At 72.6% G+C, this 53,625-nt stretch carries 61 protein-coding genes and 1 pseudogene (1 of these 62 only partly in view); 28 read left to right on the top strand and 34 right to left on the bottom strand.

All coding sequences use genetic code 11. The features are described from left to right. Positions 1-131 precede the first annotated feature (131 nt). Positions 132-569: a hypothetical protein gene (locus MFF61_RS01155; protein ID WP_238233279.1), complete on the top strand. Its 438-nt coding sequence runs from the start codon at positions 132-134 to the stop codon at positions 567-569. A 6-nt stretch (positions 570-575) separates the two neighbouring features. On the opposite strand, the gene MFF61_RS01160 is transcribed toward MFF61_RS01155, so the two are convergent. Further along, positions 576-1,412 (bottom strand): TrmH family RNA methyltransferase, encoded by an 837-nt coding sequence (locus tag MFF61_RS01160; RefSeq protein ID WP_238233280.1) that lies wholly within the window; start codon positions 1,410-1,412, stop codon positions 576-578. After that, positions 1,409-1,873, bottom strand: a complete 465-nt coding sequence (gene croR / locus MFF61_RS01165; protein WP_238233281.1) for a 3-hydroxybutyryl-CoA dehydratase — start codon at positions 1,871-1,873, stop codon at positions 1,409-1,411. Before croR ends, MFF61_RS01160 begins: the two co-directional genes overlap by 4 nt. Before the next feature lie 147 nt (positions 1,874-2,020). Here croR and MFF61_RS01170 point away from each other — a divergent pair, with 147 nt between their 5' ends. The 6 genes from MFF61_RS01170 to MFF61_RS01195 all read left to right on the top strand — a co-directional run bounded on the left by MFF61_RS01170 (position 2,021) and on the right by MFF61_RS01195 (position 5,976). Then, a complete protein-coding gene (locus MFF61_RS01170) occupies positions 2,021-2,632 on the top strand; it encodes a cation efflux transmembrane domain-containing protein (RefSeq protein ID WP_238233282.1) in 612 nt (203 codons plus the stop codon). Beyond that, complete coding sequence (locus MFF61_RS01175; protein WP_238233283.1) at positions 2,629-3,501, top strand: metallophosphoesterase family protein; 873 nt, start codon at positions 2,629-2,631, stop codon at positions 3,499-3,501. Before MFF61_RS01170 ends, MFF61_RS01175 begins: the two co-directional genes overlap by 4 nt. A gap of 193 nt (positions 3,502-3,694) precedes the next feature. Further along, positions 3,695-3,991 carry an addiction module antidote protein gene (locus MFF61_RS01180; protein WP_238233284.1) on the top strand — a complete coding sequence of 99 codons (297 nt, stop codon included), beginning with the start codon at positions 3,695-3,697 and terminating at the stop codon, positions 3,989-3,991. Positions 3,992-4,116: 125 nt separating this feature from the next. Then, positions 4,117-5,340: a SorT family sulfite dehydrogenase catalytic subunit gene (gene sorT, locus MFF61_RS01185; protein WP_238233285.1), complete on the top strand. Its 1,224-nt coding sequence runs from the start codon at positions 4,117-4,119 to the stop codon at positions 5,338-5,340. After that, on the top strand, positions 5,337-5,669 hold the full coding sequence (gene sorU / locus MFF61_RS01190; protein ID WP_238233286.1) for a SorU family sulfite dehydrogenase c-type cytochrome subunit: 333 nt from the start codon (positions 5,337-5,339) through the stop codon (positions 5,667-5,669). Before sorT ends, sorU begins: the two co-directional genes overlap by 4 nt. An 85-nt stretch (positions 5,670-5,754) precedes the next feature. Further along, positions 5,755-5,976, top strand: a complete 222-nt coding sequence (locus tag MFF61_RS01195; RefSeq protein ID WP_238233287.1) for a hypothetical protein — start codon at positions 5,755-5,757, stop codon at positions 5,974-5,976. Between the two features lie 7 nt (positions 5,977-5,983). Here MFF61_RS01195 and MFF61_RS01200 read toward each other — a convergent pair whose 3' ends face one another. Then, the gene (locus MFF61_RS01200) at positions 5,984-6,361 is read right to left on the bottom strand and encodes a 4a-hydroxytetrahydrobiopterin dehydratase (RefSeq protein ID WP_238233288.1); all 378 of its coding nucleotides are present in this window, start codon (positions 6,359-6,361) and stop codon (positions 5,984-5,986) included. A 231-nt stretch (positions 6,362-6,592) separates the two neighbouring features. On the opposite strand from MFF61_RS01200, the gene MFF61_RS01205 reads away from it, so the two are divergent. The 8 genes from MFF61_RS01205 (at position 6,593) to MFF61_RS01240 (ending at position 14,628) form a co-directional block, all read left to right on the top strand. Further along, positions 6,593-7,570, top strand: a complete 978-nt coding sequence (locus MFF61_RS01205) for an ABC transporter substrate-binding protein (RefSeq protein ID WP_238233289.1) — start codon at positions 6,593-6,595, stop codon at positions 7,568-7,570. Between the two features lie 34 nt (positions 7,571-7,604). Continuing rightward, the gene (locus MFF61_RS01210; protein ID WP_238233290.1) at positions 7,605-8,339 is read left to right on the top strand and encodes an ABC transporter permease; all 735 of its coding nucleotides are present in this window, start codon (positions 7,605-7,607) and stop codon (positions 8,337-8,339) included. Continuing rightward, on the top strand, positions 8,320-9,060 hold the full coding sequence (locus MFF61_RS01215) for an ABC transporter ATP-binding protein (protein WP_238233291.1): 741 nt from the start codon (positions 8,320-8,322) through the stop codon (positions 9,058-9,060). Before MFF61_RS01210 ends, MFF61_RS01215 begins: the two co-directional genes overlap by 20 nt. Positions 9,061-9,283: 223 nt before the next feature. Then, the gene (locus tag MFF61_RS01220) at positions 9,284-10,252 is read left to right on the top strand and encodes a quinoprotein relay system zinc metallohydrolase 2 (protein WP_238233292.1); all 969 of its coding nucleotides are present in this window, start codon (positions 9,284-9,286) and stop codon (positions 10,250-10,252) included. Positions 10,253-10,662: 410 nt separating this feature from the next. Further along, positions 10,663-12,465, top strand: a complete 1,803-nt coding sequence (xoxF5, locus tag MFF61_RS01225; protein WP_238233293.1) for a lanthanide-dependent methanol dehydrogenase XoxF5 — start codon at positions 10,663-10,665, stop codon at positions 12,463-12,465. Positions 12,466-12,602: 137 nt separating this feature from the next. Beyond that, positions 12,603-13,214 (top strand): c-type cytochrome, methanol metabolism-related, encoded by a 612-nt coding sequence (locus MFF61_RS01230; protein WP_283205954.1) that lies wholly within the window; start codon positions 12,603-12,605, stop codon positions 13,212-13,214. Beyond that, the gene (gene xoxJ, locus MFF61_RS01235) at positions 13,214-14,077 is read left to right on the top strand and encodes a rare earth element methanol dehydrogenase accessory protein XoxJ (RefSeq protein WP_238233294.1); all 864 of its coding nucleotides are present in this window, start codon (positions 13,214-13,216) and stop codon (positions 14,075-14,077) included. The genes MFF61_RS01230 and xoxJ overlap by 1 nt, the downstream gene beginning before the upstream one ends. A gap of 8 nt (positions 14,078-14,085) precedes the next feature. Continuing rightward, positions 14,086-14,628, top strand: a complete 543-nt coding sequence (locus tag MFF61_RS01240; protein WP_373324550.1) for a PQQ-dependent catabolism-associated CXXCW motif protein — start codon at positions 14,086-14,088, stop codon at positions 14,626-14,628. An 85-nt stretch (positions 14,629-14,713) separates the two neighbouring features. Here MFF61_RS01240 and folK read toward each other — a convergent pair whose 3' ends face one another. From folK to MFF61_RS33815, 5 genes are all read right to left on the bottom strand, one after another. Next, positions 14,714-15,193, bottom strand: coding sequence for a 2-amino-4-hydroxy-6-hydroxymethyldihydropteridine diphosphokinase (folK, locus tag MFF61_RS01245; RefSeq protein WP_238233295.1), 480 nt, complete (start codon positions 15,191-15,193; stop codon positions 14,714-14,716). Next, positions 15,186-15,554, bottom strand: coding sequence for a dihydroneopterin aldolase (gene folB, locus MFF61_RS01250; RefSeq protein WP_238233376.1), 369 nt, complete (start codon positions 15,552-15,554; stop codon positions 15,186-15,188). The genes folK and folB overlap by 8 nt, the downstream gene beginning before the upstream one ends. Further along, positions 15,551-16,330, bottom strand: coding sequence for a dihydropteroate synthase (gene folP, locus MFF61_RS01255; protein ID WP_238233377.1), 780 nt, complete (start codon positions 16,328-16,330; stop codon positions 15,551-15,553). Before folP ends, folB begins: the two co-directional genes overlap by 4 nt. Positions 16,331-16,520: 190 nt before the next feature. Then, complete coding sequence (locus tag MFF61_RS01260) at positions 16,521-16,928, bottom strand: helix-turn-helix transcriptional regulator (protein WP_238233296.1); 408 nt, start codon at positions 16,926-16,928, stop codon at positions 16,521-16,523. Next, on the bottom strand, positions 16,925-17,050 hold the full coding sequence (locus MFF61_RS33815; protein ID WP_283205955.1) for a hypothetical protein: 126 nt from the start codon (positions 17,048-17,050) through the stop codon (positions 16,925-16,927). Before MFF61_RS33815 ends, MFF61_RS01260 begins: the two co-directional genes overlap by 4 nt. A 211-nt stretch (positions 17,051-17,261) precedes the next feature. Here MFF61_RS33815 and MFF61_RS01265 point away from each other — a divergent pair, with 211 nt between their 5' ends. Further along, positions 17,262-18,077 carry a quinoprotein dehydrogenase-associated SoxYZ-like carrier gene (locus MFF61_RS01265; protein ID WP_238233297.1) on the top strand — a complete coding sequence of 272 codons (816 nt, stop codon included), beginning with the start codon at positions 17,262-17,264 and terminating at the stop codon, positions 18,075-18,077. A gap of 3 nt (positions 18,078-18,080) precedes the next feature. Here MFF61_RS01265 and MFF61_RS01270 read toward each other — a convergent pair whose 3' ends face one another. The 14 genes and pseudogenes from MFF61_RS01270 to MFF61_RS01335 form a co-directional block, all read right to left on the bottom strand. Then, positions 18,081-19,004, bottom strand: a complete 924-nt coding sequence (locus MFF61_RS01270; RefSeq protein WP_238233298.1) for a cyclase family protein — start codon at positions 19,002-19,004, stop codon at positions 18,081-18,083. Between the two features lie 77 nt (positions 19,005-19,081). Next, positions 19,082-19,447, bottom strand: coding sequence for a hypothetical protein (locus MFF61_RS01275; protein ID WP_238233299.1), 366 nt, complete (start codon positions 19,445-19,447; stop codon positions 19,082-19,084). Next, on the bottom strand, positions 19,428-20,129 hold the full coding sequence (locus MFF61_RS01280) for a hypothetical protein (RefSeq protein ID WP_238233300.1): 702 nt from the start codon (positions 20,127-20,129) through the stop codon (positions 19,428-19,430). The genes MFF61_RS01275 and MFF61_RS01280 overlap by 20 nt, the downstream gene beginning before the upstream one ends. After that, the gene (gene pqqE, locus MFF61_RS01285) at positions 20,126-21,277 is read right to left on the bottom strand and encodes a pyrroloquinoline quinone biosynthesis protein PqqE (protein WP_238233301.1); all 1,152 of its coding nucleotides are present in this window, start codon (positions 21,275-21,277) and stop codon (positions 20,126-20,128) included. The genes MFF61_RS01280 and pqqE overlap by 4 nt, the downstream gene beginning before the upstream one ends. A gap of 10 nt (positions 21,278-21,287) precedes the next feature. Next, a pseudogene (gene pqqC, locus MFF61_RS01290) lies at positions 21,288-22,381 on the bottom strand (pyrroloquinoline-quinone synthase PqqC). 143 nt (positions 22,382-22,524) lie between these two features. Continuing rightward, positions 22,525-23,424 carry a pyrroloquinoline quinone biosynthesis protein PqqB gene (pqqB, locus tag MFF61_RS01295; RefSeq protein WP_238233302.1) on the bottom strand — a complete coding sequence of 300 codons (900 nt, stop codon included), beginning with the start codon at positions 23,422-23,424 and terminating at the stop codon, positions 22,525-22,527. 43 nt (positions 23,425-23,467) lie between these two features. After that, complete coding sequence (gene pqqA, locus MFF61_RS01300) at positions 23,468-23,557, bottom strand: pyrroloquinoline quinone precursor peptide PqqA (RefSeq protein WP_012335430.1); 90 nt, start codon at positions 23,555-23,557, stop codon at positions 23,468-23,470. A gap of 69 nt (positions 23,558-23,626) precedes the next feature. Beyond that, positions 23,627-23,716 (bottom strand): pyrroloquinoline quinone precursor peptide PqqA, encoded by a 90-nt coding sequence (gene pqqA / locus MFF61_RS01305; protein WP_012335429.1) that lies wholly within the window; start codon positions 23,714-23,716, stop codon positions 23,627-23,629. A gap of 244 nt (positions 23,717-23,960) precedes the next feature. Beyond that, a complete protein-coding gene (locus MFF61_RS01310) occupies positions 23,961-24,665 on the bottom strand; it encodes a response regulator transcription factor (protein ID WP_238233303.1) in 705 nt (234 codons plus the stop codon). A 78-nt stretch (positions 24,666-24,743) separates the two neighbouring features. Beyond that, a complete protein-coding gene (locus MFF61_RS01315; RefSeq protein ID WP_238233304.1) occupies positions 24,744-26,303 on the bottom strand; it encodes a sensor histidine kinase in 1,560 nt (519 codons plus the stop codon). A gap of 179 nt (positions 26,304-26,482) precedes the next feature. Then, positions 26,483-27,301: a formylmethanofuran dehydrogenase subunit C gene (locus tag MFF61_RS01320; protein WP_238233305.1), complete on the bottom strand. Its 819-nt coding sequence runs from the start codon at positions 27,299-27,301 to the stop codon at positions 26,483-26,485. A gap of 10 nt (positions 27,302-27,311) precedes the next feature. Further along, positions 27,312-28,247: a formylmethanofuran--tetrahydromethanopterin N-formyltransferase gene (fhcD, locus tag MFF61_RS01325; protein ID WP_238233306.1), complete on the bottom strand. Its 936-nt coding sequence runs from the start codon at positions 28,245-28,247 to the stop codon at positions 27,312-27,314. Between the two features lie 2 nt (positions 28,248-28,249). Beyond that, positions 28,250-29,881 (bottom strand): formylmethanofuran dehydrogenase subunit A, encoded by a 1,632-nt coding sequence (locus MFF61_RS01330; RefSeq protein ID WP_238233307.1) that lies wholly within the window; start codon positions 29,879-29,881, stop codon positions 28,250-28,252. Then, positions 29,875-30,963, bottom strand: coding sequence for a molybdopterin-binding domain-containing protein (locus MFF61_RS01335; RefSeq protein WP_238233308.1), 1,089 nt, complete (start codon positions 30,961-30,963; stop codon positions 29,875-29,877). Before MFF61_RS01335 ends, MFF61_RS01330 begins: the two co-directional genes overlap by 7 nt. A 359-nt stretch (positions 30,964-31,322) precedes the next feature. Here MFF61_RS01335 and MFF61_RS01340 point away from each other — a divergent pair, with 359 nt between their 5' ends. The 9 genes from MFF61_RS01340 (at position 31,323) to fae (ending at position 40,109) form a co-directional block, all read left to right on the top strand. After that, a complete protein-coding gene (locus tag MFF61_RS01340; RefSeq protein WP_238233309.1) occupies positions 31,323-32,648 on the top strand; it encodes a hypothetical protein in 1,326 nt (441 codons plus the stop codon). Further along, positions 32,645-32,836, top strand: coding sequence for a hypothetical protein (locus tag MFF61_RS01345; protein WP_238233310.1), 192 nt, complete (start codon positions 32,645-32,647; stop codon positions 32,834-32,836). Before MFF61_RS01340 ends, MFF61_RS01345 begins: the two co-directional genes overlap by 4 nt. A gap of 398 nt (positions 32,837-33,234) precedes the next feature. After that, the gene (locus MFF61_RS01350; RefSeq protein ID WP_306423368.1) at positions 33,235-34,185 is read left to right on the top strand and encodes a beta-ribofuranosylaminobenzene 5'-phosphate synthase family protein; all 951 of its coding nucleotides are present in this window, start codon (positions 33,235-33,237) and stop codon (positions 34,183-34,185) included. A 153-nt stretch (positions 34,186-34,338) separates the two neighbouring features. Beyond that, positions 34,339-35,232 (top strand): NAD(P)-dependent methylenetetrahydromethanopterin dehydrogenase, encoded by an 894-nt coding sequence (locus MFF61_RS01355; RefSeq protein ID WP_238233378.1) that lies wholly within the window; start codon positions 34,339-34,341, stop codon positions 35,230-35,232. Between the two features lie 34 nt (positions 35,233-35,266). After that, a complete protein-coding gene (locus tag MFF61_RS01360; RefSeq protein ID WP_238233312.1) occupies positions 35,267-36,439 on the top strand; it encodes an ATP-grasp domain-containing protein in 1,173 nt (390 codons plus the stop codon). A 103-nt stretch (positions 36,440-36,542) separates the two neighbouring features. Beyond that, positions 36,543-37,517 (top strand): methenyltetrahydromethanopterin cyclohydrolase, encoded by a 975-nt coding sequence (mch, locus tag MFF61_RS01365; RefSeq protein WP_238233313.1) that lies wholly within the window; start codon positions 36,543-36,545, stop codon positions 37,515-37,517. Between the two features lie 31 nt (positions 37,518-37,548). After that, positions 37,549-38,463 (top strand): ATP-grasp domain-containing protein, encoded by a 915-nt coding sequence (locus tag MFF61_RS01370; RefSeq protein WP_238233314.1) that lies wholly within the window; start codon positions 37,549-37,551, stop codon positions 38,461-38,463. 8 nt (positions 38,464-38,471) lie between these two features. Next, positions 38,472-39,380: a triphosphoribosyl-dephospho-CoA synthase gene (locus MFF61_RS01375; RefSeq protein WP_238233315.1), complete on the top strand. Its 909-nt coding sequence runs from the start codon at positions 38,472-38,474 to the stop codon at positions 39,378-39,380. Positions 39,381-39,593: 213 nt separating this feature from the next. Continuing rightward, complete coding sequence (fae, locus tag MFF61_RS01380; protein WP_238233316.1) at positions 39,594-40,109, top strand: formaldehyde-activating enzyme; 516 nt, start codon at positions 39,594-39,596, stop codon at positions 40,107-40,109. Positions 40,110-40,292: 183 nt separating this feature from the next. Here the strand turns inward: fae and MFF61_RS01385 are convergent, their stop codons facing one another. From MFF61_RS01385 to MFF61_RS01395, 3 genes are read right to left on the bottom strand one after another with little or no spacing between them, the layout of a single operon-like run. Then, positions 40,293-40,889, bottom strand: a complete 597-nt coding sequence (locus MFF61_RS01385) for a YceI family protein (protein ID WP_238233317.1) — start codon at positions 40,887-40,889, stop codon at positions 40,293-40,295. Next, on the bottom strand, positions 40,886-41,491 hold the full coding sequence (locus tag MFF61_RS01390; protein WP_238233318.1) for a cytochrome b: 606 nt from the start codon (positions 41,489-41,491) through the stop codon (positions 40,886-40,888). The genes MFF61_RS01385 and MFF61_RS01390 overlap by 4 nt, the downstream gene beginning before the upstream one ends. 19 nt (positions 41,492-41,510) lie before the next feature. Then, positions 41,511-42,119: a YceI family protein gene (locus MFF61_RS01395; RefSeq protein ID WP_238233319.1), complete on the bottom strand. Its 609-nt coding sequence runs from the start codon at positions 42,117-42,119 to the stop codon at positions 41,511-41,513. Positions 42,120-42,240: 121 nt separating this feature from the next. Between MFF61_RS01395 and MFF61_RS01400 the strand changes: the two genes are divergently transcribed. Further along, entirely contained in the window at positions 42,241-43,179 is a 939-nt protein-coding gene (locus MFF61_RS01400; RefSeq protein ID WP_238233320.1) for a LysR family transcriptional regulator, read from the top strand. Positions 43,180-43,186: 7 nt separating this feature from the next. On the opposite strand, the gene MFF61_RS01405 is transcribed toward MFF61_RS01400, so the two are convergent. After that, positions 43,187-43,909 (bottom strand): HisA/HisF-related TIM barrel protein, encoded by a 723-nt coding sequence (locus MFF61_RS01405; RefSeq protein WP_238233321.1) that lies wholly within the window; start codon positions 43,907-43,909, stop codon positions 43,187-43,189. A 41-nt stretch (positions 43,910-43,950) separates the two neighbouring features. Here MFF61_RS01405 and MFF61_RS01410 point away from each other — a divergent pair, with 41 nt between their 5' ends. Further along, a complete protein-coding gene (locus tag MFF61_RS01410) occupies positions 43,951-45,030 on the top strand; it encodes a hydantoinase/oxoprolinase family protein (protein ID WP_238233322.1) in 1,080 nt (359 codons plus the stop codon). Between the two features lie 44 nt (positions 45,031-45,074). Next, positions 45,075-45,746: an RraA family protein gene (locus tag MFF61_RS01415; RefSeq protein WP_238233323.1), complete on the top strand. Its 672-nt coding sequence runs from the start codon at positions 45,075-45,077 to the stop codon at positions 45,744-45,746. A 276-nt stretch (positions 45,747-46,022) separates the two neighbouring features. On the opposite strand, the gene MFF61_RS01420 is transcribed toward MFF61_RS01415, so the two are convergent. The 8 genes from MFF61_RS01420 to MFF61_RS01455 all read right to left on the bottom strand — a co-directional run. Then, positions 46,023-46,808: an SDR family NAD(P)-dependent oxidoreductase gene (locus tag MFF61_RS01420; RefSeq protein ID WP_238233324.1), complete on the bottom strand. Its 786-nt coding sequence runs from the start codon at positions 46,806-46,808 to the stop codon at positions 46,023-46,025. An 85-nt stretch (positions 46,809-46,893) separates the two neighbouring features. After that, positions 46,894-47,604, bottom strand: a complete 711-nt coding sequence (locus MFF61_RS01425; RefSeq protein WP_238233325.1) for an ABC transporter ATP-binding protein — start codon at positions 47,602-47,604, stop codon at positions 46,894-46,896. Positions 47,605-47,606: 2 nt separating this feature from the next. After that, the gene (locus tag MFF61_RS01430) at positions 47,607-48,374 is read right to left on the bottom strand and encodes an ABC transporter ATP-binding protein (RefSeq protein WP_238233326.1); all 768 of its coding nucleotides are present in this window, start codon (positions 48,372-48,374) and stop codon (positions 47,607-47,609) included. Then, positions 48,374-49,408 carry a branched-chain amino acid ABC transporter permease gene (locus MFF61_RS01435; protein WP_238233327.1) on the bottom strand — a complete coding sequence of 345 codons (1,035 nt, stop codon included), beginning with the start codon at positions 49,406-49,408 and terminating at the stop codon, positions 48,374-48,376. The genes MFF61_RS01430 and MFF61_RS01435 overlap by 1 nt, the downstream gene beginning before the upstream one ends. Position 49,409: 1 nt before the next feature. Beyond that, entirely contained in the window at positions 49,410-50,312 is a 903-nt protein-coding gene (locus MFF61_RS01440) for a branched-chain amino acid ABC transporter permease (protein WP_238233328.1), read from the bottom strand. A 79-nt stretch (positions 50,313-50,391) separates the two neighbouring features. Further along, a complete protein-coding gene (locus MFF61_RS01445; protein ID WP_238233329.1) occupies positions 50,392-51,660 on the bottom strand; it encodes an ABC transporter substrate-binding protein in 1,269 nt (422 codons plus the stop codon). 61 nt (positions 51,661-51,721) lie between these two features. Continuing rightward, positions 51,722-52,744 (bottom strand): alpha/beta hydrolase, encoded by a 1,023-nt coding sequence (locus MFF61_RS01450; protein WP_238233330.1) that lies wholly within the window; start codon positions 52,742-52,744, stop codon positions 51,722-51,724. Positions 52,745-52,773: 29 nt separating this feature from the next. Further along, on the bottom strand, positions 52,774-53,625 hold the 3' portion of the coding sequence (locus MFF61_RS01455) for a flavin-containing monooxygenase (RefSeq protein WP_238233331.1). 789 nt of this gene lie beyond the right edge of the window; the window shows 852 of its 1,641 coding nt (coding positions 790-1,641); its start codon lies off the right edge, out of view; it ends in the stop codon at positions 52,774-52,776.

The following is a 53,625-nucleotide window of genomic DNA, read 5'->3' on the forward strand; positions in this document are numbered from 1 at the left end:
ATCAAGCGGAGACGGTCTCAGCAAGCCCGCTCGGTGGAGCCCAAGGCTTCACACGACGGAGCGAAGCCCACATCCGCCATCCCGAAGGGATCAAGCGGATGGGGTAAGAGACCGGGGCCGGGGGGAGCTGCATGGCGATCGAGGACAGGCTGCGCGAGCGGCTGGGCAAGGCCGAGGCGCTGCTGGCGGGCGCGGCGACGGCGGGCGAGCGGGATGCCGCGGAGGCGGCGGTGCGGCGGCTGCGGGCCCGCCTCGCGGAGGCCGGGCACCGGGAGCCGCCCACCGAGCTGAAGCTCTCGCTGCCGGATGCGTGGTCGGTGAGCCTGTTTCTGGCGCTGTGCCGCCGCTACGGCCTGCGCCCCTACCGCTACGCCCGCCAGCGGCGCACCACCGTGATGGTGCGCGCGCCGCGCTCGTTCTTCGACACGGTGGTCTGGCCCCAGTTCGCCGCCCTGCACGAGGAGCTGGCGGCCTATTTCGCCGAGACCACCGACCGGCTGATCCGCGAGGCGATCCACGGCGACACGGCGGAGGCCGAGACCGTGCCGGAGGCGCTGCCGGGGCGGTGAGGGCCCTCACGCCCGGTCCTGGGCCGGCAGCCGCCCGCCGCCGAGGCGGTGGAGCGCCACGGCGCCGGCCACCGCGACGTTCAGCGAATCGACCCCCGGCGCCATCGGGATGCCGACGCGGCGCGCCCGCGCCATCAGCCCCTCGGGCAGGCCGGTGCCCTCGGTGCCGAGCAGCAGCAGCGCGCGGGGCAGGGGCGGCAGGGCCGCGATGTCCTCGGCCCCCGGCGTGAGCGCCACCGGCACGAGGGCATGGCGGGCGCAGAGGTCGAGGAGGGCCGCCCCGTCCGGCACCCGCCCGAACGGCACCGTGAGGCTGGTGCCGGCCGAGACCCGGATCGCCTTGCGGTAGAGCGGGTCGCAGGTGGCGGCGTCCATGAGCACGCCGTCCGCCCCGAAGGCGGCGGCGTTGCGGAAGAGCCCGCCGACATTGTCGTGGTTCGTCAGGCCCACGAGACCGACGAGGAGCGCCGGCCCGTCCGGCACGAGGGCGTCCGGATCGGCGACCGGGCCGCCGCGGCCGATCGCCAGCACGCCGCGGTGGATCGGGAAGCCCGCGACCGCGCTCATCACCGGGCGGGCCGCGAGGTAGACCGGCGCGTCGCAGGCCGCCAGCGCCGGCTCCAGGGCGGGCAGGCGCTCGGGCGCGAGCAGGACCGATTCGGTGCGGAAGCGCGAGCGCCCGGAGAGCAGCACCCGCAGCACCACCTCGCCCTCCGCCACGAACCGGCCCTGGCGGCCCACGAGGTCGCGCTCGCGGATCGCCGCGTAGGGCGCGAGGCGCGGGTCGGCGGGATCGTCGATCGGGATCGGGCGCAATGCCGTGGCGAGCTCGGCCCGCCTCACCCCTTGGGGCGCGCCGCCAGGGGATCGGCCTCGGCCTTGGTCGGCACCTTCACCAGCGCCTCCCCGTCGAGCACGGTCTCGCCGTTCACCGCGCAGGTGCAGGTGAGGCGGGCGCGCCGCCGCTCGGGCACCAGCTCGGCCACCTCGACCGTGACCTCGACCGTGTCGCCGATGCGCACGGGCGCGCGGAAGTTCAGGCTCTGGCTGATGTAGACCGCCCCGGGCCCCGGCAGGCGCGTGCCGAGCACCGCCGAGATCAGGCCCGCCGTGTAGAGGCCATGGGCGATGCGGGTGCCGAAGGGGGTGCGCGCCGCGAAATGCTCGGAGAGGTGGATCGGGTTGCGGTCGCCCGTGATCTCCGCGAAGCCGACCACGTCCGAGGAGGAGATGGTCTTCGTCAGGGTCTCCGACATCCCGACGGCGAGGTCCTCGAAGTACAGAACGCGCAGTTCGGGCAGCATCGGCGTCTCTCCCTGTGGCCTTGAGGCCGGCATTGCACAGGGGAATCCGCGAATCCAGTGGCGAAAGGTCGAGGGACCGGCGGCTCCCGCGCTGGCCTTGGGCGGGGCGCCGGGGCATAGACGCGCCGGTCCCTCCCGGAGACGTCCGTGTCCCCCAGCCCAGAATCCTCCGGCCTGCGCCGGGCCGTCGGCCTCGTGGCGGCGCTCAACCTCGGCTATTTCGGCATCGAGGCCGCGGTGGCGCTCGCCATCGGGTCGGTGTCGCTCATCGCCGACAGCGTCGACTTCCTGGAGGATGCGGCCCTCAACCTGCTGATCCTGGCCGGGCTCGGCTGGAGCCTCGCGGCGCGGGCCAGGCTCGGCACCGTGATGGCCGGCATCCTGCTCCTGCCGGGCCTCGCCACGCTCTGGACCGCGTTCCACAAGATCGCGGATTTCGCAGCCCCCGCGCCCGTGCCGCTGACGCTGGCGGGCCTCGGCGCGCTCGCCGTGAACCTCACCTGCGCGCTGATCCTCGCCCGCCACCGCGGCGGCAGCGGCAGCCTGACCAAGGCGGCCTTCCTGTCGGCCCGCAACGACGCCTACGCCAACCTCGCGATCATCGCCGCAGGGCTCCTGACCGCCGCGACCCTCTCGCCCTGGCCCGACATCGTGGTCGGCCTCGGCATCGCGGCGCTCAACGCGGATGCGGCCCGCGAGGTCTGGGAGGCCGCCCGCGCCGAGGGGCGCGCCGCGCGCGGCGAGGCGCCCGAGGCATGACGCCGGCCCGCCCGCGCCGGCCCCTGCGCCTGTTTCCGATCTCAGACCTGCACCTCGAACGCCGCCGCCCCGCCGCCATCCCGGCCCCCGTCGCGCCCTTCGACGTGCTGGTCTGCGCGGGCGACGTCTGGGAGGGCGAGCCCGCGCGGGGGCTCGCCGTGCTCCTCGGCCTCGCGGGCGAGCGCCCGCTGGTGCTGGTGCCGGGCAACCACGAGCACTATGCGCCCGGGGGCGACCCGCGCACCGCGCCGGAGCTGCTCGGCGCCCTCGACGCCGCGGTGCGCGAGACCAACGCCGCCGCGGGCCGGACCCGGGTGGCGCTGCTGCGGGCGGGGGCCGCGACCGTGATCGGGGGCGTGCGCTTCGTCGGCGCGACGCTCTGGAGCGACTGGTCGCTCGCCGGGCGCTGGCTCGCCCCCGACGCGCCGGACCGCCCCGCCGATCCGGTCGCCTTCGCGGCCGCCCGCATGACCGACCCGGTGACGGGCTCGCGCGAGTACCGGGCGATCCGGCAGGGGGACGGCACCGCCTGGACCCCGCAGGCCGCGATGGCGGCCCATGCGGAGGACCGGGCGCGCCTCGCGGCGGCGCTGGCCCGGCCGCATGCCGGCCCCACCGTCGCGGTCACGCACCACCCGCCGATCGCCGAGGCGGCGGACCGCTACCGCGACGCGCCGGGCGTGCCCTGGTGGGTGCCGGCCTTCTACGCCACGACGCTCCTGGCCGATCTGCCCGCCGCCGACCGGCCGGCGGCCTGGATCTCCGGCCACTTCCATGCCGGCCACGACATGCGGCTGCACGGCACGCGCTGCGTGGCGAACCCGGTGGAGGGCGCAGGCTGCGATCCGGCGCTGATCGTGGCGGTGTGACCGTCTGCCGGGTCACGGGCCGGTTCAGAGTATGGCGCAGCGGGGGCAGGGCAGATCGACTACGCCCGGGCTACCGGGTGTACTTCACGCGGCGCGGTGCCGCGATCGTGATTCTGCGGTGCGGCGGCGACAAGCGCACGCAGGATCAGGACATCCGCCTCGCCCGATCCCTTGCCAGCCAGGAGTGACGATCATGGCCCTCGAAACCCTGTCCTGGGATACCGCCGACAGCCTCGATACCCCTGAGCGCATCGCCCTCTCCATCGAGGCCGTGCTGGAGGATGGCGACCCGGCTCTGATCGCTGCCGCGATCGGAGATGTGGCGCGGGCCAAGGGCATGTCGCAGGTGGCGCAGAAGGCCGGCCTCTCCCGCGAGGCCATGTACCGGGCGCTGTCAGAGGACGGGAATCCCCGGCTCACCACGCTGATGGCGGTCCTGAAGGCCCTCGGCCTTCGACTCACGGTGACGCCGGCGAACCGGACGGCCTGACGCGCGTCAGGCGCGCTCCATCCGGCCACGGCACGCCTGGACGCCCCAGGACCCGGGTGGCAGAGTGCTCCCAAGGCAGCGCGGGCCGTCACGGCCGAGACGCTGCCGCACGGGAGGAGACCGACGTGAAGAGCGACACCCCGACCCTGCGTCGGCGCACGCTGCTGGCCGGTGCGGCCGGCGCGGCGGCGGCCGGGCTCGCCGGCCCGGAGACGGCCGCAGCGCAGGAGAAGGCGCCGGAGACGAAGCCCGGCGCGCTGCCGGACTACGTCGCCTGGAAGGACGGCGGCACGCTGATCGTCCACTCCGACAAGACCCTGGAGACGCGGCGCGAGGCGTTCGGCACCGGCCTCATCACCCCGGCGAACCGGCTCTACATCCGCAACAACGTGAATCCGCCCTCCGCGGCGATCCTGGCCGACCGGGACGCCTGGACGGTCGAGATCGGCGGCGTGAAGGAGCCGCGCCGGATCTCTCTGCGCGAGCTCAAGGGCCTGGGGCTCGAATCGGTCGCGACGGTGCTGCAATGCTCCGGCAACGGGCGGAAGTACTTCCAGGACGGGCTGACGGGCGGCCAGAAGATCAGCGGCACGCCCTGGACGGTGGGGGCTGCGGGCTGCGTGATCTGGAGCGGCGTGCCGCTGCGGGCGGTGGTCGAGGCCCTCGGCGGTCCGCAGGACGGCGTGCGCTTCATCACCGGCACCGGGGGCGAGGAGATCCCGCCCGGCCTCAAGCCGAAGGACATCGTGGTCGAGCGCTCGGTGCCGCTCGCCACCCTCGACACGGTGCTGCTCGCCTGGGAGATGAACGGCGAGCCCCTGTCGCTGGCCCATGGCGGGCCGCTGCGGATGGTCGTGCCGGGCTACTCGGGCGTGAACAACGTCAAGTACGTGAAGGCGGTGGCGCTGACCCCCGCCGAGACGGACGCCAAGATCCAGGCGGCGAGCTACCGCATGCACGGGGTCGGCGAAAAGCCCGCCCCGACCCAGCCGCCGGTCTGGGAGCAGCCGGTGCGCTCGTGGATCACCACGCCGCTCGCGACCGTCGCGGCCGGCCGCGTGCAGGTCGCGGGCGTGGCGTTCGGGGGCGTGAACGCGGTGCGCGGCGTCGAGGTCTCGGCCGACGGCGGGGCGACGTGGGTGCCCGCGCGCCTCGTCGGCCCCGATCTCGGCCGCTTCGCCTGGCGGCTGTTCGCGGCCTCCCTCGATCTTGCGCCCGGCCGCCACGTGCTCGCCAGCCGCGCCACCGACGCGGCCGGTGCCGTGCAGCCCGAGGACACGCCCGCGAACGGCGGCGGCTACAGCCACAACGGCTGGCGCGGCCCGGCCGTGGCGATCACCGCCACGTGAGGGCGCGCCGTCGGCGCCGGCTGCTGGCCGCGGCGCTCCTCCTGCCGCTCGCGCCCGCGCCCGGCCGCGCGGACCCGGCGCTCGATCTCGGCCGCCGGGTCTTCCTGGAACTGGCCGAGCCGCGCTGCGGGCTGTGCCACGCCCTGGCCGAGGCCGGAACGACCGGACAGGTCGGCCCCGCCCTCGACGGCCTGACGCCCGATGCCGCGCGGGTGAAGGCGGCGGTGGTCAACGGCATCGGCGTGATGCCGGCCTTCGAGGACCTCACCCCGGAGCAGGTCGAGGCGGTCGCGCACTACGTCGCGACGGTGGCGGGCCGGGGGCGGTGAGCGCAGCCGGGCACCGGCGGGGCTTGGCGCCGGGCGCCGCCCCCTCCCGACGGCCGTCCCGCATCGCCCGCGAGAAAGGGTGTCCATGAACGGATTTCTGGCGGTCGTGCTGATCTGCGCCAACACCGTCCCGGTCCAGGCTTGCGAGGAGGCGACGGCCACCGACGTGTTGAAGACGAAGGTGGCCAGCGAGATCGGCTGCGCCACCGGCTGGCAGGAGATCATCGCCCGCTCGGAGGTGCGCGAGGGGATCGGGCGGAGCGCCTATCTGAAGACGCAGTGCCGGCGGATCCGGGCGGGCGGGTGAGGGGAGCCTACTTGTCGTACTTGATGTAGGCGAAGCGCGGGTCGGTGGGCGTGCCTTCGAGGGCGCCGCCCTCCAGCCCCGGCTGCCAGCCCACCACCTCCTCGATCTTGCGCGCCAGCGCCATGTCCTTCTCGGTCAGGCCCTTGGCCGAATGGGTGGTGAGGCGCACCTCCACCCAGGCGTAGGAGGCGGTGAGGTCGGGATGGTGCCACGCGGCCTCGGCGAGGTGCCCGACCGTGTTGATCACCATCAGGGTGCCCTTCCAGCTGTTGGTCTTGAAGGTGCGCTTGATCCAGCCGTCCTCGTAGTGCCACGCGGGCAACTCGCGGGCGAGGCGCTCGGAGATCTGGCTCGGATCCAGGACGGCGTCGCGGGTGGCGGACATGGGTGTCTCCTCGTCGGGACGATCGACCGGCGGATGACCAAAGTACGGGTGCCCGCCGGGGCGGCTTGCGCCCAAAGGAGAGGCGGCGGGTCGCGCCGATCGGCTGCTGCCGAAAAGGTGAAGACTCGCGCCGCGTTGCGCAAGCGGCCGCGGTGGACGGCGGGGGCGGCGATCCTTACCTCCGACGCACACGCGGCGGCCCGGCGGCCGCTCGGATCAGGGAGGTGCGCCATGCTCTCACGGCGCGGGCTGCTGGCGGCGGCCGCGCTCTGGCCTCTGCCGCTTCGGGCGGCCGAGGGCGGCGCGCTGCGGGTGGGCGTTCTGCCCTTCGGCACGGTCTCGTGGGAGGCCGCGGTGATCAAGGAGCGCCGGCTCGACGCCGCGCAGGGCTTTTCCCTCGACAGTCTGAAACTCGCCGGCAACGACGCCGCCCGCATCGCCTTCCAGGGCGCGCAGGTGGACACGATCGTCTCCGACCTGCTCTGGGCCGCCCGCCTGCGGGCCGAGGGGCGGCCGGTGAAGTTCCTGCCCTATTCCAGCACCGAGGGCGCCCTGATGGTGGCGGGCGACAGCCCGCTGCGCTCGCTGGCCGACCTCGCGGGCAAGCGCCTCGGGGTCGCCGGGGGGGCGCTCGACAAGACGTGGCTCCTGCTCAAGGCCCGGGCGCAGGAGCGGGAGGGAATCGACCTCGACCGCGCCGCCCGGCCGGCCTTCGGGGCACCGCCGCTGCTGATGCAGAAGCTGCAGGCGGGCGAACTCGATGCCGCGCTCCTCTACTGGACCTTCTGCGCGCGGCTGGAGGCCAAGGGCTTCCGGCGGCTGATCACCGCCGATGAGATCGCCCGCTCGCTCGGGGTCGAGGGGCCGATCGCGCTCCTCGGCTACGTGTTCGAGGAGAGCCTGCTGCAGCGCCGGCCCGGGGCGATCGCGGCCTTCGCGCGGGCCTCGCGGCAGGCCAAGGAGGCGCTGGCCGGAGACGAGGGCGCCTGGGCTACGGTGCGCCCGCTGATGGCGGCGGAGGACGAGCCCACCTTCGCGACCCTCCGGCGCGACTTCCTGGCCGGCATCCCGCGCCGGACCATCGCGGCCGAGCGCGCGGACGCGGAGCGGCTCTACGCGGTGCTGGCCCGGCTCGGCGGCGAGCGGCTCGTCGGGGCCGCCACGGCGCTGCCGGAGGGCCTGTACTTCGACGGCGCGCCCAATGGCTGAGACCCGCCCGCGCCCGGCGGGAGCGTGAGCCGGCATGGCCGTCGCGACCCGTCTCCTCTCGGCGCTGCTGCTGCTCGCGGCGTGGTGGGCCGCGTCGCGCTTCACCGACCTGCGCACCCTGCCGTCGCCCGAGGCGGTGGCGGCCTTCGTGGTGCGCGAGACGCAGAGCGGGGACCTGCCGCGCAACGTCGGCATCACGCTCGCCCGCGTGGCGGCCTCGTTCCTGCTCGCGATGGCGACCGGAGCGCTGCTCGGCATCCTGCTCGGGCGCTCCCGGTCCGCCGACCGGCTCCTCGACACGCCGCTCCTCGTCCTCCTCAACACGCCCGCGCTGGTGATCACCGTCCTGGCCTATATCTGGCTCGGCCTGACCGAGACCGCGGCGATCCTGGCAGTGGCGCTCAACAAGATGCCGAACGTCGCGGTGATCATGCGCGAGGGCGCGCGCGGGCTCGATCCGGGCCTGGAGGAGATGGCGCGGGCCTTCCGGTACGACCGCCGCACCTGGATCCGCCACGTGCTGCTGCCGCAGCTCGAGCCCTTCGCGGTGGCGGCGGCCCGCTCGGGCCTCTCGCTCGCCTGGAAGATCGTGCTGGTGGTCGAGCTGCTCGGGCGCCCGAACGGGGTGGGCTACGCCATCTCCTACTACTTCCAGCTCTTCGACGTGACCGCCCTGTTCGGCTACAGCCTCGTGTTCAGCGCCGTGATGCTCGCGGCCGACACCCTCCTGCTCCAGCCCCTCGACGCCCATGCCCGACGCTGGCGCTGACCCGGCCCTCTCGGTCGCGATCCGCCGCAAGGCCTACGCGTCCCGCTCCGGCCCCGTCGAGGCGGTGCGCGACCTCACCTTCACGGTGCAGCCGGGCGAGACCGTCTGCCTGATCGGCCCCTCGGGGGCTGGCAAGACCACGACGCTGCGCATCCTGCTCGGCCTCGACCGGGACTACGAGGGCACGGTGACGCCCGATCCCGACCGGGTGCGCAGCGGGATGGTCTTCCAGGAACCGCGGCTCCTGCCCTGGCGCAGCGTCGAGGAGAACGTGCGCCTGTCCCTGCCGCGCCGCGAGCGGGGGCGCTCCCTCGACGCGCTGTTCGACGAACTCGGCCTCGCCCCCTGGCGCGGGAGCTACCCCAGGGAACTCTCGCTCGGCATGGCCCGGCGGGTGGCGCTCGCCCGCGCGCTGGCGATCGAGCCGCGCCTGCTCGTGCTCGACGAACCCTTCGTCTCCCTCGACGACGCCGCCGCGGCGGGCCTGCGGGGAATCGTGTTCGCGGCGGCGCGGCGGCGCGGCGCGGCCGTGCTGATGGTGACGCACAACGTGCCGGAGGCGCTGGAGGTGGCCGACCGGCTCCTCCTGCTGACGCCGCGGCCCGCGAGCCTCGCCGCGACGGTGCCGCTCGCCACCCCGCGCCCCGAGCGCAGCCGGGCCTGGGCGGACGCCGTGCGCCAGGACCTCGCGGCGCGCTTCCCCGCCACCGTCGCGGCCTGAGGCCAGCGGTCATGACCGATGACCGTCATGCCGCTCTCGCATTGTCGCCGAGCCCTCGGCTTCAAGCCCTTGGCTTGGATTCGACACGGCGAGATGGCTCGACGGCCCCGTCGATCCCGGGCTTGCCCGGGATCGAGATCGATGCTTCGGCTTCCCGGGCCTGCCCGGGATCGAGATCGATGCGTCGGCTTCCCGGGCCGTCGGCATGACCCGGAGTTCGTCCATGCGGTCCGCACGCCCCCGGCTTCCCGCAGCGCTCCTGGCGCTGCTTCTCGCCCCGGGGCTCACGGCCCTGGCGGCGCCGGCCCGGGCGCAGGCGCCGCCCGCGGCCGTCGCGGAGGCGCCCCTGCCGGTGCAGGAGGTGGCGCCCGGGGTGTTCGTCTACGCGGCCCCCTACGCCCTCGCGGCCCGCGACAACGCCGGCGCCATCGCCAATGTCGGGTTCGTGGTCGGAAGCGAGGCCGTCGCGGTGATCGACACCGGCGGCAGCCTCGCGGCCGGCCGCCGGCTCCTCGCGGCCGTGCGGGCGCGGACCGCGCTGCCGATCCGCTACGTGATCAACACCCACGTCCACCCCGATCACCTGCTGGGCAACGCCGCCTTCGCGCCGGAGGGCGCGACCTTCGTCGGGCACAGGGCGCTGCCGGAGGCGCTGGCGGCCCGCGCCGAGGGCTATCTGCAGGCGAATGCCGCGCTGGTCGGCCCCGCCTTCGCGGGCACCCGCATCGTGCCCCCGACGCTCCTCGTCGCGGAGACCCGGGAGCTCGACCTCGGCGGACGGCGCCTGCGCCTCGACGCGTGGCCGACCGCGCACACCAACAGCGACCTCACGGTGCGCGAGCTGTCCACCGACACGTGGTTCCTCGGCGACCTGCTGTTCGTCGGGCACGTGCCGGCGCTGGACGGGCGGATCACCGGCTGGATCGCGGTGCTCGGACGGCTGAAGGCCGAGCCCGCCGCCCGGGTGGTGCCGGGCCACGGCCCGGCCTCGCTGCCCTGGCCGGCGGCGGCCGGGCCGATCGACCGCTACCTCGCCACCCTGGAGGCCGAACTGCGCCGGATGATCCGCGAGGGCCGCCCGATCGACGAGGCCGGGCGCGCGGCCCGGGGCGAGGCCGGCCACTGGTCCCTGTTCTCCGACTTCAATACCCGCAACGCCACCACCGCCTACCAGGAGCTGGAATGGGACTGACACCGGTCGCCGGCCTCAACGCTCGCGAGCGATTGTGCCGGGCTCTACACAAGTAGTTGATACCGCATTGCAGCGGTAACGTTGTGCAAAGCAACACACAGGGGAATTCGTACTTAAGTCACCCCTGTTGGGCCGGAAAACGGCCATTTCCATCCCCGGATCGTTGTTGACGGCGCCCATTTTTCTCTTAGAGTTCCTTCAGCTTCGGTTTCAACGGCGCCGCCAGGGGAGGGCGGGGACCGGTTCGCAAACATGGCGTGCCCTAAACCCAAGAACAGCGGGGGCACCCGACACAGCCTGTTGTGACACGCTGCCGAAGCTCAAAGACGTCCCCAAGCGCAAACAGCAGGTCGTTGCTGTCATGTCCCGTACCGGGGCAGGGCCTTGTGGCGCACCTGTCGGAGGAATCCATGAGAGCGGTCCATCTCTTAGCCTTGAGCGCCGGTGTCCTGGGCGTCACGCCAGCCCTGGCGAACGACGATCTGATGAAGCAGATCGCCAACCCGGCCCAGCAGGTTCTCCAGACTGTCGACTACGCGAACACCCGCTACTCGAAGCTCGACCAGATCAACACCGGCAACGTCAACAAGCTGCAGGTGGCCTGGACGTTCTCGACGGGCGTGCTGCGCGGCCATGAGGGTTCGCCCCTGGTCGTCGGCAACATGATGTACGTGCACACGCCGTTCCCGAACATCGTGTACGCGCTCGACCTCGACCAGGACGGCAAGATCGTCTGGAAGTACGAGCCCAAGCAGGATCCGAACGTGATCCCGGTGATGTGCTGCGACACGGTCAACCGTGGCCTGGCCTACGCCGAGGGCAAGATCATCCTGCACCAAGCCGACACCACCGTCGTGGCGCTCGACGCCAAGACCGGCAAGGTGGCGTGGTCCGTCGTCAACGGCGACCCGAAGAAGGGCGAGACCAACACCGCGACCGTTCTGCCGGTCAAGGACAAGGTCATCGTCGGCATCTCGGGCGGCGAGTACGGCGTGCGCTGCCACGTGACGGCCTACAACCTCAAGGACGGGAAGCAGGTCTGGCGCGGCTACTCGATGGGTCCGGACGGCGAGATGCTGGTCGACCCGGAGAAGACCACCCATCTCGGCAAGCCGATCGGCAAGGATTCTTCGCTGAAGACCTGGGAAGGCGATCAGTGGAAGCAGGGCGGCGGCTGCACCTGGGGCTGGTTCTCCTACGACCCCAAGCTCAACCTGATGTACTACGGCACCGGCAACCCCTCGACCTGGAACCCGAAGCAGCGCCCGGGCGACAACAAGTGGTCGATGACCATCTTCGCCCGTGACGTCGACACCGGGCAGGCCAAGTGGGTCTACCAGATGACCCCCCACGACGAGTGGGACTACGACGGCATCAACGAGATGATCCTCACGGATCAGAAGGTCGGTGACCGCGAGCGTCCGCTCCTGACCCACTTCGACCGCAACGGCTTCGGCTACACCCTCGATCGGGCGAACGGCGAACTCCTCGTCGCCGAGAAGTTCGATCCGGTGGTGAACTGGGCCACCAAGGTCGACATGGACAAGTCGTCCAAGACCTACGGCCGTCCGCTGGTCGTGGCCAAGTACTCGACCGAGCAGAACGGCGAGGACGTGAACTCGAAGGGCATCTGCCCGGCCGCTCTCGGCACCAAGGACCAGCAGCCTGCGGCCTACTCCCCGAAGACCCAGCTGTTCTACGTGCCGACCAACCACGTCTGCATGGACTACGAGCCGTTCCGGGTGAGCTACACCCCGGGCCAGCCCTATGTCGGTGCGACCCTGTCGATGTACCCGGCCCCCAACAGCCACGGCGGCATGGGTAACTTCATCGCCTGGGACGGCGTGAACGGCAAGATCAAGTGGTCGGTGCCGGAGCAGTTCTCGGTGTGGTCGGGCGCGCTCGCCACCGCCGGCGACGTGGTCTTCTACGGCACGCTCGAGGGCTACCTGAAGGCCGTCGATGCCAAGTCGGGCAAGGAACTCTACAAGTTCAAGACCCCGTCGGGCATCATCGGCAACGTGATGACCTACGAGCACAAGGGCAAGCAGCACATCGCCATCCTGTCGGGCGTCGGCGGCTGGGCGGGCATCGGCCTCGCGGCCGGCCTGACCGACCCGAATGCCGGTCTCGGCGCGGTGGGCGGCTACGCGGCCCTGTCGAACTACACCAACCTCGGCGGTCAGCTCACCGTCTTCACGCTGCCGAACTAATCGGTCGCAGCCTCACCTGTACTTAAGTCAGGCCGGCGCGGGTTCCCGCGCCGGCTTCCTTATGATGAAGTGGTTCTCATCAAACCGCCGGGCCGCCCGCAGCCGCAACCCGGCCGGACTTCAGGGAGAAACGTCCGTTGCGTCACCTCAGCACCGCCACCCTGCGGCCTCTCCTGGCCGGCCTCGCCCTAGCAGCCGTCGCGACGGCTGCCGTACATGCTGAGGGAGCCAAACCCGCCGATCCGGCGCTCGCCAACTCGCTCAACCCGAACGACAAGTCCGCCGAGGTGGACCAGAAGATCCTCGACAAGGCGCAGGCCGTGAAGGTGGAGGACGGCAAGTACATCGACGCCGAGGGTCATCCGACCTTCCGCGTCACCGATACCGGCAAGAAGGTCGACTGGTATTCGTATTCGGGCTATCGCCGCTACCACGCGGAATGCCACGTCTGCCATGGCCCGGACGGCATGGGCTCGACCTACGCGCCCGCCCTCAAGGATTCGCTCAAGCGCCTCTCCTACGAGGAGTTCATCGGCATCCTGGTCGGCGGCAAGCAGGACGTCAGCGCCTCGCAGCAGCAGGTCATGCCGGCCTTCGGCGACAACAAGAACGTGATGTGCTACGCGGACGACCTCTACGTCTACCTGCGCGCCCGCGCGGCGGGCGCCATGGGCCGCGTGCGCCCCTCCGACAAGGAGGACAAGCCCGAAGCCGCCAAGAAGGCCGAGAAGGAGTGCCTGGGCGGCTGATGGCGCGGCGCGCTTCCCGGCTGGCGGCCGGTCTCGCGGTCCTGCTCGCCGCAGCAGGCCCGCGGGGCGCCGTGGCGCAGCACCTGCCCGACCTCGTCACCACCGACGCCCTGCGGGTCTGCGCCGATCCCGGCAACATGCCCTTCTCCGACCGCAAGGGGGAGGGGTTCGAGAACCGGATCGCGGCGATCCTCGCCGACGAGCTGAAGGTGAAGCTGCGCAGCTACTGGCTCACGCAGGGGCCGGGCTTCGTGCGCAACACCCTCGGCGCGGGGCTGTGCGACGTGATCATCGGCTCGGCGCTCGGCGGCGATCTCGTCCAGCACACCAACCCCTATTACCGCTCGGCCTACGTGCTGGTGACGCGCAGCGGCGAGTTCCCGGGCGTGGCGGCGCTTGACGACCCGAAGCTGAAGGGCCGGACCATCGGGGTCGTGGCCGGGACGCCGCCCGTCAACCGCATGGGCGAGGTCGGGCTCGTCGGCACCATGAAGGCCTACGCGCCCTACCAGTTCGACCCCGGCCACCCGCACCAGACCGTGGCGGCGCAGATCATCGCCGATCTCGCCGGGAAGACGATCGACGCAGCGGTGCTGTGGGGTCCGGCGGCGGGCTGGCTCGCCCGGCAGAGCGGGGTGCCGATGGAGGTCGTGCCGCTGCTGCGGGAGCCCGACCGGCCGGCGATGACCTACCGGATCGGCATGGGCGTGCGGCACGAGGAGAACGACTGGAAGCGCACCCTCAACACGGCTTTGCGCAAGCGCAAGGCCGAGATCGAGCAGGTGCTGCGCGACTACGCGGTGCCGCTCCTCGACGAGGAGGAGAACCGGCTGGCGACGCAAGCGGGCGGGTCCGGGCCGTGATCCCGGCCGTGAGGGCCGCCGCCCTCGCGCTCGCCGCGCTCACTGCGCTCTTGGCCACCGGCGCCCGCGCCGGGGCGCCGCCGCCCGAACCCGCGGATTACCGTCAGGACCATTACCGCACGCCCACGCCTGCGACGCTCGCGGGAGCGCGGGTGATCGGGGCCGGCGAGGCCGAGGCGCTGTGGCGCCGGGGCGTGCTCTTCATCGACGTGATGCCGCAGGCCCCGCGCCCGGCCGGGCTGCCCCCCGGCACGCTCTGGCGCGATCCGCCGCACGAGAGCATCCCGAACGCCCACTGGCTGGTGAACACCGGCTTCGGGGCGCTGGCGCCCGAGACGGAGGCCTATTTCCGCTCGGCGCTGGAGCGCCTCACGGGCGGCGACCGGGACAAGCCGATGGTGTTCTTCTGCCTGCGCCATTGCTGGATGTCGTGGAACGCGGCCAAGCGCGCGCTGGCGCTCGGCTACACCCGGGTGATCTGGTTCCCGGACGGCACGGACGGCTGGAGCGACGCGGCGCTGCCGCTCGAACGCCTCCAGCCGGAGAAGTAACGGGAGTCCAGAGGGCCTTCGGCCCTCTGGCGGGGGCGCGGGGGGCGGTGCCCCCTGCGCGTCGTCCCGGCCCGGCGGAGAATCGTCAGGCGCCGTGGGGCACGATCCCGGTCGCGTCGAGTCTGGCGAGGGCCTGCGTCACGCTCTCGCCGCCGATGACGAGGTCGGGTGCGATCTCGGCGAGCGGCACCAGCACGAAGGCGCGCTCGCGCACGAAGCGGTGGGGCAGCACGAGGCGCTCGTCCTCGACGGCCGCACCGGCATAGTGGAGCACGTCGATGTCGATGACCCGCGGCCCCCAGCGCCGCGCGCGCACCCGGCCGAGCCGCGCCTCGACGGCGAGGCAGGCGTCCAGCAGGGCGTGGGGCGAGAGGTCGGTCTCGACCGCCGCCGCCGCGTTGAGGAACCAGTCCTGGTCGGTGTCGCCCCAGGGGGGCGTGCGGTAGAAGCGCGACCGGGCGGCGACCCGGATCCCCGGCGTCGCCGCGAGAGCGCGGATGGCGCGCTCCAGCATCCCGGCCTTGTCGCCGAGATTGCTGCCGAGCCCGAGATAGGCCTCAGCCACGCCGCTGCCTCGTGATCTCCACCGAGACCCCGTCGAGGATCGCCGGGACGGGGGCGGCGGGCTTGTCGACCCGCACCGTGATGGCGTCGAGGCGGGAGAAGGCCGCGAGCGCCTCGGCGGCGATGGTCTCGGCCAGGGCCTCGATCAGGCGGAAGCGCCGCTCGGTGGCGATGCGCGAGGCCAGCGCCGCGAGGTCGGCGTAGCTCACGCTGGCGGCGATGTCGTCGCGGGTGCCGGCCTCGCGCAGGTCGAGGCGGGCCTCGAGCGAGAGGTAGAAGCGCTGGCCGAGGCGGTTCTCCTCCTCCAGCACGCCGTGATGGGCGAAGACCGCGAGGCGGTGAACGAGGATGCGGTCCATCAGGCGGCCCCGCCGCGCCGCAGGAGGGCGTCCACCACCTGGCAGGCCTCGACATGGGGGCGCACGTCGTGGGCGCGCACGATGTCGGCCCCGAGCGTCGCGGCGACGACATGCGCGGCGAGCGAGCCGTACAGCCGGTCGGCCGGGGCCGTGCCGGTGTTGTGGATGCGCCCGAGCAGCGACTTGCGCGAGATGCCGACGAGGAGCGGGAAGCCGAGGGCGCGGAGTTCGGGCAGGCGCCGGACCGCGTCGAGGTGCTGCTCCCAGCTCTTGCCGAAGCCGATGCCGGGATCGAGGACGATGTCGCGCTCGGGGATGCCGGCCTTGGCCGCGATGGCGAGCGAGCGCGCGAAGAACCGCTTCATCTCGTCCACGATGTCGAGGCTCGCATCCACGCTCTCGCGGTTGTGCATCACGATCACGGGGGCGCCGTGGGCGGCGGCCACGGCGGCGATGTCGGGCTCGCGCTGCAGCCCCCAGACGTCGTTGACGATCCGGGCGCCGGCCTTCAGGGCGGCCTCCGCCGTCGCGGCCTTGTAGGTGTCGATGGAGATCGGGACGGGCAGGGCGGGGGCGAGCGCCGCGATGACCGGGAGCACCCGGGCCTGCTCCTCCTCGGCCGGCACCGGCACGTGCCCGGGCCGGGTCGACTCGCCGCCGATGTCGAGGATCGCGGCGCCCTCCGCCACCAGGGTCCCGGCCTGGGCGCGGGCGGCGTCGAGGTCCTGGAAGCGGCCTCCGTCCGAGAAGGAATCCGGCGTGACGTTGAGGATGCCCATCACCAGCGTGCGCCGGCCGAGATCCGGCAGCAGGGCGGCGAGGGCGGAGGCTTCGGGCGCAGTCACGGGATCCTCGCAAGGGCGCGCGGGACGAGGCCCCGGGATTAGGACGGATCGCGGCGGCGGCGCAACGCCTCGAAGGTCCGGGATCCGTCGGCGCCGGATCGGCGGCCGCCTCGGCGCAGGAGGCTCAGCCCTGCTCCGGCGGGTCCTCCGGGGGCAGGAGGTCGTCGACGGTGACGGCGAGGGCCGTCGCGAGCCTCCGGCAGGCCGTGAGGGAGCCCGGCTCCGCATGCGCCTCGATCGCGGCCACCTCGCGCAGGGCGACGCCGGCCCTCTCCGCCAAGTCCTGCATCGTCCATCGCCGATGCTCGCGCCAGATGCGCACCGGGTGCTCGCCGGCGAGAAGGCGCTCGACTGACTCGACCGGCAGGTCATCCGCAGAGGCCCCTTCGCCCTTCCCATTCTCACGGTCCGCCGCATCACGCAGAGCCGCGGCGTCGCCGGCCTCCTCGATCGCAAGCAGCATCCGCTCGACATCGGCGCGCCGCAGGGTGACGGTCTCGTCGGTGTGGGAGATCGGTCTGATGGGGATCATCGGTCCACCGCGCCGCGCCGGGCGTTCCTCTCTACGATCCGGCTGGCCAGCAGGGCCGCCGCATCCTGGCGCGGCAGCCGCGTCAGCGCCTTGGTGGCCGCGGGAGAAAAGATCAGCGTCACGGCGGCAAATCTGCCGGTTCTTGACGCAACGTCAACCAGAACAAGCGTCGGCCAGCCGGGTCACGATCCGGCGAGGATGCCGCCCCGTGCCCCGCGCGCCGCGGCGTCTCGGCCCGATGGCGCATGGCACCGGCGCGCCGGAGGGCCTATAGTGCACAATAATTCAGAATGCGGCGCCGGCCTGCGGGAGGGCGCCTATGAGGAGAACCCGATGACGAGAGCGGTGTGGTGGCGGGGGCCGGCAGGCCGGTCGGCGCTGGCCGGCCTCGCGCTGGCGGCGATGGCCGCGGGCGGCGCCCGTGCCCAGGAGGAGGGCCGGGCGGAGACGGCCTGGACGGAGCTGCGCGCCAGCGTCACGGGCGAGCGGCCGATCCGCGACGGGGCTGGCGTGCTGAGCCTGGAGGCGCCCAAGCGCGCGGAGGACGCGGCGATCGTGCCCGTCACGGTGCGGATCACGCTGCCGGAGGGGGATGCGCGGGCCGTCAAGGCCCTGACGCTGGTGGTGGACGAGAACCCGGCCCCGGTGGTCGGCACCTTCACGTTCCCGACCGCGCAGCGCCACTTCGACCTCTCCACCCGCATCCGGGTGAATTCCTATTCCTACGTCCGGGCGATCGCCGAGACGCAGGACGGCGCCCTCTACATGACCAAGGCCTACGTGAAGGCGGCCGGAGGCTGCTCGGCGCCGGCCGTCAAGGACCCGGCCGAGGCCAAGGCCAATCTCGGCAAGATGCGCTTCCGCGCCTTCGCGGACCGGGGCGAGGCCCAGGTGCAGGTGCGCCACCCGAACAATTCGGGGCTGCAGATGGACCAAGTCACGCGGCTCTACACGCCGGCGTGGTTCGTCGAGTCGCTGAGCGTCCGCCAGGGCGACACGCCGCTGTTCTCGATGACCGGCGGCATCTCGGTGAGCGAGGATCCGACCTTCCGCTTCAGCTTCGCGGGCAACGGCGAGCCGGTGACGGTCGCCGCCAAGGACACGGACGGCAACACCTTCACGCAGACCTTCCCGGCCTCGGGCAGCTGAGGCTCAGGGGGTCGGCCGCATCACGCCGTCGGGGCCGCGCCGCAGGGGCGCGGCCTGCTCGGGCAGGGGTGCGCCCGGCCTCTCGGTGACGCTCACGCCCTCGCGCCAGCCCGGCGGGGCGATTGCCACGTAGCGGGCGAAGCCGCCGGTGCCGCCGAGCGGCTTGGCGAAGCCGATCGCGATCAGGGCTCCGGCCTCTGGCACCTTGTCGAGGTTGGCCACGCCCTCGGCCTGGGCGAAGTTGTTGTGCATCAGCCACGCCTCGCCCTCCAGGTTCGGCGTCATGTCGGTGTCGAGCGGCTCGTGGCCGTGGAACAGGATCCGGCGCTCGCGGTGCAGGAACTGCAGCGCCGCGAGGCCGACGCCCGGGAAGGGCTTTTGCCGGAAGCGCTCGGTCTCGCCCCAGCGCTTCGACCAGTCGGAGCGCACCATCACCACCGCGCCCTCGGGGATGCGCCCGTGCTTGGCCTCCCAGGCGGCGATGTCGGCGACCTGCAGGTGGTAACCCTCGTCGCGGGCGACCGCGCGGCTGATGTCGATCACCGCGAGGGGGCGGAGCGTGTAGGTGGCCGGCAGGTCGCTGATCGTGGCGCCGCGCGGGTTCCAGTGGGCCGGGGGATCGAGCTGCGTGCCGTACTGGTCGGTGGGCAGGTCGTAGGCGGTGGCGACGAAGCCGTGCTTCTCGTAGGTGAAGACCTCGCCCTTCTCGACAGTGCCCGCGATGGTGCGCCCGGCCTCGGCGGGGCGGACGGTGGCGTTGGCAAAGCCGGGCCAGACCGGCTGCACCGGCGCAAAGGGATGCGTGAGGTCGATGTACTTCGCGTTCCGGAGGGTGGAGTCGTAGAGCGCCCAGAGGGAGGTGTCGTCCGCGCGGGCGGGCCACGCCGCGGCGGCCGCCAGCGCGAGCAGGGCCAGTCTTGCCGTCATCGCCGTCGCTCCCCCGGCCTTGAGAGCCGGGAGAGTGGGTCGGCGCGGCGCCCGCGGCAATCCCCCGGGCGCGGCCGTCAGTTCACGCTCGCGCGGTAGCAGCGGATCTCGGCCTCGGCCTGGGCGCGGCGCAGCTCGGCGACCTTGTCGTCGAACAGCTTGGTGGAGCGGAACTCGTTCGAGCGCTGGCCGATGCCCTGGCGCATGGACAGGATGGTCGAGGCCTGGACGTACTTGTCGTAGGGCAGCAGGGCCGCGATCGCGTCGATCGAGCAGGCGCATTTCTGCAGGGCCTCGCGGGTCTGGCCGTTGGCCGCCATGCAGCCGAAGACGTAGTCGGCCCGCGCTTCGGTCGGGTAGTCGTTGTCGTCGGCGCGCGCGGCGCCCGCCCCCGCGAGGAGGAGCGCCGCGACGCACAGGCCCTTACCCAACGCTCGGCTCATAGGTCAGGGTCTCCCGGTACAGCGTGCCCCCGTCGGGCGCCGTCGCCTGGACGTCGATCGAGACGATCTCGCCCGGAACGGCGGGAGAGACCACGAAAGTATAGGTGAGCGTGTCGAAGCCGCGCAGCTTGTCCTTCACCGGGTCGTCGAGGAAGGGGCGGATCTCCACCCGCCAGCCCTTCTGCTTCACGCCCTGCACCTCGACCTCGGCGGGCGTCACGCTGGCGGCATCGCGCAGGGCCTTGCGGATGGCGTTCTTCAGGTAGCGCGGGTTGCCCTTCAGGGCCTTGCCCAGGTCCAGGGTGTGGTATTCGAGGAACTGCGCCAGCAACGGGTTGCCGGACATGTTCTCGTAGCGGGCGGTGGGCAGGCGGCGCTCGCCCGTATAGGCCTCGACCGTGAGGTTGCGCGTCTCCGGGCTCGGCCCGGCCGCCACGATCTCGCGCACCGTGTCCTCGACCGGCGGTCCGAACGGCCCGTCCGCGATGCCGCTGAAGCGGCGGTAGCGATACCGGATCGTGCTGCCGGGGGCGGTCGTCTCGAAGTGGTTGTCCTCGAACAGGAGGTCGATGGCGCTCGGGGCGGCGGCCTCGCCGGCCGCGGCCGGCTGCGGGGGCTGGGCCTGCGCGGCGGGCGCGGCGGCGACGAGCGCGGCCAAAAGGGCGAGACGGAGAGGTCTCACGCGGTCACTCCCTCGGGCTGGGTCACGAGCGGCGCCCCGCCGATCGTGCGGTACTGGTAGTCGGGCGCGGTCTCCAGCGCGGATTCGGCGATCGCCAGGGCCTGGACCTTGGCGTGGAGCGGCGAGAGCGAGCAGGCCGGGTCGGTGGCCGCGGCGTCGCCCGCGAGCGCCAGCGCCTGGCAGCGGCAGCCGCCCCAGTCCTTCTCGCGCCGGTCGCAGGAGCGGCAGGGCTCCTTCATCCAGGCGGTGCCGCGATAGGCCTGGAAGGCCGGGGACTGCGCCCAGATCTCGCCGAGGGAGCGGTCGCGGACGTTCCAGAACTCCAGGCCGGGAATCGTCTCGGCGGCGTGGCAGGGCAGCACCTTGCCGGCGGGCGTGACGTTCATCAGCCGCCGGCCCCAGCCGCCCGCGCAGGCCTTGGGGTACTTGGCGTAGTAGTCCGGCACCACGAGGTCGATCACGAGGCGGCCCTTGAGGCGCTCGCGCGCCTCCTCGACGATGCGGATCGAGCGGTCGACGTCGGGCTTGGCCGGCATCAGGGCGGCGCGGTTGACGTAGGCCCAGCCGTAATACTGGGTGTGGGCCACCTCCAGGCGCTTGGCGCCGAGCGTCACCGCGAGGTCGATGAGGGTCGCCACCTCGTGGATGTTGCCGCGATGGATCACCGCGTTGAGGGTGAGCGGCAGACCGAGCGCCACGACCCGCTCGGCGAAGGCGAACTTCTGGGGCTGCGCGTTCTTCAGGCCGCCGATCCTCTCGGCGTTCGCCGCCTCGGCCGCCTGGATCGAGAGCTGCACGTGGTCGAGGCCGGCGTCGTAGAGCGCATCGAGCTTTCCCAGCGCCCCGGCCACGCCGGAGGTGATCAGGTTCGAGTAGAGGCCGAGTTCCGCGCAGGTCCTGGTGATCTCGACGATGTCCTGGCGCGCCGTCGGCTCGCCACCCGAGAGATGGACGTGCAGCACGCCCAGGGCCGCCGCCTCCGTCAGTACCCGCTGCCACGCGGCCGTGTCGAGTTCGCCCGAGCGCTTGTCGAGTTCGAGCGGGTTCGAGCAGTAGGGGCAGCGCAGCGGGCAGCGATGCGTGAGCTCCGCCAGCAGCCCGATCGGTGCCGGCAGGGCGGGCGTGACGGCGTCGGTGACGGCGTTCATGGCGGTCTCCTCACGCCGGCGGCGCGGCGGGCGCCGTGTCGAGCACGCGCTTCTCGGCAAGGCCGTTGAGCATGGTGATGACGTCGGGCTCGATGACGCTGCGGGGCGCGTCGTACTGCGCGGCCAGGGCCTCGGCGATCGCCCGGATGCTGCGGGCGCCGTCGACGAGCGAGAGCACCGCCACGGCGTTCTGGTCGAGGTCGAAGGTGCGCTCGGGCGCGAGCAGCACGTGGGCGCCCCGCACGCCGTCGAAGCGCATCCGAACCCCGCGCGGCAGGCGCGGCACGTCGTCGGGAGAGAGGCTCACGCGGCGCCCTCCACCAGCCCCTCGCCCGGCCGCCACGCATCCGGCGGGATCATGCCCGGGGCCACGTAGGCGAAGTAGAGGGCGTCGAGCTGCGTCCAGAGCACGTTGCACTTGAAGGTCAGCGCGTCCATCGCCTGCCGCTGCAGGGCCGGCGTGGTGGCGTGCTGGGTCACGTAGTCGAGCGCGAAATCGGCGTCGCGCGGCGCCTGGGTGAGGCGCTTGTCGAAATAGGCCAGCGTCTCCTTGGTGATGAAGTCGTAGTTCTTCAGCATCCCGGCGACGCGCTCGGAGATGATGGTGGGCGAGAACATCTCGGTGAGCGAGGAGGCGATGGCTTCGAGCAGCGAGCGCTCGGCCACGAAATGCACGTAGGCCTCGACCGAGAAGCGGGTCGCCGAGAGGATGCCCCGGGTCGAGAGCACGTAGGCGCGGTCGAAGCCGACGCCCTCGGCGAGCTTGAGCCAGCGCTCGATGCCGCCGTCGCCCTCGTGGTCGCCGTCGTGGTCGACGATGCGCTGGCGCCAGACCCGGCGCAGGGCCGCGTCCGGCATCCGGGCCAGCACCGCCGCGTCCTTCACCGGGATCATCGCCTGGTAGTAGTATCGGTTGAGCGCCCAGGCCCGGACCTGATCCTTGTTCAGCTTGCCGTCGTGGAGCAGGCGGTGGAACGGGTGCAGGTTGTGGTAGCGCCGCGCGCCGATGTCGCGCAGGGCCGCCTCCAGTTCGGAGGGGCTGAGGAGGCGGTCCTCGCCGCCCGAGGGAGCGACCGGAAGGGAGATGGACAGGGCTGCGGTCATGGCGTGATCGTCGGCTCTCGTTGTCGGTCGCCGGAGCGCTTCGAGGCTCCGTTCCTCCCCTGGCCCGAGGTGGCGGCGGGGGCCGCGGCGGTCAAGGGCGACTTCGGTCCCATGTTGTCGGCGGGCCCATGTCGGCGGGCCGCTCACAGGCTCAGCGTCAGCCCGTCATGGGCCACGGTCCAGCCGGCCGCCTCGACCTCCCGGCGGGCCGGCGATGCCTCGACCAGCACCGGGTTGGTGTTGTTGATGTGCACGAAGATGCGCCGGCCGAGGTCGACATCGGCGAGCGCCGCGATGGCGCCGCCCTCGCCCGTCATGGGCACATGGCCCATGCGCCAGCCGGTCTTGGTGCCGACCCCGGCCCGGATCAGGTCGTCGTCGGCCAGCACGGTGCCGTCGAACAGCAGCGCGTCGACCCCCGAGAGGCGCCGCTTGAGGCCGTCCGTCACCCGGGCGCAGCCCGGCACGTAGGCGAGGCGGCGCCCGTTCGCGGCGATCATCGCGCCGACCGTGGTCTCGGTCTCGGCCCCGATCTCGGGGGTTCCGTCCTCCAGCCACAGCGGCACCTTGCCGGGCACCGCGAACAGGGTGACGGAGAGGCCCGGCACCGGCCAGAAGGGCTCGTCCAGCGCCACCTCGCTGCGGGCCACGACGTCGGCCGCCATCACGTCGAAGACGCGGTTGGCGGTGATCGAGTCGAGGATGCTGCGGGTGGCATGCAGCCGGAAGGGCTGCCCCTCGCGCAGGGTCAGCAGGCCCGCCACGTGGTCGACGTCGCCGTTCGTGAGCAGCACCGCCTCGACGGGCGAGTGGCGCAGGGACCGGCGTGGATGCAAGGCGGGGGTGGCGAAGACCTGCTGCCGGATGTCGGGCGAGGCGTTCACCAGGAGCCAGCGCTCACCGTCGGGCGAGACCGCGAGGCTCGACTGGGTGCGGGGGAGGACCCGGCGGTCGCCCGCCCAGGCCATCGCGCAGATCGGGCAGCGGCAGTTCCACTGCGGAACCCCGCCACCTGCCGCGGAGCCGAGGATGATCGCCTGCATGACCCTCTCGCGTCAGCGCCAGCATCCTCAGGCCGGAGATCCCTCAGTTGAAGGGATCGATCTCGGCCGACTCGTAGCTGGTGACTTCCATGCCGACGCAGATCTCGGCGACAACCGGCAGAGCCCACTTCATGGCGCATCTCCTCGCATGCTGGGAAAGGTCCCCCGGCAGCATGGCCGCCGGAGGCTCCGGAACGAACCCTTAGTTGAAGGGATCGATCTCGGCCGACTCGTAGCTGGTGACTTCCATGCCGACGCAGACTTCGGCGACAACCGGCAGAGCCCACTTCATGATGCGTCTCCTTGAGGCTTCGGGGATCCTCCTTAAGAGGATCCTAAGATGTTGAGATGACAGTGTTTTCTGTCACCAGGGATATATCGGCAATCCCGATCCGAAGTGCAAGAGGTATTTTTCCGCTCGGGCGCGCGGAGCGTGGCCGTCCCCTCATAGGGTGGTCTTATTGTGCCGGTTCGGCGCGGGGTTAGGCGCGATGGATCGCGCCCCAAACAATTCCGTGAGCGGTCAATCGCCCCCTTCAGTGCCGGAAGCCGGGCTCGCGCAGGTCGAGCATGAAGCCCTTGCCCCGCACCGTGACGATGGCCGGGCCGCCGAGCCGCGCGATGTCGCCGAGCTTGGTGCGCAGGTAGCCGACATAGACGTCGACCACGTTGAGCGACAGGCCGCCCTGGCTCGCCCACAGCCGGTCGAAGATGTCGCCCCGGTTCACCGGGCGGTTGGCCTGCTCCATCAGGATGCCGAGCAGCTCCGCCTCGCGCTGGGTGAGGCGGGCGGTGGTCTCGCCGAAGCGCACCTGCCGGGTGGCGAAGTCGAGGGAGAGGCGCCCGGCCGCGACGAGGGTGCGCGGCTCGCCGGCCGCGCGGCGGCGCTGCAGGTGGGTGCGCAGGCGCGCCAGCAATTCGTCGAACGAGAACGGCTTGACGATGTAGTCGTCGGCCCCGAGGGCGAGGCCGTCGACCCGGTCGCCGACCTCGTCCTTGGCGCTCAGGAACAGGATCGTCCCCGGATAGCCGCCCTCGCGCAGGGAGCGGCAGACGTCGTGGCCCGAGCCGTCCGGCAGCATGATGTCGAGGAGCACGGCCTCCGGCACGCGCTCGCGCGCCGCCGCGAGCGCCTCGTCGACGCCCCCCGCGAGATTGACCGAGAACCCCTCGGCGCTCAGGCCCCGCGCCAGCATGGCGCGGATGTCGCCGTCATCCTCGACGATCAGTACGCTCGTCATGCGGGTTCGCTCACGCCGCGTCCTCCCCCGATCGTCCCACTCGGCCGTCATCGGCTCCGGCCGTGATTGGCTCTGCCGTCATGCGGGCAGTTCCAGGCTGACCCGGGCGCCGCGCTCGCCCGGACCGCCCGAGCCGAGGCGGATGACGCCATCATGGCGTTCGACGACCCAGCGCGCCAGTGCCAATCCGATGCCGAAACCCTGCGCCGGGGAGGAGTTGCCGCCGCGGCGGAAGCGCTCGAACAGGCCGTCGGCGTCGGGCGGGAAGCCCGTGCCGTCATCCGCCACCGTCACCTCGGCGCCGCCGGGCCGCGCCGCGAGCGTGACCCAGACCCGCGTCGCCCCGGCGGCATGGCGCAGCGCGTTGTCGATCAGCCCCTCGACGACCTGGCGCAGCCATTCGGGATCGGCCTGGATCTCGACATCGGTCTCGCTCGGGTGGAAGGCGAGGGCGATGCGGCGGCGCTGCGCCTCCGAGGCGCAGTTCTCCACCGCCTCGGCCAGCACGCCCGCGAGGCCGACCGGGCGGCGCTCCAGCTCGATCTGTCCGGATTCCGAGCGGGCGATGCGCAGCATGTCGCCCACCCGGCGGTGCAGGCGCAGCGCCCGCTTGCGGATCGTGGCGATGACCGGCCGGAAGCTGTCGGGCGTCTCGGGCGAGCGCGCGGCAAGGTCGCACTCGCCCAGGATAACGGTGAGCGGCGTGCGCAGCTCGTGGCTGACATCGGCGAAGAAGCGGCGGCGCGAGCGGTCGATCTCCTCCAGCCGGGCGTTGGCGGCGCGCAGGTCGGCGGTCGCCCGCGCCACCGTCTCCTCCAGCACGGCCCGGTCGGCGGCCACGCGCGCCTCGCGCCGCTTGAGCCGCGCCGCCATGCGGTTGAAGCTCGCTACGAGCAGGCCGAGTTCGTCGCGGGTCGGCACCGGGAGCCGCGTGTCGAGCTCGCCCCGCCCGATGGCGCTCGCGCCGGCCCGGATGTCCTCGATGCGCTTGAGCAGCGGCCGGGTCAGGGTGCGGTGGACGAGGACGAGCACGATCACGGCGAGCCCCGCCATGGCGAGCGCGATCGCCCGCAGGCGCAGGGTCAGCGCCCGCACCTCGGCGGCGGAGGCCTCCACGGCCCGGCGCTCGGCCTCGACCAGGAAGGTGAGGGGCTGGCCGGTCACCGCCCCGAAGGCGTTGAGCGCCCCGCGGATCGCGTCCGTGCGCTTGGCCGGGTCGGGCTCGCGCTGGATCTGCGCCACCTGCCGGTCGAGCATGGCGCGAGCGGCGCGCAGGCGCGAGAGCGGGCGCGAGCGGGTGGCGTATTGCACGCGGTCGAGCATGGCGCCGCTCCCGGCGATGGCGCGGCTCAGCCCCTCGTCCACCGCGTTGAGCGCCCGGTCGACGTCGTTGCGGGCATTGGTCAGGCGCTCGGGCCGGCTCGGGTTCTCGCCCACCGCCTCCACGGCCGCGAGGCCGAACTCGGTGAGGCGCCCGGACAATTCGGCGATGAGTTCGAGGCGCACCTGCGCGGCCAGGGTGGCGTCGAGCGTGCGCTCCGCCGCGTAGAGCGACCAGACCAGCGCGCCCGCCGCCAGCACCACGAGCGCGGCCGCACTCCCGACCAGAAGCCCGAACCGAACCCGCAGCGACCCCATCCGGCCCTCCCTGTCGCCGCATTCTGGCACGGCGGCGAGCGCGCATGGTCAGCCGGGCTCGTCAGGCCGCGTCGAGGTCCCGCGCGGCGCGGCAACACGGCGGACAGCAACACGGCGGACAGGATGTGCACGCGGCGGCGGGCACGCCTCACAGTGCCGCCGGCCGCCGCGGGCTGAGATCACCCCAGCGGCGTGAACAACTCCCCTTTGCCGAGGGTCGCGAGGTCGCCGGCGCGGCGGGCGAGCGGGGCGCGGGCGAGCGCGGCAAAACGCGGATCGAGCGTCACCGCGTCGAGGGCCAGCGCGTCGAGGGCCTTGGCCAGCAGACGCAGGAAGACGAGGTCCTGCGTCCCGGTCTCCACGAAGGTCGGCAGCAGGGCGCCGTGGCGCTCCACCAGCACGGTGCCGCGGCGCATGCCGTAGCCCGGATGGTCGCCGATCGTGCCGGCCACCAGCGTGCCGGCGACCATGCGGGCGCCGGCGAGGTCGCCCGCGCGCTCCGCGACGATCAGGCCGCCGCGCATGCGGTCGCCGAGCCGGTCGCCCGCCCGGCCGCCGATGACCAGGGTCGCGCCGTCGAGGCCGCCCATCGCCCCGTGCACCGCACCGCCCGCGCTCGCGCCGGCATCCCCCGCGATGGCGATGAGGCCTCCCTTGGCCCCGGTGCCCGCGAAGGGGCCGGCCGAGCCCGAGACGCGGATCGTGCCCGCCCTCATGCCCGCTCCGAGGCGCTGCCCCACGTCGCCCTCGACCGTGATGGTGCCTCCGGCGAGGGCCTCCCCGACCCGGTCGAGCCGGTCCGAGCCGCCCGCGAGGCGCAGTTCCTCCCCGCCGTCGAGCGCCAGGCTGAAGCAATCGCCGAGGACGAGGCCGAGGCGGCTCGTGCCGACCGGCAGCCGCGCGGCCTCGGCCTCCGACAGGCCGGCGAGCCGGTCCGGCGTGATGCCGGAGAGGTCGAGCCGCTCGGGCGGCGCGTGGCGCAGGGTGAGGACGCTCATGGGGGAACGCTCATGCCGCCGCCCCATCGATGAGGTCGCGCAGGTGGAAGTGATGGCGCCCGAGATTGCCGCCGTAATTGCCGGCCGTGACCGCCACGAGGCCGAGGGGACCGCCGGCCGCGGTGGCGGCGTGGAGCGCCGCCCGCATGGAGCGCGAGATCGCCGCCGCCGAGAGACCGTCGATGACGATCTCCAGCACTACGTTGACCTCCGGGGGCAGGGCGGAGCCCGCCCGGCCCTTCAGGGTGGGGCAATAGGCGTCGTTGGTGGAGGCCATCATGCCCTTGGTGCGCGCCCCGACCTTCGAGCCCGAGCGCACGATGCCGCCCGGGAAGGGCAGGATCACGTCCGGCACCGCGCGCGCCGCCGCCACGGCGATCTCGGCCACCGTCAGGGTGTCGGCGAAGGCCCGGCCGAGAAACAGCAGGTTGCCGCCGCCCACCGCCCCCTCGATGGTCGGGACGGAGTGCTCGCACAGGAATTCGCCGTCCATCACGGGCGTGCGCCAGAAGCGCCGGCCGCCGTAGCGCTTGGCCACCGCGAAGCCGTCGCCGAACATCCGGATCGCGCCGCCGAGCGTGATCGCCTTGCCGCGGTGGGGATCGTCCCAGGCGATGCCCGCATAGGCCGCGCTGCCCGGCGAGGTGAGGACGCATTGCCCGACGCGCTTGAGGAGCTGCGCCTTCAGGCCTCCGGCATCGAAGCCGAACAGCAGCACGCGCACGCCGGGCCGCCCGTCCGGCGTCTCCTCCGGCGCCAGCACCGCGTCGATGCCGGCCTCCGCGCCGCAGCCGATCACCGAGGTGGCGAAGCCCGTCATGGTGGTGGCGGCGATCATCGCCCAGTCGGGCGTCTCGGCGGTGAGCACGAGGGCCGTGCCCGCCATGTCGAAGGCCTCCGCGAAGGTGTCCTCGACCCGGATGCCATTGAGAGTGAGGTCCGCCATCGTCAGCCCCGCAGGCCCACGGGCTCGAAGGCGTGGTCTTCCGCGAAGGCCGCATCGGGCACCGCGAAGGCGTCGAGGCCGGCCCCGAACCGGCCCTGCAGGTAGGCGTCGGTGCGCCGGGCCATACCGGGATCGGCCTCGACGGCGAGGCTCAGCGTCCGCCCGTCGCGGGGCGCGGTCACCGCGCCGTCCTCCACGATCACGATCCCGTCCTTGAACACCCGGTGGGCGGCGGAGAACATCGCGGTGCGGTCGGTCTGGTCGCGGTAGATCGCGACGTCCGCCCGGGCGCCGGGGCGCAGGTGCCCGCGGTCGGACAGCCCGAGGAGCTTGGCCGGCCCCGAGCGGGTGAGCTGCGCCACCTCGCTGAACCCGTACTCGCGGGTGAGCGCGTGCAGCCCCGAGCGCTCGGCCGCGACCTTCGGGTGGCGGGCCAGTTCCCGGTCGCGCGTCTCCTTGTCCATGAGGAGGTGGAGAATGCGCGGATAGGCCGTGAAGGGGCCGCCGTTCGGGTGGTCGGTGGTCAGGATCGTGCGCTCCGGATCGGGGGAGAGCAGCATCAGTTCGAGCCCGATGGCGAATTGCAGCGAGGAGGTCGGCCCGCGGTCGCGGTAGCGGAACGGGACGATGCCGCCGCCCTCCGCGTCCCCCGCGGTCAGGATCCACTTCTTCGGGTTCGCGCCCTTGCGGCCGGCGAACTGGCGCAGGATGTCGAGCGAGATGGTGCAGGTCTGCCCGAACACCACCTGGCCGACATCGAGGGTGGCGTGGGGGTGGCGGGCCAGCGCCTCGGCGATCCGCGGCGCCGCCGAGGTGAAGCCGCCGCCGAGCGGGTTCTGCGGATCGAGCGCCGCGTAGGCGTAGAACTGCGCGTGCGCGAAGTGGATGCGCCGGCCCTCCGCGGCCTCCAGCGTCTCGACGAAGCTGTCGTCGGCCCCCGGCAGGCCGAGATTGCTGCAATGGACGTGCAGCGGATGGGGCACGCCCAGGCTCTCGACGGCGGTGAGCAGCCCGTCGAGGATTGTTCGCGACGTGAGCCCGTAGGCCGGCACCTCGTCGTCGAGGGCGAAGCGCACCGCCCCGTCCTTGAAGGCCTCGGCGCCGCCCGCGTTGATGACCTTGACCCCGAGCGCCCGGGTGGTGGCGAGGTTGAGCGCCACGAGGTCGCGCACCGCGTTCGCCCCGGCCTTCTCGCGCAGGAGCTGGAGCAGGTGGTCGTCGTTGCCCATCACGCACAGGCCGGCCCGGTCGAGGAGCGGGATGTCGGCGAGTTCGAGCTGGGTCGCGAGGGCGTTCGCGGGCGGCATCGCCGGCTCGACCGCGGTGGTGTAGCCCATCCGGGCGTAGAGGGCGCCGATCTCGGACCCCGAGCCGTGCGGGTTGAGGGCGTCGGCGGATTCGGCGACCCCGAGTTCGGGCAGGAGCAGGCGCGAGAGCACCACGTTGCCGCCCGCGATGTGCGAGTGCACCTCGATGCCGCCGGCCATCACGACGCAGCCTTCGGCCTCCACGGTGTGGTCGGGGGCGCGGTCGGAGGCCGCGACGATGCGGCCGTCCTCGATCCAGACGTCGCCGACGGCGTCGCGCCCGGCGGTCGGGTCGACCACCCGGCCGCCACGGATACGGGTCAGCATGAGGCGGAACGCTCCTGGACGGGTTGCCCTTGGGCAGGCGTGAGGCGGGCGTGAAGGGCGCCGAGCACCGCGGCGGCGGAGGGCAGGGCGCCGGGCTTGGCCGCCGGATGCCACGCGATGGCGGCGCGGCGCGGATGCCAGAGGGCGCCGCCGAGGCTCTCGCCCGGCACGCCGACCGCGATCACCACATCGGCCTCGCCGCCCGTGACCGGCTCGCCCTGCGCCGCGCCGAGGAGCGCGACGCCGGGCAGCGCCCGCAGCCAGGCCGGGCGGGGGCAGGGCAGGGAGGCGAGCCAGAGCGCCGCGTCGGCCTCGCCCGCCGCCGCCTGCCGGGCGGCGTCGAAGCGCCAGGGATCGTGCTCGGGAAAGCCGCGGCCGAAGCCGACCCGCGGCCCCTGCGCGGTCGTCCAGGCGGCGACCTGCGCGATCGCGCGGCCCTGATGGGGGTCGGAGAGGGGCAGGGCGAAGGCCCGGGTCGTCTCGTTGAGGTCCCGCGCGAGGCCGTTCAGCATCTCGGCGCCGAGCGCGCCGGTCTCGGCCGGATCGTAGAGCAGCACCGCGTAAAGGGCGGCGCGCAGCCGCGCCGCGAGATCGGCGAGCGGCCCGTCGCCCGCCATCCGGCCCGCCGCATGCGCCCGCAGGAGCCCGATCGCCGCCGGCAGGCCCGCCTCGCCCGCCGCGTAGTCGGCTCCCTGCCCGGAGGCGAGGGAGAGGAGGGTGCGGGGCGCCCCCGCCGCCCGGCCGCGGGTCGGGCCGGAGGCCGCGAGGTCGGCCAGGATCGGCGCGCCGGCGGCGCCGTCGCCCAGCACGAGCACGAGGTCGGCCCGCCCGACCGCCTCGGCCGGGGTGGTGGTCATGGCCCCGCCCGCCGCGAGCGCGCCGAGATCGGCGTAGAGCCCGGGGGAGGCGGCGGGATCGAGCGAGGCGCCCAGCGCGCGGGCGAGCCGGAAGGCGGCGCGCAACGCCGCGACCTCGGCGCCGAGGCCGGCGATCACGGGCGCCCGGGCCCCGCGCAGGAGGTCGGCGGCCGCCGTGATCGCCGCGTCGGCATCCGCCGCTTGGCCCTTGACCCAGGCTGTCATCCGCCCTCGCAACCCTCGCCGGCGCCGGACCGGCTTCCAGATCCGCCGCGGCGTTGATCGCCGCCCTGTCGTGCGGATACCGCCGCCGGGCATCGCCCGGGGGGTCCGGCACGTTTGCATCCGGGCCTCCGGGCAGGCAAGTCCCCCTGAAAGTCGGGGCTCGCACGGGGAGGCCGGCCGGATCCGCCGCGCGCTGCGCGATCCCGGCCCGGCGACGGCAGGCGCCATCCGGCCGAAGCCCGGTGACATCGGCACAGCTTACCCTAGGATAAAGGCGAGCGAATCACGCTATCCGACCGCACAGCAGCGGCCCAGCAAGGTCCAGTTCGGCGACTTTGTGGCGCCAGGATTCCCGCACGATGACGACAGAGATCGTAGTTCTCAACAGACTCGGCGTGGCACTGGCTACGGACAGTGCGGTGACCATCAGCGATGGCGATCGAACAAAGATTTTCAACACCGCGGACAAGCTTTTCGAGCTCAGCCCCGTTCACCCGGTTGGAATCATGGTGAACGGCAACATGGATTGCATGGGAGTACCTTGGGAGATCATCATCAAGGACTTCCGGGAACAATGCGGCAGGAGTCAACGCCGCAATTCGAGGGAATGGCTGGAAGCATTCCTGAAATTCGTCGAAACCTACCCAACGCTCAACAAATCGATCGCTGACAGGAATCGATTAAATCAGATATTGAACATCTGCAATCAAGTCAAGGATCGATTTCTGGACAAAATCCTTGAGACGAGCAGAAAATCGGGTCGACTCGACAAATCCATGCTCGTCGAGGATCTTCTGCTGAGCGTCATAGACACGATCAGCAAACACTACGACAGCCTGCATCGCGCCGACAGTCTGTCCGACATCACGGCAGATGAAGTATGCGAGATCTATCAGGGGCTATACGAGAGAGTTATACCGAGAATATTTGAAAGGCGACTTTCGGAGGAAGAGTACAATGCTTTGATAAGTTTGATCACAAAGGGCATCATGTCTACCAGTTTCTCCGATTATTCGAGTGGAATTGTCGTTGCTGGTTATGGTTCGGATAGCGTCTTTCCGAGCGTCGCCTCGGTGGAGGTCGACGGACTGATCAAAGAACGATTGAAGTACACCACGATCAACACCGAGGACGAGAACAACGCGGGTGATATCGGCCGCGTGTTCTCCTTCGCGCAGACGGATGTCACGGAGCGCCTGCTCGGAGGCGCCGATCCTGAGTTCATCGAGAGAACAGCCGACTACATCGAAAAATCCTTTCGCACGCTGGCCTCGGACATCGAGCAGAAATTTAGACCGCGTAGAGTGCGGGAATCGGAGGATCGAACCCGCTCCAAGATCATAGCAGCCGCAGCCAAGGCCGTTGCTGACGAGTATCTCCAGAAGACGTCACAGGAGCTCAAGAAGCAACTCACCATCGAGTTCGACCGCATGATCGCGCTCATGCCGAAGCAGGAGATCATCGATCTCGCCGAAGCCCTTGTCAGCATCACGGCGGCGGAGCGGAAAGCCACGTCGGACGAGGGAACAGTCGGAGGCCCCGTGGATGTCGCACTGATTACTAAACACGAAGGCTTCGTGTGGATAAAGCGCAAGTATTACTTCGACGGCCACTTGAATCCACGTTACTTCTGGCGTAGATATGATCCCGCAGCCGCCGCGCAAGCGCACGAGGGGCAATCATGAGCAAGAATTACACAACGTCGAAGGACAATCGCCATATCCGGCACGTAACATCGCTTCGCGGCGCGGAATTCGACAAGGAGATGAAACAGGTAGTGGATCGATCCGTTGCCGCCCTGGAAAATCAGATGGAGAAGATTTTCGAACGCTACAATAGACCCACCAGCAAGAAGACCGCCGACGTCGAATGATGTTCGTGTTTTTCGACCCGGATGCGGCGGCAAATCGCTCCCTGCATGACGGCGAACGCTTGAGCATCAAAGCTTTCCGCTGTCGATCGACAGCCACCGCTTCTTTGAGGCAATCAGAGAGGCAGAGAACCTTTTGACCTGAGATCGATCCGGCCCGACTGGACAATCGTCGCCTTCTCGTCGCGCGGCGAGATGCAAGCCCTCGATACACTGTGAAGCGACGCGGCCGCAGGCAGCGCAAGCTTGGAAGAGTGTTGACGCGATCCGATCCCGCGCCGGCACGCAGATTGGTGCTCCTCCGCTTGGGCAAAAGCGGCTAATGCGCCCTATGATCGGTTCTGGCATCGGGCGCGAGAGGATGGGGATTGGCTGAGGCGGCAGGCACACCGCAGGGGACCGTGCGGGTTCGCGCGCCGGCCCGGCTGCATTTCGGCTTCCTCGATCTCCACGGCGGCCTGGGCCGGCGCTTCGGCAGCATCGGCCTCGCCCTGGATGCGCCCGGCATCGACCTGACGGTGGCGCCCGCCGGCCACCTCACCGTCGCGGGCGGCGGACCGGCGGCGGAGGCGGAGCACGGCCGCGTGCGCGCCTATGCGGAGGCGGCGGCCCGGCAGCTCGGCGTGCCGGCCGCCGGGGCCTTCGCGCTGCGCGAGGTGATTCCGGCCCATGCGGGCTTCGGCTCGGGCACGCAGCTCGCGCTCAGCGTCGCGGCCGGGCTCGCGCACCTGCACGCGGCGCCCTTCTCGCCCGAGGCCTTCGCGGCGGTGCTCGACCGGGGCAACCGCTCGGGGGTCGGGCTCGCCGCCTTCGTGACCGGCGGGCTGATCGTCGACGGGGGGCGCGACGCCAGCGGGGCGCCGCCGCCGGTCGTGTCGCGCCTCGCCTATCCGGAGGCGTGGCGCGTCGTGCTGCTGCTCGATCCCGGATCGACCGGCGTGCACGGCGCCGAGGAACGCCACGCCTTCCAGACCCTGCCGCGCTTTCCCGCGGGCGAGGCGGCGGAGATCTGCCGCATCGTGCTGATGCAGGTGCTGCCGGCCGCCGCGGCGGGCGCGGCCGAGCCGTTCGGGCAGGGCGTCACCGAGATCCAGCGGCGCATCGGCGACTACTTCGCCCCCCACCAGGGCGGGCGCTTCGCCAGCCCGGCCGTGGCGGCGGCGCTGGCCGAGGTGGAGGCGCTCGGGGTGGCGGGCTTCGGCCAGTCCTCGTGGGGCCCCACCGGCTTCGCGCTGGCCGGCACGCCCCCGGAGGCGGAGGCGCTGGCGGCCCGCCTGCGGAAGAACCACCCGGCGCTCACCGTGGTGGTGGCGCGCGGGCGCAATCACGGCGCCACCGTCTCGGCGGCCTGACGGCCGCGTCTCGGCGGCCTGACGGCCGCGGCTCGGAACCGCGCGCCTGCCCGAAAGTACGGATCGAAGGCGGGGCGAGAGCGTGGTTGTTCCAGCCGGACCGCCGCCTTCCGCCGCGCCGACCGGGAGAGACCCGTCATGAAGAGACCCGTCATGGCCCGCTCGATCCTGCACATGCTCACTCCCCTCAAGCACATGAGCCCCTTCGACGTGAACATGGCGGCGGATGCGGGCTTCGAGGTGCTCGCCGCCTACACGGGCGTCGCGCTGGCGGAGGTCGGGCCGCTCGTGCAGGATTCGATCTTCTCGCGCAGCCCGCAGGACGGGGTGCGCACCGGCGTGTTCATCGCGGGCAAGAACGCCGAGGAAGCCCTCGACATGATGGACCGGGCGCGCAAGGCGTTCGTCCCGCCCTTCGCCAACCACATCTTCGCCGACCCGGCCGGCTCCTTCACGACCGGCGCCGCCATGGTGGCGCTGGTCCACAAGGCGCTGCGCGAGCGGTTCTCCGCCGGGCTGGCGCAGCAGCGCATCGTGATCTTCGGCGGCGCCGGGGTGGTGGCCTACGTGGCGGCGGTGATCGGGGCACTGGAAGGCGCGCGCCCGGTGCTGGTCGGGCATGACGGGCAGGAGCGCGTGGGCAAGATCGCCGCCACCATGAAGTGGCGCTTCGACATCGACGTCGAGGCGGTGGACGGCTCCAGCCCCGAGGCGCGCCGCGCCGCGATCGGGCAGGCCGACGTCATCCTGTCGGCCGGCCCCGCCGGGGTGGCGATCCTGTCGGCGGAGGATCTGGACCATGCGCCGCGGCTCAAGGTCGCCTCCGACGTGAACGCCGTGCCGCCGGCCGGCATCGCCGGGATCGACGTCAACGCCGCCTGCGAGCCGCTGCCGGGGGGCCGCGGGGTCGGCATCGGCGCGCTCGCCGTCGGCGACGTGAAGTACCGGACGCAGGCCGGCCTGTTCCGGCGCATGCTGGCCGCGTCCGAGCCCCTCTGCCTCGACTTCCGCGACGCGTTCCGGCTCGCCGTCGAGATCGCCAGCTGACGGCATGGCGGGCGGGGCCGAGGCGCGAGCGGGCATGCCGCCACAGGGGGACGCCGTCCTGATCGCCGCCCAGTCGGGGCGGGCGCTGGCGGCCGCGGCGCGGCGGGCGGGCCTGCGCCCCTTCGTGGCCGACCTGTTCGGCGACGCGGACACCCTCGCGCTCGCCGCCTCGCACCGCCTCGTGTCGGGCCGCTTCGGCGCAGGGCCGGGCGCCCGCAGCCTGCTCGCGGCGCTCGACGACCTCGCCCGCGAGGCCGGCCCGGTCCTCGGCGTGGTGCTCGGCAGCGGCTTCGAGGGCGCCCCGGCCCTGATGGCGGCGATCGCCGCCCGCCACCGGCTGCTCGGCGCCGCACCGGATTGCGTGCGCCGCCTCAAGGACCCGCTGCACCTCGCCGGCCTCTGCGCGCGCCTCGCCATCCCCCATCCGCCGGTCTCGCTCGCCTCCGTGCCCGATCCGGCTTCCTGGCTGCTCAAGCGGCCGGGAGGGTCGGGCGGCGGGCACATCCGGCCGGCCCCCGCCGGGCCGCCGCCCGCGGGCGCCTACCTGCAGCGCAGGGTGCCGGGCCGGGCCCTCTCCCTGAACATTCTGGCCGACGGGCGCGACCTGCGGGTCCTCGCCGCCACCGCGCAATGGGCGGCGCCGACGCGGGCGCGTCCCTTCCGCTACGCCGGCGCGGTCGATCCGGGCGACATGCCGGCGGGCGTGCACGCGGCCGCCGCCCGCGCCCTCGCGGCCCTGGTGGCGGAGACGGGGCTGTGCGGCCTCGCCAGCGCCGACCTCGCGGTGGACGGGACCGGGTGGTGGCTCCTCGAAGTCAATCCGCGCCCCGGCGCCACCCTCGACGTGCTCGACCGCCGCGGCGCGCCGCTCCTCGCCCGCCACATCGCGGCCGCAAGCGGGCATCTCGGGCCGGACCTCGCCCCGCCGGCGGATGCGGCGGCGACGCAGATCTGCTACGCCGACCGCACCCTGGCGGCGGTGCCGCCGCTGGCTTGGCCGGATTTCGTGATGGACCGGCCGCGGGCCGGCAGCCGCCTCGTCGCCGGCGCCCCGGTCTGCACGGTCTACGCGGCGGGACGCGACGCCGCCGCGGCCCGCCGCGCCCTGCGCTCCCGCCTGGCGGCGGTGGGCGCCCTCCTGCCCGGGGCCTTCCTGGCGGCGGATGACGCGTCGCCAGCCGGGATGCGAGGGGCCGCCGCGTGTTGACCGAAAACCCTGGGACCGCGTTCCCAAACCTGATTAGCTCCACGCCCGCTCGCACAGCCTGCGGCGGCATCTCACCGGACGACGCCCCGAGGGAGACCCCGTCATGAGTTCCACCACCGTCCGTCCGAGCGTCAACGCGCTGGCGACGCCCCTCGTCGAAGCCCTGGTCGCCGACGCCCCGCGGCTGCGCCTCACCGTGTCGGCGAACCGCGGCGAGGCCCGGCTCGTCGATGCGGGCGCGAGCGCCCTGGGCTCGATCGAGGCCGGCCGGCGCATCGCCGAGATCTGCCTCGGCGGTCTCGGCACCGTCACGGTGGCGCCGGCAGGCCCGGTGGCGGCGTGGCCCTTCACCGTGACGGTGCACGCGGCCGACCCGGTGCTCGCCTGCCTGGGCAGCCAGTACGCCGGCTGGAGCCTTCAGGACGAGGGCGGCTCGTCCGGCTTCTTCGCGCTGGGCTCCGGCCCCGGCCGCGCCGCCGCCGCGGCGGAACATCTGTTCGAGGAACTCCACTACCGGGACACCGCCACGCAGATCGCGCTGGTGCTCGAATCCGCCAGCCCGCCGCCGCCCTCCGTGGTCGCCCGCGTGGCTGAGGCCGCCCGGGTCAAGCCGGAGGACGTGACCTTCATCTACGCGCCGACCCAGAGCCTCGCGGGCTCGACCCAGGTGGTCGCCCGGGTGCTAGAGGTGGCCCTCCACAAGGCGCATACGGTCGGCTTCGACCTCGGGGCGATCGTCGACGGGATCGGCGCCGCCCCCTTGAGCCCGCCCCATCCGGACTTCATCCAGGCCATGGGCCGCACCAACGACGCCATCATCTACGGCGGGCGGGTGCAGCTCTACGTCGATGCGGACGACGCCGACGCGCGGGGCCTCGCGGAGGCGCTGCCGAGCACGACCTCCCGCGACCACGGCGCCCCCTTCGCGGAGATCTTCGCCCGCTTCAACGGCGACTTCTACGCCATCGATTCCCACCTCTTCAGCCCGGCCGAAGTCGTCGTGACCTCGGTGCGCACGGGCGCGAGCCACCGCGCCGGCCGGCTGATGCCCGAGATGGTGGCGCGCTCCTTCGGCTGAGCGCCGCCGCCCCGATCAGGAGACGTCCCGGATGCGGATCGCCCTCGCGGCCGACAACGGCGCCTGGCACAAGGCGCGCCTGCGCGCGGCGCTGACCCGGCTCGGGGCCGAGCCGGTGCTGCTCTCGCTCGCCGACGTGACGATCGAGACCGGCGCGGGCGAGCCGCTGCGGGTGCCGGGCTTCCCCGGCGGCCTGCCGGACGGGGTCCTGCTGCGCACCATCGCGGGGGGCACCTTCGAGGCGACGACGCTGCGGCTCGGCGTGCTGCACGCGCTCTCGGCCGCCGGCACGGTGGTCTGGAACGGCCCCGCGGCGATCGAGCGCTCCGTCGACAAGGCGATGACCAGCCTGCTGCTCGCCCGCCACGGCATCCCGACCCCTGAGACCTTCGTGCTCTCGCGCCGCGAGGCCGCCGCCGCCCTGGTGGCGCGGGAGGCCGGCCCCGGCCGGCCGCTGGTGCTCAAGCCCCTGTTCGGCTCGCAGGGGGAGGGGCTGCAGCTCGTGGAGCGGCCCGAGGACCTGCCGCCCGAGGAACTCGTCGGGCGCGTCTACTACCTGCAGCGCTACATCGCCCGGCGCGACGGCGCGTGGCAGGATTACCGGGTCTTCGTCTGCGACGGGCGCGCAGTGGCGGGGATGATCCGCGAGGGCGACGGCTGGATCACCAACGTGCACCGGGGCGGCCGGCCGCTGCCCTGGGCGGTGCCCGCCCGCGCCGCCGCCCTCGCCGAGGCCGCCGCCACGGCGGTCGGGGTCGGCTACACGGGGATCGACCTCGTGGAGGACGGCGAGGGCGGCTTCCTCGTGCTGGAGGTCAACAGCATGCCGGCCTGGTCGGGCCTGCAGCAGGTGACGCCGGTCGACATCGCCGAGACCGTGGCGCGGGGCTTCCTGGCGGCGGTGCGCGCCCGCGCCCCCGGCCCCCGCCTCGTCGCACACGGGTGAGGGGTCTCGTGACCGGACCGGCGACCGACGCGGCCCTCGCGCCGGAGGCGGTGGCGGACGCCTACCGGGCGGCCTGCCGGGCGGAACTCGCGGCGCTCAAGGTCGGCAACGTCCACGTCTACGCCGCGGGTCACCGCATGACGCTCGCCGATTTCGAGGCGAGCGCCGCGGTCTCGGCGGGCCCGCTCGCGCGCGGGGGCGCCAGGGTGGGTGCGCGGGTCGAGGGGGCGGTCGCCGCCACCCGCGCGGCGGTGGGCCAGAACACCAATCTCGGCATCGTGCTGCTCTGCGCCCCGCTCGCCGCCGCGGCCGAGCGGCCCGGCCCCCTGCGGGCGGGCCTGCGCGCCGTCCTGGCCGGCCTCGACGCGGCGGATGCCGCGGGCGTGTTCGCGGCGATCCGGCTCGCCAATCCCGGCGGGCTCGGACGCGCGGCGCGCCACGACGTCGCCGCGGCCGCACCCCCCCCGCCCTTGGCGGAGGCGATGGCGGAGGCGGCGCCGCGCGACCGCATCGCCCGCGCCTACGTGAGCGGCTTCGCCGACCTGTTCGAGACCGGCCTGCCGGCGCTGGCGCACGCACGGGCGCAGGGGCTCGCCGAGCCCTGGACCACCACGGCCGTCCACCTCGCCTACCTCACCGCCTTTCCCGACAGCCACATCGCCCGGAAGTTCGGCCTCGCCCGGGCCGAGGCGGTGCGGGCGGAAGCCGAGGCCGCGCTCGCCGGCCTCGCCCTCGGGGAGGGGGCGGTGGAGGCCCTCCTCGCCCACGACCGCCACCTCAAGCAGGCCGGCCTCAATCCCGGAACCAGCGCCGACCTGACCGTCGCGACGCTCTTTCTCGACATGCTGCTGTGCAGCAAAGCCGGCGAAGTTTCGAAGATTGAAACGACTGAAAGGCAACCTGCCAAAAAGTCCTAATCGGCTTGCGGCCAGTGCCGCCAATATTGGCGAAAATCGTGACGCTCCGCGGACTTGGCGGCTTGTTCGATGTCCGGCACCGCTGTAGGGTCCGCGCGCTGTCCGGGTAACCGGTTCGGCGCCAGCCGGACGCCGCAACAAGGATGGCGGGTTCAGAGCTGCGCCCATTTTGGGGAGCGGCTGCTTTTTATCGATTCCTGGGAGAAACCCCGCATGGCGACGATCAACAAGGTGATGGTGGGCGAGGCCCTCGTCGGCGACGGCAACGAGGTCGCCCACATCGACCTCATCATCGGCCCGCGCGGCAGCGCCGCCGAGACGGCCTTCTGCAACAGCCTCACCAACAACAAGCACGGCTTCACCAGCCTGCTCGCGGTGGTGGCGCCGAACCTGCCGTGCAAGCCGAACACGCTGCTGTTCAACAAGGTCACCATCAACGACGCCCGTCAGGCCGTGCAGATGTTCGGCCCGGCCCAGCACGCCGTCGCCAAGGCCGTGCAGGACTGCGTGTCGGAAGGCACCATCCCGGCGAGCGAGGCCGACGACCTCTACATCCTGGTCGGCGTGTTCATCCACTGGGAAGCGGCCGACGACGCCAAGATCGAGAAGTACAACTACGAGGCCACGAAGCTGTCGATCGAGCGCGCCGTGAAGGGCTCGCCGACCGCCGCCGAGGTCACGCAGCAGTACAAGACCGCGCAGCACCCCTTCGCCGCCAACGTTTCCTAGACAGGAAACCGTCCGGAGCAGCACGCGGCCCCACCGCCGCCCCCACCGCCTCCACCGAAGGGGCTGTTCCAGCGACTGGCCTCCATTTTCCTCGGACGTTGACGCGATTCGCGCGGGAGGGCTTCGGCCCTCCCGTTTCGTTTGGGGGAGCGCCGTCGGGCGCCGGAGCCGGGGCGTCGGCCGCTACTGGCCGGCAGGAGGCTGGAGCCGGGCGACGAGGTCGATCTCGACGCCGACATCGAGGCCGACCCACTGGCCCGAGGCCCAGGCCCCCTGGCCGACGCCGAACTCGGTCCGCACCAGGGTCACGCGGCCGGTGGCCCGCGCCTGCCCGCCGTCCAGATCCAGGTGGAAGGGCAGCGTCAGGGGGCGGCTGGTCCCCCGGATCGTGAGCGTGCCCACCGCCTCGTAGTCGCCGCCGCCCTTGGCCACGAACCGCGCCGCCTCGAACCGGGCCTGCGGAGCGGCCTTGACGTCGAACCAGTCCCTCTGGAGCAGGGCCTGATCCCGCTGCGCATCGCCCGTGCGCGCGCTGGAGAGGTCGATCAGCACCGTGGCGCGTCCCGCCTCGGGCTTGTCCGCATCGAAGGCGATCCTGGCCTCGAAGCGCTCGAAGCGGCCGGTGAAGGGCGTCCCGACCTGAACGCCGGAGAACCGGATCGCGCTGCGGGCCGGGTCCGCCGTCCAGTCGGCGGCCAGCGCCGGCCGCGCGGCGCCGTGCAACGCGACGGCCACGCCGAGGGCGAGCAGGCCGAGCCGGAGACCGGGAGGCGTGGTCATCGGGTCGTCTCCATGGCGTCGGGCGCGGAGCCCTCGGGGAGGGGCAGCATCCGGCGCAGGACGTCGTCGCGCAGGATGAGGTGGTGGCGCAGGGCTGCCGCCACGTGCAGGACCAGGAAGGCCGCCAGCAGCCACGCGCCGTAGGCATGCACCCGCTTCGCCACGCCCTCGGCCCAGGCCGGATCGGACAGGTGCTCCGCCAGCGGCAGGTGCGGCCAGGGGAGGGCGCCGTACAGCACCGTCGGGATGTTGAACGGCGAGAGCGAGACCACGGCCCAGCCGGTCAGCGGCAGGCCGACCAGCAGGAGATAGAGCAGGAGGTGGGCCGCCGAAGCCGCCCGGCGCTCCGCCCGCGGCATGGCCGCCGGGAGCGGCGGCGCCGGATGGACCGCCCGCCACGCGAGCCGCAGCGCCGTCAGGGCCAGGACCGTGATCCCGAGCGACTTGTGCCACTGGTAGAGCTCGAACTGCCGCATCGGCGGCAGGGCCGCATGCGTCATGGTGAGGCCCATCCCGATCAGGGCGAGCACGCAGAGCGCGCTCGCCCAATGCAGCAGGATCGCCACGATCGTGTAGCGGCGGCCGCGTGCGGCTCCGGCCATGGTCGGCGTCCGATCCCGGTCAGTCGCGCCGCTCGAAGGCGCCGTCGATCGTCAGCTGCAGGTCGTCGCCGATCAGCGGCACGTAGGTCTTCACCCCGTATGCCGAGCGCTTCAGCACGCCCGTGGCCTCGAAGCCGACCGTCACCTTCTTGTTGAGCGGGTTCACGCCCGCGCCGACCAGCGTGACGTCGAGGGTGACGGGCTTGGTCACGCCGTGCAGGGTGAGGTCGCCCGTCACCTTGGCCTTGTCCGCGCCGACGGGCTCGACCTTGGTCGAGACGAAGGTCATCTCCGGGTACTTCGCCTCGTCGAGCCACTGCTCGCCCTTCAGCTCGCCCGTGAGCTTGGCGCTCGTCGTGCTCACCGACCCGACCGGGATCCTGATCGACAGCTTGGCGGCGGCCGGGTTCTTCGGGTCGAGGTCGAGGGTGCCGCTCACGCCCGAGAATCCGCCGGAATAGTGCGAGAAGCCGAAATGCGAGACCCGCCAGCCGACCTGGGTGTGGCCGGGATCGACCGCGTAGGTGCCGGCCTGGATCTGGGCCGGGTCGCGGGTGGCCGTCTGGGCGAGGGCCGGCCCGCCGACGAGGAGGGACAGGAGGAGGGGGTAGGCGAACAGGGACTTCACGGGTGTCTCCGGAACCACCACGGCGGACCGCATCGGCAGGTGCGCGACGCGGGACCGCGTGGCAAGAGCCTGGGTGATAGCCTGCTTTCCAACGAAGCTTGAGCCCGCCGATAGGCACCACATGGTTGCGAAACGGGAAACCTTCGGCGGGAGCCTCGACGACGTGCGGGCCTTCTGCGCCGTCGTCGATCTGGGCACGGTCACGGCAGCCGCCGCGAGCCTGCGCGAGACCAAGGGCAGCGTCAGCCGCCGCATCACCCGGCTGGAGCGGACGCTCGGCGCGACGCTGATGGCGCGCACCCCGCGCGCGATCTCGCCCACGGCCGAAGGGCTCGCCTTCCACGCGCGCGCCCAGGAATCCCTCGCGCTCCTCGACGAGGCCGTCGAGACCGCGCGCGACGCCCGCACGGTGCCGGCGGGCCACCTGCGGGTGACGACCTCGGTCGATTTCGGCATCGAGGTCATGCCGGAGATCGTCGCGAGCTTCCGGGAGGCCTACCCGCAGATCACCGTCGAGATGGTCAACACCGACGCGCGGCTCGACCTCGCGGCCAACCGGATCGATCTGGCGCTTCGGCTCGGACGCGCCGAGGAGACCGGCTACCGGGCCGTCCTGATCATGAACCTGCAGATCGGCCTCTACGCCGCGCCGGCCTATCTCGCCCGGCGGCGGGCCCCGGCGGCCTTCGCCGACCTTGCGCAGCACGACCTGATCCTGGCGCGCGGGCGGCCGAACGACGGCCTGCTCGCCTTCTCGGACGGCGTGGGCGGGACCGAGAGCGTGCGGATCGAGCCCGTCATCCGCGCGGGCGACTACGCCACCGTGCTGCGCCTGACCCTGGCCGGGGCCGGCATCGGCTACATCCCGAGCCTCGTGGCCGCGGGGGCGGTCGAGAGCGGCGCCCTCGTGCGCATCCTCTCGCCATGGGCCATCCGGACCGGCTCGCTGCGGGCGCTGAGCCTCGCGGGACGCGAACTGCCGGCACGGGTCCGCGTGTTTCGCGAGCATGTCAGCCTGGCGCTGCGCAGGCGCTTCGCCGTCGAGCCGGACCGGAGCTGAGGCGGCGTCACGCGTCCAGGATCGCCGCGTGCTCCGGCCGCAGCCGCCCATCATGGAGCGCGCTCGCCACCAGCACCCCGGCGGCGCCCGCCGCCCGCAGGGCCCGCAGGTCGTCGGGTCCCCGCAGGCCCCCCGCCGCATAGACCCGCGCGCCGGGCGCGCGCGCGCGCAGCGTCCCGATGCCCGCGAGGTCCGGCCCGTCCCCACCCCCGACCCGCGCGAGGTTCATGGCGATCACCTCGCGGGGCCACAGCGCCGGGTCCTCGTGCAGGATCGCCGGGCCGAGGGGCAGGCCCGCCCGGCTGTCGAGGGAGAGCACGGCCCGGTCGCCGAGGGCGCGCACGAGGTCCGGGCCGGTCTGGCTCTCGCTGCCGAGCACCGGCCGGCCGAGCCCCGCCGCGAGGAAATCCGCGACGCCGTCCCGCGTGGCGAAGCCCGCATCCACCCACAGCTCCACGCCCGGGCAGGCGGCCGCGATGGCGGCGAGCGCCCCGCGATCCGGCTCCGCCCCGTCCATGATCGCGTCGAGATCGGCGACGTAGAGACGGCGCGTCGGCCACGCGGCGAGAAGCCCCCGGGCGACGTCCGCGGGCGCGGATCCCGGGCTCAGCGGGGTGACGATGGGCGCGTAGGCGTGGCGCTCGCCGGCCCTGGCGCGCACCACTCGGCCGTGCCGCAGGTCGAGCACCGGCACCACCGCGAACGGGCTTGCGTCCGGCCCCGCGCTCATGCCACCCCGGCCCTCCGCTCAGACCCTACCGGACCCCCGCCGTGCCCGATCCGCATATCCCGGCCTCCACCCATCGCATCATCGGCTGGGACCTCGGCGGGGTGCATGTCAAGGCGGCCCTGGTCGAGGACGGGCGGGTGCGCGCCGTGGTGCAGGCCCCCTGTCCGCTCTGGCGCGGCCTGCCGGCCCTGGACGACACCCTCGCGGGCCTGCCGGACTGGGCGCGGGCGCCCGCCCGCCACGCCGTGACCATGACGGGCGAACTCACCGATTGCTTCGCCGACCGGGCGGACGGCGTGGCGCAGATCGCCGCCTGGGCGGCGCGGCGCCTGCCCGGCCGGGTGGCGGTCTATGCCGGCCGGGCCGGCTTCGTGGCCCCCGACGGCGCGGCCGGGGCCGCAGCCGACATCGCTAGCGCCAACTGGCATGCCACCGCGGCGCTGATCGGCCGCGCCGTGCCGGCGGCGCTGCTCGCCGATATCGGCTCGACCACCGCCGACCTGATCCCGATCCGCGACGGGCGGCCCGCGGCGCAGGGCTACAGCGACGCCGAGCGGCTGGAGACCGGGGAACTCGTCTATACCGGGGTCGTGCGCACGCCGCTCCTGGCGCTGGCCGCCAGCGCCCCCTTCCGCGGCCGGCGCACGGCGCTGATGGCCGAGACCTTCGCCACCACGGGGGACGCCTACCGGCTCCTCGGCGACCTGCCGCCCGAGGAGGACCAGCAGGACACGCCGGACCTCAAGGGCAAGTCCACGCCTGAGACCGAGATCCGCCTCGCCCGGATGATCGGCCGCGACCGCCACGAGGGCGGTCCGGCCGACTGGCGCCGCCTCGCCAGCCATTTCGCCGAGGCGCAGCTGCGCCTGCTGCACGACGCGAGCGCGGTGATCCTCTCCCGCGGCGACCTGCCTGACGAGGCGCCCGTCATCGCCTGCGGAGCCGGCCGGTTCCTCGCCGCACGGCTGGCCGGCCGGCTCGGCCGTCCGGTCCGCGACCTCGCAGAGCAAGTCCTCGCGCCGCACGTCCTCGCGCCGCACTTGGCCGGCGCCGGCGCGGGCTGGGCCTCCGTCTGCGGGCCGGCCGTGGCGGTGGCCCTGCTGGAGGCCGCCTCCGGCTGAGACGAAGGCCGTCCGCCTCCCAGAACCGCAGGAAGGAGCGCCCCATGCCCGTCACCCTCCACACGCCGAATCCGAGCGACCTGACGGAGGCGGAGATCGCGCGCTGGCGCGCGGTGCCCGTCGCGGTGGCGGTCGATCTCGGCGGGGAGATCGGCGCGATCGACCCGGCGATCCGGCCGCTGCGGCCGGCCGGGCAGCAGCCGCGCCTGTTCGGGCGCGCCGTGACGGCGTGGTGCGAGCCGCCGGATTTCGGGGCGGTGCTGTACGCCCTCGACCGGATCGGCCCGGGCGACGTGCTGGTGATCGCGGCCGGCGGCCGGCCGGAGACCGCGATGATCGGCGAGATCGTGGGCGGGCAGCTGCGGCGGCGCGGCGGGACCGGCCTCGTCTGCGACGGCGCGATCCGGGACGTCGCGACGCTCGCCGCCTGGGACGACCTGCCGGTCTTCACCCGCTTCGTCACCCCGCGCGGCCCGGCCGCGGCCGAGCGCGGCGCGGTGAACCGCCCGGTGGTGGCCGGCGGCTGCCTCGTCTCGCCCGGCGACCTGATCCTCGGCGACGACGACGGGCTCGCGGTGCTGACGCCGGCGGCGGTGCGCGCCCGCATCGGCGACGCCGAGGCCAAGCTCACCCGCGAGGCCGCCTGGGAGGCGAGCCTGAGCGGCGGGCGCTCCATGCGCGAGACCTTCGGCCTGCCCGAGCCGATCGCCGGGTGAGGCCGCGGCGATCGGGGCCGAGGATCGGACGGCATCGGCCTCCCGCCGTCCCCTCGGGGCCGCCGAACCGGGCGGACCGCGCCGGCTGGGCGCCGCCTCGCCGCCCTCCGTCCGCCCGGCCTCCTCCGTCCGTCGGCAGGGCGGCACGCCTCATGCCATCGCCCCAGGATGCTGACGCATCCGGCCCACGACCCCTCTCGACGTGTCGATGCCAAGCCGGAGGCTTGGCGACACGTCGAGAACGGAACCAACGGTCGTCTTCAACGACCGCGGGTATCAGCGCGCCGGGCGCATCCCGCCATAGGTCGAGAGATGCGCGCCCGCGAGCCAGCCGGCATCGACCGGCAGGTTGATCCCCGTCACCGCCGCCGCATCGTCCGAGAGCAGGAACGCGACCCCGCGGCCGACCTCCTCGGGCGCGACGAGGCGCCCGAGCGCGGCCGCCTCGGTCAGCAGGCGCGGGTCGCGCTGGCCGCGGTCGATGGCGGCCTGGAGGGGCGGGGTGGCGACGTAGCCGGGCGAGACCGCGTTCACCCGCACGCCCGAGCGGCCCCATTCGGCCGCGAGGCAGGCCGCCATGTGCACCACCGCCGCCTTCGCGGGCGCGTAGGCGTGCAGCGGCGCCGTGCGCCACGCGGTGACGGACCCGGTGATGACGATGCCGCCCCGGCCGCGGCCCGCCATCCGGGTGCCCGCCGCGAGGCACGAGACGTAGACGCCCCGCAGGTTGACCGCGATGATGCGGTCGAACTCGGCCAGCGGCAGATCCTCGGGCCGCCCGCCCGGCTGGATCAGCCCGGCATTGGCGACGAGGGCCTCGACAGGGCCGAGCCGCGTCTCGATCGCCGCGACGGCGGCCTCGGTCGCCGCCTCGTCCACCACGTCGAACGGCACGGCCTCGGCGCCGATCGGGCCGGCCGCCTCACGGCATCGCGCCGCGTCGATGTCCGAGATCACCACCCGCCAGCCGCGCCCGGCCAGCACGCCCGCGGTGGCGAGCCCGATCCCGCTCGCGCCGCCCGTCACCAGGGCGACCCGGCCGCGTCCCTCGTCCCGTTCCATGCTCGTCTCCCGTATCGGCGCGCTGCGCGGATCCATGTTCCGGCGTCGGTCCCGCCGCCGGACCGGCGACCGCTTCGGCCAATGATCAGACGGCGAGATAGCGCTGCGTGATCGCGGTGTTGCCGCGCAGATCGGCGATCGGCGCGCGGTAGACCACCTGCCCCTTGTCCACGACGGTGGCATGGGTGGCGATGTCGAGGCAGAAATGCATGTTCTGCTCGGCGAGCAGGATGGTGACGCCCATGTCGCGCAGCGAGCGGATGAGCCGGCCGATCGCCTGGACGATGATCGGCGCCAGCCCCTCGGAGGGCTCGTCGAGGAGCAGGATGTCGGGGTTGCCCATCAGGGTGCGGGCGATGGTGAGCATCTGCTGCTCGCCCCCCGAGAGGCGCCCGGCCATGCGGGTGCGCATGCCGGCGAGGAGGGGAAAGACCTCGTAGATCCGCGTCAGCGTCCAGTGCGCCTCGCCGCGCGGCCCGCGCTTGGCGCCGACGATCAGGTTGTCCTCGACCGTGTGCTCGGGAAAGACCTGCCGGTCCTCCGGCACGTAGCCGATGCCGGCGCGCGCGATGCGGTAGGGCGCGCGCCCCGAGACGGTCTCGCCCGAGAGCACGACCTCGCCGCGCTTCGGCGGCGCGATCCCGGCGATGGCCTTGAAGGTGGTGCTCTTGCCCGCGCCGTTGCGGCCGAGCAGCGCCATGGTCTGGCCCTTCTCGACGCTGAGGTCGAGGCCGAACAGGATCTGGCTCGCGCCGTAATAGACGTCGGCGCCGCGCACTTCGAGCATCGCCGCCATGCTCACGCCTCCCCGACCGTCTCGGAGAGGCCGTGATCAGTGCCGAGATAGGCGTCGATCACGTCCCGGTTGCGCCGGATCTCGTCGGGCGTGCCCTGCGCCAGCACGGCGCCGTACTTCAGGACGTGGATCGTCTGGGCGATCCTGAAGACGATGTCCATGTCGTGCTCGATGAACACCACCGTCATCTTCCGGGCCTCCCAGAGCGCCTGCACCTTGCCGATCATCCGCCAGCGCTCCTCGGTCCCCATGCCGGCGGTGGGCTCGTCGAGGAGCAGCACCTTCGGGTCCATCGCCAGGGCGAGCCCGATGTCGAGGAGCTTCTGGTCGCCGTGCGAGAGGTTGGCCGAGAGCACCTGCGCCTTCGGGCCGAGCCCGAGCAGGTCCATGATCTCGTCCGCCCTGGCCTGCGCGTCGCGTGAAGGAAAGCGCGCCAGCACCCGCCACGAGCGGTGCTGGTGGGAGATCACCGCGGCGGTGAGCGCCTCGCGCACGGTCAGGCTCGGAAACAGCGAGGCGACCTGGAAGGCCCGGGCCATGCCGCGGCGGACCACCTTCAGGCTCGACAGGCCGACGATGTCGGTGCCGTCGAACAGCACCCGGCCCTCGTCGGGCCGGACATGGCCGGAGATCAGGTTGAAGAACGTGGTCTTGCCCGCCCCGTTCGGCCCGATGATCGCGGTGAGCGAGCCGTCGGGAAAGTCGATCGAGACGTCGCGGGTGGCGCGCACGCCGCCGAAGGATTTCGAGAGGTGCTCGACGCGTAGCATCACACAGGCCTGCTCTTGACCACGGGCTCGGGCACCGGGGCGCTGGGCGCCCGGCGGGCGCGGCGGTCCTGCAGCCAGTCGTACAGGTAATCCGCGAGGCCGCGGCGCAGCCCCAGCACGATCAGCAGGATCACGGAGCCGAGCACGAGGCCGTGATACTCGGTGTAGATCGTCACGAAGTGGTTGAGGGTCTGGAGCAGCAGCGTGCCGACGAGCGGCCCGAGAAACAGCTTCATGCCCCCGAGCATGATCATGAAGATCGCCTCGCCCGAGGTGGTCCAGAAGGCGAATTCCGGATAGGCGCCCGAGACGAACAGCGCCAGCAGCACCCCGCCGATGCTCGCCATCGCCCCCGCGAAGACGAAGATGCCGAGCTTCATCAGGACGACGTTGACGCCCAGGAAGTTGGCCCGGGCCGGATTGTCCCGGATCATCCGCAGCGTGTAGCCGAAGGGCGATTGCGACACCTGCCGCATGGCCACGATGCACACGACGAACACCACCACGCAGGTGCCGTAGAGCGTGCGGGCGTCGTTGAGGTCGAGGCCGAGGATGGGCGGGCGCGGGATGCCCCCGCGCAGGCCCTGGTCGCCGCCGGTCAGGCCCACCCAGGTCACGATGATGCTGTGGATGAACATCTGGAAGGCCAGCGTGATGAAGGAGAAGTAGATCTCCTTCAGCCGCACGCAGATCGCCCCGATGACGAGGGCGAGGATCGCGGTGCCGCCGACCGCCGCCAGGGTGGCGACCGGGATCGAGACCCGGCCGGACTGCATCAGGAGCCCGAACACGTAGGCGCCCGAGGCGAAGTAGGCGGCGTGCCCGAAGGATACCAGCCCGGTGAGCCCGACCAGCAGGTTGAGCGACATCGCCAGGAGCCCGTAGGCGAAGAAGTAGATCAGGAAGTCGCGCAGGGCCGGCTGCGGAAACACGACCGGCACCGCCAGGAACACCGCGAGGGCTGCAAGCGCGAGCGCGAGGTCGCGCAGGAGACCTGAGGGCAGGAGACCGGAACGCAAGGGACCAGGGCGCATCTCAGGCCGCCTCCCGCCCGAGCAGGCCGCTCGGCTTGACGATGAGGACGAGGGCCATGATGGCGAACATCATCCCGTCCACGAAGAGCGGGAAGCCGATCGCCCCGAAGGCCCGGGTGAAGCCGATCAGCAGCGCCGCGATGAAGGCCCCGGCGATCGAGCCCATGCCGCCGATCACCGTGACGATGAAGCTCTCGATCAGGATCGACACGCCCATGCCGGGGGTGAGGGTGCGGATCGGGGCCGCCAGCGCCCCGGCCATGCCGGCGAGCAGGCTGCCGAGGCCGAACACGCCCGCGTAGAGGAGCGTGGTGTTGATCCCGAGCGCGCCCACCATCTGCGGGTTGATGGCGAGCGCCCGGATGATCTTGCCGAGCCGGGTGCGGTTGATGCCGAGCCAGAGCGCGAGGCCCGCCGCCAGCGCCACCCCCACCATGAACAGGTAGTAGCCCGGCACGAAGCCGCCGGCGATCTCGACGGGCGGCAGCGCGAAGGCGTCCGGCATGCCCATCATCCGGTACTCGCCGCCGTAGAGGAGCTTCACCCCGTCGTCGAGGATCAGGATCATCGCGTAGCAGACGAGGAGCTGCATCAGGATGTCCCGCCCGTAGACGCGGCTCATGATCAGGCGCTCGAACAGCACCCCGAACACGGCGACGCCGAGCGCGCCCGCCGCCATCGCGAGCAGAAAGCTGCCCGAGAGCGCGTAGGCCGTGAAGGCCAGATAGGCGCCCAGCATGTAGAAGGCGCCGTGGGCGAAGTTGACGATGCCCAGCACCCCGAAGATCAGCGACAGGCCGGAGGTGACGAGGAACAGCAGCATCCCGACGATCAGCGCGGTCGAGACCTGCGTGACGGCACAGGATGCGGACGACAGGCAGGCGGCGAGGGCCTCGAGGTTCAAGGCGGAACTCCTGGTGAGCTGACGCAAGGTTTCAGGATCGCGCGCGCCCTCTCCCGCGCGGGAGAGGGCGCGCGCCGCCTCACGCGTAGCCCTTGCCCTTCTTCCACTGCGTCTCGAGTTCGACGATCTTGGCCCAGTCGACGCCGGAGAAATCCTCGACGTAGGGGGCTTTCGGCACCGTGCGGCCCCAGGCGACCGGATAGCCGATGATGGTGTGGTCGGTGTCCCGCATGGTGATGGCGTCGTCCACCGCGAAGGGGGCGGCGAGCTTCATGCCCTTCAGCTCCGCCGCGAGCCGGGCCCCCTCGGTGCTGCCGTTCGTGCGCTTGAGCGCCTCGGCGATGAACAGGCAGGCGGTGTAGCACTGCCACGCCCAGTTGGTCGGCTCGTGCTTGGCGATGCCGGCGAAGCCGTCCGCGAAGGCGGCATTGGCGGGCTTGGCCGGATAGTTGCGGTTGTAGCGGTAGGCGGTGTTGAGGCCCGGCGGCAGCTGCTTGATCGCGGTGAGCACCGGCGGGTCGCCGAGGCCGCCCGAGAAGAAGCCGATATTGGCGAACAGCCGGTAGAGGTTGCTCTGCTCGATGAACGCCACGAGATCGCCGCCCCACAGCGCCGAGTAGATCGCCTGCGGCTTCACCTGCAGGATCTTGGTGATGCTCTCGGTGTAGTCCGGCGCGAAGAGCTTCGGCCAGACCTGATCCACGACCTCGACCGAGGGCTCGAAGATCTTTGCGAATTCGAGGAACTCGGCGGTGTTGTCGCGGCCGTAGGCGTAGTCGGGCGAGCAGGTCATCCAGCGCTTGAGGCCCTTTTCCTTGGCGATCCTGGCCGCGTAGGTGCCTCCCGCCACCGCGTCGTGGATGCCCTGGCGGGCGCAGCGGAACGCGGTCTTGACGTGCAGCTTCGGGTCGGCCGAGAGGGAGGAGGTCTCCGAGCAGGTGTGCAGGCACAGGACCGGCAGGTCGCGGATCACCTCGTGCACCGCGAAGGCGCCCGAGGAGGCCTCGCCGTCGATGATGATCTCGCAGCCGTCGTTGTTGATGAGGTCGCGCGTGACCTTGGCGGCCTCGTCCGGCCGGCCCTTGGAATCGCGGTCGACGAGTTCGAGGGTGCGCCCGCCGATGCCGCCGGCCTCGTTGATCTGCCGGAAGGCGAGTTGCACCGCCGCCCGGCCCGAGGTGCCCAGGATCGCGACGCGGCCCGACAGGATGGTCGGCATGCCGACCCGGATCGCCTTGGCCTGCGCCCCCGCGATGTGCGGGAACCCGGTGATCGCGGCCCCCGCCGCTAGCCCGCCCAGCACCTGCCGGCGCGACACGGCGCGCGCGCCCGTCCTCTTCGTACCCATCTGGTTTCCGTCCCTCGTTTTATGAACCCCAATTCTTGCCACCTGGGGTTTTGGGGTGGTTCTACTGGCGTGAATTGGTCGTTTGACCCTGATCCTCCGGCAAGGGCGTGGGCGAGTCAACGGAGACGGGCGCGCCGGAGGCAGTCCGCCACGCCTCGCGCAGGGCCTGCCCGACGAAGGCGAGGGTGGGGGCGGCGGCCCCGATCGCCCGGCCCATGGTCAGCATGCCGTGGATCTGGTCGCCGAGGTGGAGGGCCGTGACCGGCACGCCCTCGCGCTCCAGCCGCGCCGCATAGGCCCGGCCCTCGTCGCAGAGCGGATCGTGGCCGCAGGTCAGCACCAGGGCGGGCGGCAGGCCCGCGAGGCTCGGCGCCCGCGCCGGCGAGGCGCGCCAGTCGCTCCGCATGCCCGGGTCGGGAGCGTAATGGTCGATGAAGTAGCGCATGGTGGCGGCGGTGATCGGCACGTCGCGGGTGACACGCGCGTAGCTCTCGCCCGTCATGCCGAGATCGACCGCCGGGTAGAGCAGGGCCTGGAACGCCGTGGCGGGCAGGTGCCCGTCGCGCCCCATCAGGGCGAGCACCGCCGCGAGGTTGCCGCCCGCGCTGTCGCCTCCGACCGCGAGACGGGACGGATCGATCCCGAGCGCGCCGGCCTCGGCGGCCACGAAGGCGAGCGCCGCCGCCGCATCCTCGAGCGCGGCCGGAAAGGGATGTTCGGGCGCGAGCCGGTAATCGACCGCGACCACGCAGGCCCGCGCGACGGTGGCGAGGCGCCGGCAGACCCAGTCGTGCGAGGCGAGGTCGCCGAGCATCCAGCCGCCGCCATGCAGGTAGAGGAGGCCGGGCAGGGGCTCCGGCCCGGTGCCGAGGCCGCGGTAGAGGCGCAGGCGCACCGGACCGCCCGGCCCCGGCGCCGCGAGGTCGCGCGCGAGCGCCACCGCGTCGAGGGGCGGCTGGAGCGCGGCGCGGCTCGCGCCGTAGGCCTCCCGCGCTTCCGCGGGCAACAGCGCCTCGAAGGGCGGCCGGCCGGCCTCCCGCATCGCGCGCAGCAGGGCCTGAGCATCCGGATGCAGCGCCGGCATCGCCGTCCTCCCCGATCCGTCGCCTGCCCCTAGCGCAGCGCGAACCCCTCGTAGCCCTTCGCCGCCACCGCCTCGCAATGGCTGCGGTAGCGCGCCATGCCGCCCGCGTAGGGCATGAACACCCGCGGCTTGCCCGGCACGTTGGCGCCGAGATACCAGGACGAGTTGGCCATCGGCAGCAGGGTGGCGTGCGCCGCCTCGTTGACGTGGGCGACCCAGGCCTCCGTCGCCTCGGGCGTCGCCTCGATGCGGGCCAGCCCCCGCTCGCGCAGATGCGCGATGCAGCGCGTGATCCACTCGACGTGCTGCTCGATGGCGATCGGCATGTTGGTGAGGACCGAGGGGCTGCCGGGGCCGGTGATGGTGAACAGGTTCGGGAAGCCCGGGGTCTGGAGGCCGAGATAGGTGCGCGGTCCCGCGGCCCAGGCCTCCTTCAGCGGCCGGCCGCCGCTGCCGCGGATGTCGAGGGCGAGCAGCGGCCCGGTGAGGGCGTCGAAGCCGGTGGCGAAGACGATGACGTCGAGCGGGTAGGTGGCGTCGCGGGTGCGCACGCCCTCGGGCACGATCTCCTCGATCGGCGTCGCCTTCAGGTCGACCAGCAGGACGTTGTCGCGGTTGAAGGTCTCGAAGTAGTCCGTGTCGATCGGCGGGCGCTTGGAGGCGAAGGGATGGTCGGTGGGGGTCAGCTTGGCGGCGACCTCCGGGTCCTTCACGATGCTGCGGATCTTGGCGCGGATGAACTCCGAGGCGGTGTCGTTGGCGGCCTTGTCGAGGAGGAGGTCGCGGAAGACCGCGCGGAAGCGCAGGCCGCCCCGCTCCCAGGCGGCCTCGTAGCGGGCGCGGCGCTCCTCCTCCGTGACGTCGAGGGCCGATTGCTCCGA

Origin of the sequence: Methylobacterium isbiliense (genome assembly GCF_022179325.1) — a bacterium.
GTDB lineage: Bacteria > Pseudomonadota > Alphaproteobacteria > Rhizobiales > Beijerinckiaceae > Methylobacterium > Methylobacterium isbiliense.

Excerpts from the sequence above, each read along its gene's own strand:
- MFF61_RS01155 (WP_238233279.1), top strand. The coding sequence starts at position 132 with ATGGCGATCGAGGACAGGCTGCGCGAGCGGCTGGGCAAGGCCGAGGCG.
- croR (WP_238233281.1), bottom strand. The coding sequence starts at position 1,873 with ATGCTGCCCGAACTGCGCGTTCTGTACTTCGAGGACCTCGCCGTCGGG.
- MFF61_RS01175 (WP_238233283.1), top strand. The coding sequence starts at position 2,629 with ATGACGCCGGCCCGCCCGCGCCGGCCCCTGCGCCTGTTTCCGATCTCA.
- MFF61_RS01180 (WP_238233284.1), top strand. The coding sequence starts at position 3,695 with ATGGCCCTCGAAACCCTGTCCTGGGATACCGCCGACAGCCTCGATACC.
- MFF61_RS01195 (WP_238233287.1), top strand. The coding sequence starts at position 5,755 with ATGAACGGATTTCTGGCGGTCGTGCTGATCTGCGCCAACACCGTCCCG.
- MFF61_RS01200 (WP_238233288.1), bottom strand. The coding sequence starts at position 6,361 with ATGTCCGCCACCCGCGACGCCGTCCTGGATCCGAGCCAGATCTCCGAG.
- MFF61_RS01205 (WP_238233289.1), top strand. The coding sequence starts at position 6,593 with ATGCTCTCACGGCGCGGGCTGCTGGCGGCGGCCGCGCTCTGGCCTCTG.
- MFF61_RS01210 (WP_238233290.1), top strand. The coding sequence starts at position 7,605 with ATGGCCGTCGCGACCCGTCTCCTCTCGGCGCTGCTGCTGCTCGCGGCG.
- MFF61_RS01215 (WP_238233291.1), top strand. The coding sequence starts at position 8,320 with ATGCCCGACGCTGGCGCTGACCCGGCCCTCTCGGTCGCGATCCGCCGC.
- MFF61_RS01220 (WP_238233292.1), top strand. The coding sequence starts at position 9,284 with ATGCGGTCCGCACGCCCCCGGCTTCCCGCAGCGCTCCTGGCGCTGCTT.
- xoxF5 (WP_238233293.1), top strand. The coding sequence starts at position 10,663 with ATGAGAGCGGTCCATCTCTTAGCCTTGAGCGCCGGTGTCCTGGGCGTC.
- xoxJ (WP_238233294.1), top strand. The coding sequence starts at position 13,214 with ATGGCGCGGCGCGCTTCCCGGCTGGCGGCCGGTCTCGCGGTCCTGCTC.
- folP (WP_238233377.1), bottom strand. The coding sequence starts at position 16,330 with ATGGGCATCCTCAACGTCACGCCGGATTCCTTCTCGGACGGAGGCCGC.
- MFF61_RS01260 (WP_238233296.1), bottom strand. The coding sequence starts at position 16,928 with ATGATCCCCATCAGACCGATCTCCCACACCGACGAGACCGTCACCCTG.
- MFF61_RS01265 (WP_238233297.1), top strand. The coding sequence starts at position 17,262 with ATGACGAGAGCGGTGTGGTGGCGGGGGCCGGCAGGCCGGTCGGCGCTG.
- MFF61_RS01270 (WP_238233298.1), bottom strand. The coding sequence starts at position 19,004 with ATGACGGCAAGACTGGCCCTGCTCGCGCTGGCGGCCGCCGCGGCGTGG.
- MFF61_RS01275 (WP_238233299.1), bottom strand. The coding sequence starts at position 19,447 with ATGAGCCGAGCGTTGGGTAAGGGCCTGTGCGTCGCGGCGCTCCTCCTC.
- pqqE (WP_238233301.1), bottom strand. The coding sequence starts at position 21,277 with ATGAACGCCGTCACCGACGCCGTCACGCCCGCCCTGCCGGCACCGATC.
- pqqB (WP_238233302.1), bottom strand. The coding sequence starts at position 23,424 with ATGCAGGCGATCATCCTCGGCTCCGCGGCAGGTGGCGGGGTTCCGCAG.
- pqqA (WP_012335430.1), bottom strand. The coding sequence starts at position 23,557 with ATGAAGTGGGCTCTGCCGGTTGTCGCCGAGATCTGCGTCGGCATGGAA.
- pqqA (WP_012335429.1), bottom strand. The coding sequence starts at position 23,716 with ATGAAGTGGGCTCTGCCGGTTGTCGCCGAAGTCTGCGTCGGCATGGAA.
- MFF61_RS01310 (WP_238233303.1), bottom strand. The coding sequence starts at position 24,665 with ATGACGAGCGTACTGATCGTCGAGGATGACGGCGACATCCGCGCCATG.
- MFF61_RS01315 (WP_238233304.1), bottom strand. The coding sequence starts at position 26,303 with ATGGGGTCGCTGCGGGTTCGGTTCGGGCTTCTGGTCGGGAGTGCGGCC.
- MFF61_RS01320 (WP_238233305.1), bottom strand. The coding sequence starts at position 27,301 with ATGAGCGTCCTCACCCTGCGCCACGCGCCGCCCGAGCGGCTCGACCTC.
- fhcD (WP_238233306.1), bottom strand. The coding sequence starts at position 28,247 with ATGGCGGACCTCACTCTCAATGGCATCCGGGTCGAGGACACCTTCGCG.
- MFF61_RS01330 (WP_238233307.1), bottom strand. The coding sequence starts at position 29,881 with ATGCTGACCCGTATCCGTGGCGGCCGGGTGGTCGACCCGACCGCCGGG.
- MFF61_RS01335 (WP_238233308.1), bottom strand. The coding sequence starts at position 30,963 with ATGACAGCCTGGGTCAAGGGCCAAGCGGCGGATGCCGACGCGGCGATC.
- MFF61_RS01340 (WP_238233309.1), top strand. The coding sequence starts at position 31,323 with ATGACGACAGAGATCGTAGTTCTCAACAGACTCGGCGTGGCACTGGCT.
- MFF61_RS01345 (WP_238233310.1), top strand. The coding sequence starts at position 32,645 with ATGAGCAAGAATTACACAACGTCGAAGGACAATCGCCATATCCGGCAC.
- MFF61_RS01355 (WP_238233378.1), top strand. The coding sequence starts at position 34,339 with ATGGCCCGCTCGATCCTGCACATGCTCACTCCCCTCAAGCACATGAGC.
- MFF61_RS01360 (WP_238233312.1), top strand. The coding sequence starts at position 35,267 with ATGCCGCCACAGGGGGACGCCGTCCTGATCGCCGCCCAGTCGGGGCGG.
- mch (WP_238233313.1), top strand. The coding sequence starts at position 36,543 with ATGAGTTCCACCACCGTCCGTCCGAGCGTCAACGCGCTGGCGACGCCC.
- MFF61_RS01370 (WP_238233314.1), top strand. The coding sequence starts at position 37,549 with ATGCGGATCGCCCTCGCGGCCGACAACGGCGCCTGGCACAAGGCGCGC.
- fae (WP_238233316.1), top strand. The coding sequence starts at position 39,594 with ATGGCGACGATCAACAAGGTGATGGTGGGCGAGGCCCTCGTCGGCGAC.
- MFF61_RS01385 (WP_238233317.1), bottom strand. The coding sequence starts at position 40,889 with ATGACCACGCCTCCCGGTCTCCGGCTCGGCCTGCTCGCCCTCGGCGTG.
- MFF61_RS01390 (WP_238233318.1), bottom strand. The coding sequence starts at position 41,491 with ATGGCCGGAGCCGCACGCGGCCGCCGCTACACGATCGTGGCGATCCTG.
- MFF61_RS01400 (WP_238233320.1), top strand. The coding sequence starts at position 42,241 with ATGGTTGCGAAACGGGAAACCTTCGGCGGGAGCCTCGACGACGTGCGG.
- MFF61_RS01405 (WP_238233321.1), bottom strand. The coding sequence starts at position 43,909 with ATGAGCGCGGGGCCGGACGCAAGCCCGTTCGCGGTGGTGCCGGTGCTC.
- MFF61_RS01415 (WP_238233323.1), top strand. The coding sequence starts at position 45,075 with ATGCCCGTCACCCTCCACACGCCGAATCCGAGCGACCTGACGGAGGCG.
- MFF61_RS01420 (WP_238233324.1), bottom strand. The coding sequence starts at position 46,808 with ATGGAACGGGACGAGGGACGCGGCCGGGTCGCCCTGGTGACGGGCGGC.
- MFF61_RS01425 (WP_238233325.1), bottom strand. The coding sequence starts at position 47,604 with ATGGCGGCGATGCTCGAAGTGCGCGGCGCCGACGTCTATTACGGCGCG.
- MFF61_RS01430 (WP_238233326.1), bottom strand. The coding sequence starts at position 48,374 with ATGCTACGCGTCGAGCACCTCTCGAAATCCTTCGGCGGCGTGCGCGCC.
- MFF61_RS01435 (WP_238233327.1), bottom strand. The coding sequence starts at position 49,408 with ATGCGCCCTGGTCCCTTGCGTTCCGGTCTCCTGCCCTCAGGTCTCCTG.
- MFF61_RS01445 (WP_238233329.1), bottom strand. The coding sequence starts at position 51,660 with ATGGGTACGAAGAGGACGGGCGCGCGCGCCGTGTCGCGCCGGCAGGTG.
- MFF61_RS01450 (WP_238233330.1), bottom strand. The coding sequence starts at position 52,744 with ATGCCGGCGCTGCATCCGGATGCTCAGGCCCTGCTGCGCGCGATGCGG.